The organism is bacterium (genome assembly GCA_035295165.1).
Classification (GTDB): Bacteria; Sysuimicrobiota; Sysuimicrobiia; order Sysuimicrobiales; family Segetimicrobiaceae; genus JAJPIA01.
In genome coordinates, this window is sequence record DATGJN010000069.1 from 1 (window position 1) to 41911 (window position 41911).

General features: G+C 66.6%; 38 protein-coding genes, 2 tRNA genes and 1 pseudogene. 21 read left to right on the forward strand and 20 right to left on the reverse strand.

Annotation, left to right across the window (positions count from 1 at the left end; genetic code table 11):
• Positions 1-858 precede the first annotated feature (858 nt).
• Complete coding sequence (locus tag VKZ50_10990; GenBank protein HLJ60246.1) at positions 859-1095, forward strand: hypothetical protein; 237 nt, start codon at positions 859-861, stop codon at positions 1093-1095.
• A 376-nt stretch (positions 1096-1471) separates the two neighbouring features.
• Here the strand turns inward: VKZ50_10990 and VKZ50_10995 are convergent, their stop codons facing one another.
• Positions 1472-3226: a molybdopterin-guanine dinucleotide biosynthesis protein MobB gene (locus VKZ50_10995; GenBank protein HLJ60247.1), complete on the reverse strand. Its 1755-nt coding sequence runs from the start codon at positions 3224-3226 to the stop codon at positions 1472-1474.
• 453 nt (positions 3227-3679) lie between these two features.
• Between VKZ50_10995 and fdnG the strand changes: the two genes are divergently transcribed.
• The 4 genes from fdnG to nrfD are packed head-to-tail and all read left to right on the forward strand — an operon-like array spanning position 3680 to position 9341.
• A complete protein-coding gene (gene fdnG, locus VKZ50_11000; protein HLJ60248.1) occupies positions 3680-6751 on the forward strand; it encodes a formate dehydrogenase-N subunit alpha in 3072 nt (1023 codons plus the stop codon).
• Positions 6751-7641, forward strand: a complete 891-nt coding sequence (gene fdhE, locus VKZ50_11005; protein HLJ60249.1) for a formate dehydrogenase accessory protein FdhE — start codon at positions 6751-6753, stop codon at positions 7639-7641. The genes fdnG and fdhE overlap by 1 nt, the downstream gene beginning before the upstream one ends.
• Before the next feature lie 3 nt (positions 7642-7644).
• Positions 7645-8478, forward strand: a complete 834-nt coding sequence (locus VKZ50_11010; GenBank protein HLJ60250.1) for a 4Fe-4S dicluster domain-containing protein — start codon at positions 7645-7647, stop codon at positions 8476-8478.
• Positions 8478-9341 (forward strand): NrfD/PsrC family molybdoenzyme membrane anchor subunit, encoded by an 864-nt coding sequence (gene nrfD, locus VKZ50_11015; GenBank protein HLJ60251.1) that lies wholly within the window; start codon positions 8478-8480, stop codon positions 9339-9341. Before VKZ50_11010 ends, nrfD begins: the two co-directional genes overlap by 1 nt.
• Here nrfD and VKZ50_11020 read toward each other — a convergent pair.
• Positions 9338-9751: an OsmC family protein gene (locus VKZ50_11020; protein ID HLJ60252.1), complete on the reverse strand. Its 414-nt coding sequence runs from the start codon at positions 9749-9751 to the stop codon at positions 9338-9340. The genes nrfD and VKZ50_11020 overlap by 4 nt on opposite strands.
• A 153-nt stretch (positions 9752-9904) precedes the next feature.
• Between VKZ50_11020 and VKZ50_11025 the strand changes: the two genes are divergently transcribed.
• The 8 genes from VKZ50_11025 to VKZ50_11060 all read left to right on the forward strand — a co-directional run bounded on the left by VKZ50_11025 (position 9905) and on the right by VKZ50_11060 (position 17029).
• Positions 9905-10387, forward strand: coding sequence for an adenosine-specific kinase (locus tag VKZ50_11025; protein ID HLJ60253.1), 483 nt, complete (start codon positions 9905-9907; stop codon positions 10385-10387).
• A gap of 28 nt (positions 10388-10415) precedes the next feature.
• On the forward strand, positions 10416-11126 hold the full coding sequence (rpiA, locus tag VKZ50_11030; GenBank protein HLJ60254.1) for a ribose-5-phosphate isomerase RpiA: 711 nt from the start codon (positions 10416-10418) through the stop codon (positions 11124-11126).
• Positions 11123-11410, forward strand: a complete 288-nt coding sequence (locus tag VKZ50_11035) for a DUF5652 family protein (protein HLJ60255.1) — start codon at positions 11123-11125, stop codon at positions 11408-11410. Before rpiA ends, VKZ50_11035 begins: the two co-directional genes overlap by 4 nt.
• Before the next feature lie 132 nt (positions 11411-11542).
• A complete protein-coding gene (locus VKZ50_11040) occupies positions 11543-11971 on the forward strand; it encodes a Fur family transcriptional regulator (protein HLJ60256.1) in 429 nt (142 codons plus the stop codon).
• A gap of 218 nt (positions 11972-12189) precedes the next feature.
• Positions 12190-12468 (forward strand): metal-sensitive transcriptional regulator, encoded by a 279-nt coding sequence (locus VKZ50_11045; protein HLJ60257.1) that lies wholly within the window; start codon positions 12190-12192, stop codon positions 12466-12468.
• A 7-nt stretch (positions 12469-12475) separates the two neighbouring features.
• Positions 12476-14881: a heavy metal translocating P-type ATPase gene (locus VKZ50_11050; GenBank protein ID HLJ60258.1), complete on the forward strand. Its 2406-nt coding sequence runs from the start codon at positions 12476-12478 to the stop codon at positions 14879-14881.
• An 83-nt stretch (positions 14882-14964) separates the two neighbouring features.
• Positions 14965-15186 (forward strand): heavy-metal-associated domain-containing protein, encoded by a 222-nt coding sequence (locus tag VKZ50_11055; GenBank protein ID HLJ60259.1) that lies wholly within the window; start codon positions 14965-14967, stop codon positions 15184-15186.
• A 46-nt stretch (positions 15187-15232) separates the two neighbouring features.
• The gene (locus tag VKZ50_11060) at positions 15233-17029 is read left to right on the forward strand and encodes a glycoside hydrolase family 15 protein (protein HLJ60260.1); all 1797 of its coding nucleotides are present in this window, start codon (positions 15233-15235) and stop codon (positions 17027-17029) included.
• Between the two features lie 23 nt (positions 17030-17052).
• Here VKZ50_11060 and VKZ50_11065 read toward each other — a convergent pair whose 3' ends face one another.
• The 4 genes from VKZ50_11065 to VKZ50_11080 form a co-directional block, all read right to left on the reverse strand.
• Positions 17053-17883 carry an ABC transporter permease gene (locus tag VKZ50_11065; GenBank protein ID HLJ60261.1) on the reverse strand — a complete coding sequence of 277 codons (831 nt, stop codon included), beginning with the start codon at positions 17881-17883 and terminating at the stop codon, positions 17053-17055.
• Positions 17880-18824: an ABC transporter permease gene (locus VKZ50_11070; protein HLJ60262.1), complete on the reverse strand. Its 945-nt coding sequence runs from the start codon at positions 18822-18824 to the stop codon at positions 17880-17882. Before VKZ50_11070 ends, VKZ50_11065 begins: the two co-directional genes overlap by 4 nt.
• A 48-nt stretch (positions 18825-18872) precedes the next feature.
• On the reverse strand, positions 18873-20429 hold the full coding sequence (locus tag VKZ50_11075; protein ID HLJ60263.1) for an ABC transporter substrate-binding protein: 1557 nt from the start codon (positions 20427-20429) through the stop codon (positions 18873-18875).
• Positions 20430-20804: 375 nt separating this feature from the next.
• Complete coding sequence (locus VKZ50_11080; GenBank protein ID HLJ60264.1) at positions 20805-21863, reverse strand: transposase; 1059 nt, start codon at positions 21861-21863, stop codon at positions 20805-20807.
• Positions 21864-22087: 224 nt separating this feature from the next.
• On the opposite strand from VKZ50_11080, the gene VKZ50_11085 reads away from it, so the two are divergent.
• From VKZ50_11085 to VKZ50_11095, 3 genes and pseudogenes are all read left to right on the forward strand, one after another.
• Positions 22088-22166: transfer RNA gene (locus VKZ50_11085), tRNA-Asp, on the forward strand.
• 46 nt (positions 22167-22212) lie between these two features.
• Positions 22213-22668: a hypothetical protein gene (locus VKZ50_11090; GenBank protein ID HLJ60265.1), complete on the forward strand. Its 456-nt coding sequence runs from the start codon at positions 22213-22215 to the stop codon at positions 22666-22668.
• A 25-nt stretch (positions 22669-22693) separates the two neighbouring features.
• Positions 22694-23260 (forward strand): annotated as a pseudogene (locus tag VKZ50_11095) (DoxX family protein).
• A gap of 94 nt (positions 23261-23354) precedes the next feature.
• Here the strand turns inward: VKZ50_11095 and VKZ50_11100 are convergent.
• The 3 genes from VKZ50_11100 to VKZ50_11110 form a co-directional block, all read right to left on the reverse strand.
• Positions 23355-23828 (reverse strand): Hsp20/alpha crystallin family protein, encoded by a 474-nt coding sequence (locus VKZ50_11100; GenBank protein ID HLJ60266.1) that lies wholly within the window; start codon positions 23826-23828, stop codon positions 23355-23357.
• Between the two features lie 226 nt (positions 23829-24054).
• Positions 24055-24570 carry a DinB family protein gene (locus VKZ50_11105; protein ID HLJ60267.1) on the reverse strand — a complete coding sequence of 172 codons (516 nt, stop codon included), beginning with the start codon at positions 24568-24570 and terminating at the stop codon, positions 24055-24057.
• A 338-nt stretch (positions 24571-24908) separates the two neighbouring features.
• The gene (locus VKZ50_11110) at positions 24909-25316 is read right to left on the reverse strand and encodes a prepilin-type N-terminal cleavage/methylation domain-containing protein (GenBank protein HLJ60268.1); all 408 of its coding nucleotides are present in this window, start codon (positions 25314-25316) and stop codon (positions 24909-24911) included.
• Positions 25317-25569: 253 nt separating this feature from the next.
• Between VKZ50_11110 and VKZ50_11115 the strand changes: the two genes are divergently transcribed.
• Positions 25570-25764, forward strand: a complete 195-nt coding sequence (locus tag VKZ50_11115) for a hypothetical protein (protein ID HLJ60269.1) — start codon at positions 25570-25572, stop codon at positions 25762-25764.
• A gap of 428 nt (positions 25765-26192) precedes the next feature.
• Here the strand turns inward: VKZ50_11115 and VKZ50_11120 are convergent, their stop codons facing one another.
• The 6 genes from VKZ50_11120 to VKZ50_11145 form a co-directional block, all read right to left on the reverse strand.
• Positions 26193-26471: a hypothetical protein gene (locus VKZ50_11120; protein ID HLJ60270.1), complete on the reverse strand. Its 279-nt coding sequence runs from the start codon at positions 26469-26471 to the stop codon at positions 26193-26195.
• Positions 26472-26493: 22 nt separating this feature from the next.
• Entirely contained in the window at positions 26494-26718 is a 225-nt protein-coding gene (locus VKZ50_11125) for a hypothetical protein (protein ID HLJ60271.1), read from the reverse strand.
• A 683-nt stretch (positions 26719-27401) separates the two neighbouring features.
• Positions 27402-28253 (reverse strand): 2Fe-2S iron-sulfur cluster-binding protein, encoded by an 852-nt coding sequence (locus VKZ50_11130; GenBank protein ID HLJ60272.1) that lies wholly within the window; start codon positions 28251-28253, stop codon positions 27402-27404.
• The gene (locus VKZ50_11135) at positions 28250-29476 is read right to left on the reverse strand and encodes an NADH-ubiquinone oxidoreductase-F iron-sulfur binding region domain-containing protein (GenBank protein HLJ60273.1); all 1227 of its coding nucleotides are present in this window, start codon (positions 29474-29476) and stop codon (positions 28250-28252) included. Before VKZ50_11135 ends, VKZ50_11130 begins: the two co-directional genes overlap by 4 nt.
• Positions 29469-30017 carry an NAD(P)H-dependent oxidoreductase subunit E gene (locus VKZ50_11140; GenBank protein ID HLJ60274.1) on the reverse strand — a complete coding sequence of 183 codons (549 nt, stop codon included), beginning with the start codon at positions 30015-30017 and terminating at the stop codon, positions 29469-29471. The genes VKZ50_11135 and VKZ50_11140 overlap by 8 nt, the downstream gene beginning before the upstream one ends.
• The gene (locus VKZ50_11145; protein ID HLJ60275.1) at positions 30007-31971 is read right to left on the reverse strand and encodes a molybdopterin-dependent oxidoreductase; all 1965 of its coding nucleotides are present in this window, start codon (positions 31969-31971) and stop codon (positions 30007-30009) included. Before VKZ50_11145 ends, VKZ50_11140 begins: the two co-directional genes overlap by 11 nt.
• A 374-nt stretch (positions 31972-32345) precedes the next feature.
• Here VKZ50_11145 and VKZ50_11150 point away from each other — a divergent pair, with 374 nt between their 5' ends.
• Complete coding sequence (locus VKZ50_11150; GenBank protein ID HLJ60276.1) at positions 32346-33569, forward strand: copper amine oxidase N-terminal domain-containing protein; 1224 nt, start codon at positions 32346-32348, stop codon at positions 33567-33569.
• A gap of 122 nt (positions 33570-33691) precedes the next feature.
• Here VKZ50_11150 and VKZ50_11155 read toward each other — a convergent pair whose 3' ends face one another.
• A complete protein-coding gene (locus VKZ50_11155; GenBank protein HLJ60277.1) occupies positions 33692-33958 on the reverse strand; it encodes a hypothetical protein in 267 nt (88 codons plus the stop codon).
• A 129-nt stretch (positions 33959-34087) separates the two neighbouring features.
• Here VKZ50_11155 and VKZ50_11160 point away from each other — a divergent pair.
• Positions 34088-34163: transfer RNA gene (locus VKZ50_11160), tRNA-Phe, on the forward strand.
• Positions 34164-34767: 604 nt separating this feature from the next.
• On the opposite strand, the gene VKZ50_11165 is transcribed toward VKZ50_11160, so the two are convergent.
• Entirely contained in the window at positions 34768-35142 is a 375-nt protein-coding gene (locus VKZ50_11165) for a DUF1801 domain-containing protein (protein HLJ60278.1), read from the reverse strand.
• A gap of 594 nt (positions 35143-35736) precedes the next feature.
• Here VKZ50_11165 and VKZ50_11170 point away from each other — a divergent pair.
• The gene (locus VKZ50_11170) at positions 35737-36471 is read left to right on the forward strand and encodes a DUF4386 domain-containing protein (GenBank protein ID HLJ60279.1); all 735 of its coding nucleotides are present in this window, start codon (positions 35737-35739) and stop codon (positions 36469-36471) included.
• A gap of 324 nt (positions 36472-36795) precedes the next feature.
• Positions 36796-37215, forward strand: coding sequence for a DoxX family protein (locus VKZ50_11175; GenBank protein HLJ60280.1), 420 nt, complete (start codon positions 36796-36798; stop codon positions 37213-37215).
• Between the two features lie 919 nt (positions 37216-38134).
• Here VKZ50_11175 and VKZ50_11180 read toward each other — a convergent pair.
• The 3 genes from VKZ50_11180 to VKZ50_11190 are packed head-to-tail and all read right to left on the reverse strand — an operon-like array spanning position 38135 to position 41523.
• The gene (locus VKZ50_11180) at positions 38135-39046 is read right to left on the reverse strand and encodes an ABC transporter permease (protein HLJ60281.1); all 912 of its coding nucleotides are present in this window, start codon (positions 39044-39046) and stop codon (positions 38135-38137) included.
• Entirely contained in the window at positions 39003-39929 is a 927-nt protein-coding gene (locus VKZ50_11185) for an ABC transporter permease (GenBank protein HLJ60282.1), read from the reverse strand. The genes VKZ50_11180 and VKZ50_11185 overlap by 44 nt, the downstream gene beginning before the upstream one ends.
• Positions 39930-39972: 43 nt before the next feature.
• Positions 39973-41523, reverse strand: coding sequence for an ABC transporter substrate-binding protein (locus VKZ50_11190; GenBank protein ID HLJ60283.1), 1551 nt, complete (start codon positions 41521-41523; stop codon positions 39973-39975).
• Positions 41524-41911: the final 388 nt, after the last annotated feature.

The following is a 41911-nucleotide window of genomic DNA, read 5'->3' on the forward strand; positions in this document are numbered from 1 at the left end:
CCCAGCCCAGGACCAGCCGGCCCGGCCCAGCCCTGAGACCCCCGGCCCGGCCCAGCCCTGTCGCCGCCTCCGCAGACCAGGACCGAGCCGAGCAGGAGTGTACCCTGGAGTGCCACGTCCAGCCCGGTTGTCAAGTACCCCGTCAACGCACCGCTGGGGTCCCTCCGTGGGCTCGCGGCAATGCGTCCTTCTATTCGCGCCGGGCCGTCTGCGGCCTGGTGGCGCGGCGCCCGCCGGGTCGGGTCCCTCCGCGCACTACTGGGGCCGCCTGTACCGGGGCGGCCGTGGCTGTCAGTGGTCTGGGGGTCGGCCGGGAGCCTCTGCGGGTGACGTTCGGGATAGGGTGGCCCAACCGACCACTCGGCCACCGTGGAGGATCCGTCGCGACCCGGGCGCCAGACGCGCCAACGCCGTCCGGGCCGGGAGGCAACGGTAAGTTTGTGTCAACTTTGGGGCAATCGGATCGGGCCCATGCCGGATACCCGTGCGAAACCGTAATGAGTAGGATCAGAGCAACACCAAGGGGGTGTACGATGACCCAACGGAAGAGTCGGATCCTCGAAGCGCCCGCAGCGTCGAGCCATCGGATCGTCGCGCTGGTGGAGAGGCGAGATCTGAGCCCCCAAGGCGCCGCGCGCCGCCAACGATTTGACGACTCTCTGGGGCTGGTTCGCGCACTGCAGCTGACTTCTGCCGAGGTAGAGTACGTCAGACGACTGGCGCGCAAGACTCACCGGTTGCCGCATGAATGCGTCCGTGACTTGGCAAACGAGTCGGCCAGCGACGCCAGGCTGTTTACCCTGATCGCAGCCGGAACAGGGCGCCCAGCATAGCGACGCATCCGGGAGGGAGCAGACGATGTGCACGCGCGAGTACCATCTTGGACCCTATCAAGTCATCGAACACATCGAACGCGACGTTGCCCCGTATCGATGGCGCGTGATCGCCTACGACGCGGCGAGAGTATTGGTTGACACGCAGTGGGTCGCTCCGACGATTGAGGAAGCGCAGAAACAACTCGCTTGTGCTGTCAACTACACGAAGTACGTTCTCACTGGCGACACAATGGCACTCGCCGACGGATTGGGATCATGACCGTCGTGATGTGGTCACAGCCAGCCGCCCATCTGAATGTGCTGGAGGTTCAGGGACGGCGCCCCGAAGCAGCGGAGCAACACAAACGGAGGGTAGGGCTTGCCGCGCCGATTGACACGACGCATCGCGGCAGGTTCTCATGCGCGATCTTCCTCGGTCAAGCTGATCGAACCTACACGCGCGTCTGGTCCGGTCTAGAGGGCTCTCGCCCCACACGATAGCGGAAGGGATCCCCACACGGGAGACCCGCCCCGGCACCCCGCGCCACCAACCCCAGGATGGCCCGGCGCGAGCAGAGGGGTCCGCATTCCTGCGAGCTTATTCAAGGAGAGGCCCCGTTGGTGCACCTCCAGAGCCGGCGGCGCAGGCGCCCTGGCTACGTGACAGCGAGGCGGTCGCACACGATGTCCGCCACCCGCGCGATCTCCGCCTCCAGCCGTCCGGCGTCCAGTTCGGCGACCGCGGGCACCGATGCCCAAACCTCGGCGAATGCGGCGCCCGGCTTCGGTGGGCCCACCTGGATGACCGGGCGGTCGGGATGATGGAATCCCTCCATCAAGATGCAGTCGGGCGCCGTTCCCCAGGCCGCTTGCGCGGCCGCGGCCGCGAGTCGAGCGAGTCGGTCGGGTTCGGCCATCCCGGCCGCGATCCTGAGCGCTGTTTCGTCGGGCCCCGCGATGACGGTGATGAGGGCCCCGGCGTCACGGAACCGCGCGCTGTCGCTGTCCTGGCGGTCGATCGCGAAGCCATGGGCGGCGTGCTTGACGGCAACGGCCTTGACTCCCCGAGCGGTGAGGCGACGGAGGACGCCGCTGAGCACGGTCGTCTTACCGCTTCCCGACGCGCCGATGACGCCGATGAGGGCCGGCGGCGGCGCCACGCGGGGGACGACTAAGCGGTTGCGATTCTCTGCGCGGTCGAGTAGCAGCACTGGAACGCGCGACGCTGCGGGCAGGGGAGGTGTGTCGGGCGCGATCAGGGCGAGCGCGTTCGCGTCAAGGAGCGACGCGTAGGTGCCCGGTTCCTCGCCGTGCAGCAGCTCGACCTCGGGGTCCTCGCCATCGGGCTCGCGCAGCCGTGCCCACAGCGCGCGCTGACGATCCGTCGCGCGCAGGAACGGCTTGACGAGCGCGGCCATGCGGAGTGGCCGCACGGTGTGGCGCCGTCCTTGAAGCTGTAGGAGCATCGGTCGGGCGAGCAGATGGAAGGCGGCCAAGCAGGCGACCGGCGTGCCCGAGAGGCCGATTGCCCATTGGTCGTCCAGGCGTGCCGCGAAAAATGGCCCGCCCGGTTTGAGTTCGACCCGACCCACGATTCGGCGCGCGCCCAAATCGAGCCAGGTCCGGTGGACCGCGTCGTGCTGACCGACAGAGACCCCGCCGGTCGAGATCACGACGTCATACTCGTTGATCAGCGCAGCAAACGACGCCCGCAGCGCCGCGGGCTCGTCCGGCACGATGCCCCGGTATTCGACCACGCACCCCAGGGTTTCGAGCGCGCCGCAGAGGGCGACCGAGTTGCTGTTGAACACCCGGCCAGGCGGAAGCGGCCCCGTGTCGCCTCTGAGTTCCACAAGCTCGGTGCCGGTCGCGACGATCCCGGCGCGCAGCCGCCGCCGCACGCCGACCTCGCGTACGCCCGCCGCCGCGAGGGCCGCGGCGGCCTCCGCGGTGATGACATTGCCGGCGGTCACCAACTGGGTGCCGGCGCGGATATCCTCGCCGGGCTCCGCGATGTTTCGCCGGACCGCCACCGGGCGATCGATCTGAACGAAATCGCGGTCCGGTCGGACTACTTCAAGGGGTACGACCCGGTCGCCGCGCGCCGGCATGGGCCCGCCGGTCGTGATCGTCCAGGCTTCGCCTCGCGCGGGCCCGGCTCCGGGAAGACCACCCATCGCGGCCGCGCCGGTGATGCGAAGCCGGACAGGGTGTTCCAGTGAGGCCGCTCGCAGATCCGCCTCATGGCACACATAGCCGTCCATGGCCGCGCGTCGGAAGTGCGGTACCGGGGAGGGGGCCACGACGTCTTCGGACGCCACGCGGCCACACGCGTTCCACACCGCGACACGTTCGACGGACAGCGGAGACACGTGCGCCAGCAGCAGATCAAGGGCTTCGGTCAGTTGCATACATGAGACTCCTCGAACGAAAACCTCTCGGACCCGCGCCCGTGCGAGAAGTACGTTCCACAACCGCCCCCCCAAGGGCCTCCATGAGATCCCGTGCGTTGGTGGCCGCTGCGCTTCGCGTGAAACGACGGTGCGGCACTCACGCGTCACGGCGAAGCAGGACTTTTCGGTCACCCCGCGAACACCCGCGATATTGTTGGGGTCGCCGGCTCTCGCGAACGCGCCACCCGCGAACCGACGTGCCCAGGAACCGGCTCCGGGGGTGGTGCAGATGCATCACGGGACCCTGAGCGCCAGACCGACACCGGGGCACGAGGCTCCGTTGCCGGCCTGCCAGCCCTCTGCCCCAAACCCGCTTCACACCGTGCTAGGCTGCGCCCGGATTCGTCAACGGTTCGACCGCCACCCCAGTTGCCGTGTCACGTCAAACCATGTTGTGGAGGTGCCGACGCCATGGGCACGCTGACGCGCCGCGACTTCATCAAACTTACGGCCGCAGGGACCGGGAGCGTTGCGCTTTCGGCGCTCGGGTTCGACCTCGCGCACGCGCAGGCGGTGAAGCAGGAGCTCCGCATCGCCGGCGCGGCGGAGATGCACTCGGTGTGTCCCTACTGCGCCGTCGGTTGCGCACTGATTGCGTACACGCGCACGGCTCCGGACGGGACCGCGCAGTTGCTCCAGATCGAGGGAAATCCGGACAGCCCCATCACGGAGGGCCGGCTCTGTCCCAAAGGCGCGACCGCGATGCAGCTCGCGACGTCAGTCCGCCGGGTGGATCAGCCGCTCTACCGGGCCTCAGGCGCCACCGCGTGGCAGAAGGTCACCTGGGACTTCGTGCTGGACCGGGTCGCCGGGCACATCAAGGAGTCTCGCGACCGAACGTTCGTGACCGAGGACGCGAAGGGGAACGTCGTCAACCGGTGCGATGGCATCGCCTTTGCCGGGGGCGCGACGTTCAGCAACGAAGAGGGGTACCTCGCGACCAAGCTCATGCGGGGGCTGGGGGTCGTCTTTATAGAACAGCAGGCCCGTGTTTGACACGGGCCCACGGTGGTCAGTTTGGCCGCCACGTTCGGAAGAGGGGCAATGACAAATCACTGGAGGGACATCAAGAACGCAGATCTGATCCTCATCAACGGCGCCAATCCCGCGGAAGCCCACCCCGTCGGCTTCCAGTGGTTCATGCGCGCGAAGCTCGATCCAACGAAGGGGCCGGGGGCAGGCGGCGGGGCGAAGCTCATCCACACCGATCCGCGGTTTACGCGCACGTCGGCGGTTTCCGACATGCACCTCCGGATCCGAACCGGGACCGACGTCGCCTACTTCGGCGGTCTCATTAACTACATCGTTCAAAATAGCCGCTATCACGCCGACTACGTCGTACACTACACGAACGCGTCGTTCATCGTGAAAGACGGCTACAGCTTCCAGGATGGGCTCTTCTCCGGCTACCAGCCCGGCACGCGGTCGTACGATCGCGCCACCTGGAGCTATGACACCGACGCGAAGGGGTTCGCCAAACGGGACCTGACCCTGCAGGACCCCCGGTGCGTATTCCAGCTGCTCAAGCAGCACTACGCCCGTTACACGCCCGAAGTGGTGTCGTCGATTACGGGAATCCCCCAGGCCGACTTCCTTCGGGTCGCCGAGATGGTGGCGGAGATGGGCCGGCCCGACAAGGTCATGACGATCGTGTACGCGGTCGGCCTGACGCACCACACGACCGGGACGCAGCTCATCCGGTCGGGCGCGCTGTTGCAGCTGCTCCTCGGCAACATCGGCCGACCGGGCGGGGGGATGAATGCCGAGCGGGGTCACGCGAACATCCAGGGCAACACCGACAACGCGATCTCCTGGGACATCCTGCCGGGGTACCTTGCGGTGCCGATGCCGGGCGAGAAGACCGTGGACGATTACGTGAAGGTGGCCGCGGCGAAGAAGCTCGATCCAAACTCGTGGAACTTCTTCGGGACCAACTACCGGAAGTTCATGGTGAGTTTGCTCAAGATGTGGTACCGCGACGCCGCGACGAAGGACAACGACTTCGCGTTCAGCTATCTTCCGAAGCCGGGCGGGAACGCGTCGTGGATGTCGATCTACGATCAGGCGCTCCGCGGCAAGATGGAGGGCGTGATTCTGTCCGGGATGACGGCGACCAGCATCGGGCCCGACACCGCGCAGGTTCTCGAGGCGCTGTCCAAGCTCAAGTGGCTGGTCGTGATGGATCCGTTTCCGACGACCAGCTCCGAGTTCTGGCACGGGCCCGGCATGGATCCGAGCAAGATTCAGACCGAGGTCTTCATGCTGCCCTGCACCCACTGGATCGAGAAGGACGGGTCGTTCACCAACAGCGGCCGGTGGGTCCAGTGGAAGGACCAAGTCCTTCCGCCGCAGGGGCAGGCGCGGCACGATCATTGGGTGCTGGCCGACCTCTTCCAGCGGGTCAAGAAGCTCTACCAGCAACACGGAGGGGCGTTCCCCGACCCGATTCAGCACCTGACGACGACCTACAAGGATCCCGTACGGCCCGAACTGGACGAGTTGGCGCAGGAGATGAACGGGAGAGACTTGGTCACCGGCAAGCGCCTTGCGACGTTTGCGGCGCTCAAGGACGACGGCACCACCGTGTCCGGCAACTGGATCTACGCTGGGATGTACCCCGAGTCGGGCAATCTCACGAAGCGCCGCGACGGGGTGCGCAATCCCGCGAAGAACGACCCGACGGGAATGGGGTACTACCCGAACTGGGCCTGGAGCTGGCCGCTCAACCGCCGCGTGCTCTACAATCGGGCGTCCGCCGATCGTGCGGGCAAGCCCTGGGACCCGAACCGGCCGGGCATTCAGTGGAACGGGACCAAGTGGGTGGGAGACGTGCCGGACTATCCGCCGGCGATGAACCCCGCGGACCCGAAAGCGTGGCTGCCGTTCATCATGAACGGCGAGGGCGTGGGGCGGCTCTTTAGCAACGCCTTACTGGACGGCCCGTTCCCGGAGCACTACGAGCCCGTCGAATCTCCGGTGGACAACCCGCTCCATGCGGCGACGTCGGCGTCGCCTGTTGCGTTTCTGTATGACAAGGCAGCCGGCCGCCCGGACCGGTTCGGGACCGCCGCGGAGTACCCTTACGTGGCCACGACGTACCGGCTGACCGAGCACGAGCACTATGTGACGCAGCAGGTGCCTCATCTCGTGCAGTTGCAGCCCGAGGCGTTTGTCGAGATCCCGGAGGGGCTGGCGACCGAAAAGGCGATCAAGAACGGCGACATGGTCCGCATCTCGTCCAAACGCGGGAAGGTGGAAGCGAGGGCGGTCGTCACCAAGCGCCTCGGGGCGCTCCAAGTCGCGGGCAAACAGATCTGGCAGATCGGGATTCCCATCCATTGGGGCTTCGTTGGCATTTCGGCAGAGCTGTATCCGGACAAGTCACAGCACTGGCTCGCGAATGCCCTGACGCCGTTCGTCGGCGACGCCAATGCGAGGACGCCGGAGTTCAAGGCGTTCCTCGTCAACCTGGAGAGGATGTGATGGGCGGTGCCGTGGAGGTCGAGGCACCGTGGGCGGTCCGCAGGAGCCGGACCGATGCACTGCGGGCGCGCTACCCGTTCGCGGGCGAGATCCTGACCCTCTACGCCGCGCTTCTGGACGTGCAGGAGCCCGCCTACGCGCGGGCGCTGGCCGCCCGTCCGTCGAGTCCGGCGTCCTACGCGGTCGAACACGTTCTTCCGGCCGTCGTCGGGGTCACCATGGCGCACGGCCCGGCGCACCTCGCCCGGGCGCTCCGGGATCGGTCCCCTTGGCCCGGCGCGGTGCGGGCGGTGGAGGCGTGGCTCGCGGGCGCCGACCAATCTCCGATTGACCGGTATCTTGCCCGGGCCGCCGCGGGCCCCGTCCTCGAGGCGCTGACCCAATCCGGGCGCGCGTACCGGGGCGCGGGAGCGCCCGGCGACGGCCCCAGGGACGAGCGTCACTGTCCGAGCTGCGGCGGGCTGCCGCAGGTCAGCTACCTCGCGCCTCCCGGGGACGATCTCGTGGGCGCGAGGCGGTACCTGGTGTGCGGACGGTGCGCGACGGCGTGGCCGTACCCGCGTGCGACCTGCGCGGCCTGCGGCGAGCGGGACGGCGCCCGGCTCCCGGTGTACGCGGAGGAGGGTACCGCGGAGGTAGAGACATCCGGCGGCGTCGTGCGCGGTCTCGCACGTCGTCCCGAGCCCGTCCCGGCGGGCGGCAGCGCACCGAGGTTTCCGCACGTCCGGGTGGAGGCATGCGAGACCTGCGCCCGGTATCTGCTCGCGATCGACCTCGCGCGCGATCCCCGGGCCGTCCCCGTCGTGGACGAGATGGCGGCGGTGCCGCTCGATTTGTACGCGCAAGAACGCGGCCTCTCCAAGATCGTGCCAAACCTGATGGGGGTATGAGCGATGGCTGAGCCCGTCGGATTCTTCACGGACACCAGCATCTGCATCGGGTGCAAGGCCTGCGAGTCGGCGTGCAAGGAGTGGAACCGGCTGCCCGGCAACCCGCCGAAGTTCTTGGACAGCTTCGACAACACCGGATCGCTCGACGCCCAGAACTGGCGCCACGTGCAGTTCTACGATCGCGTCCCCGACGAGACGGTCGTGGCCGGCAACGGTCACGCGTGGCTGATGATGTCGGACGTCTGCAAGCACTGCAAGCAGGCGAGCTGCCTGGAGGTCTGCCCGACGGGCGCGATCATCCGCACTGAGTTCGATACGGTATTCATCCAGCAGGACATCTGCAACGGGTGCCGGTACTGCATCGCGGCGTGCCCGTTCGGTGTCATCGGGTTCAACGAGAACACCGGGACCGTGCACAAGTGCACGTTCTGCTACGATCGGCTGCAGGCCGGGATGACGCCGGCCTGCGCTCAGGCTTGTCCGACGCAGTCGATTCAGTTCGGCCCGTTGTCCGAGATGCAGAAGCGCGCCGACGCCCGGCTGGCGACGCTCCATGCTCAGGGTGAGACGAACGCGCAGCTCTACGGACGTGACGACGCCGTGTACGGAGGGCTCAACGCGTTCTTCCTCTTGATGGACAAGCCCGAGACCTACGGGCTCCCAAACGCGAACAATGCGACGTTACCCCGTCGGAACAACCGCGGCGGGTACCTGGGCTCGCTCGCTGCGGCCGCGCTCGGCGTGGTCGCGGCCGTCGTCGCGTTCCGGGACCGTCGCATGAACGAGCTCGGCGGGCGCCGGAACGGCGGCGCGGACACGCAAGGGAGGAACGCGTGATGGCGGAGCACTTCGTCCAGCCGCCGCAGTGGGAGTGGTACATTCTCGGGTACTTCTTCCTCGCCGGGTTGACGGGGAGCCTGTACGCGCTGGCGACGATGCTGCGCTTGTGGGGCGGCCCGGAGGACGAGGCAACGGCACGCGCCGGATTCCTGATCGCGTTCCCGGTCGCTATCGTGTGCCCGGTGCTGCTCACGCTCGATCTCGGCACGCCGCTGCGCTTCTGGCACATGCTCATCGCCACCACGCCGGGGCAGGGCGGCCTCATGTTCAAGTATTGGTCGCCGATGTCGGTCGGGTCGTGGGCGCTTCTGGTGTACGGCGTGTTCACCTTCGTGTCGTTCGTGGCGGAACTCGGCGCCGCCGGTTGGGGGCGATCCCCGGCGGGGCGCGTGTTCAGCGGGGTCGGCGCCGCACTGGGGCTGTTCGTGGCATCCTATACCGGCGTGTTGCTCAGCGTCTCCAACCAGCCCGTGTGGAGCGACACCTGGGCGCTCGGCGGGTTGTTCCTCGCGTCGGGGTTGACGGCGGCCGCGGCGCTCCTCGCCGTGTGCGCGCCACGGCCGCGTGGGAATGCGGCCACCGACGGCCGGTTGGGGCGCGTCGATGTCTACTTCGCCTTGCTGGAACTCATGTGGATCGTCCTGTTTTTCCTCGGACTCAACGGAGCCGGTACGCTGTCCCGCTTGATGGGGACGCCCTGGCTCGTGCTCTGGCTGCTGGTGGCGCTGGGGATTGCCGTGCCGCTGGTCGGTGGGACGGGGGCGCGCCGCGCGGCATTCGTGAGCATGCTGGCCGCCGCGGTCGTGCTGGCGGGGACGCTAGCCCTCCGCGCGGTCGTGATCTTCGGCGCCCAGGTCTAGGCCGCGCCGGCGATTCGCCACGTGTAGGTGAGCACCGCCGCCTTGCGGAGCATCGCGGATACGGAACAATACCGGTTCTGACTGAGCTCGACGGCGCGTTGGACCTGTTCGGCCCTCAGCCCTGCGCCCGTGAATACGTACTCGAGGGCGATCCGGGTAAACACGCGCGGGTGTTCCTCCGCCCGTTCGCCGGATACGCGGATCTCCAGTCCCTCGAGCGGGGCGCGCATCTTCTCGAGGACCGACACGACGTCCATGCCGGTGCAGCCGCCGAGCGCCACGAGGACGGCTTCCATCGGCGACGGACCGCCGCCGCCGTGTTCGTGCGTCGCATCCAACGCGATCGTGCCGCCCGACCCGGCTGTGGCGGCGAAGGCCAGCGCGCTCGTCCAGCGAACGGTTGCGTCCATGCCATGCCTCCCGGCGGGATGCGCGTGCCGCGATCCACATCCTTTCGCGGAATTCGACGAGCGCGCGCGGCCGCCCTTCGGGGGACCCAGGAATGGGCTCCCGCGCGGGTGAAGCAAAGAGATCGAGGCGGACACGCGGGGAGGGAGGCGCGCATGCAGATCCACGTCGTACCGGTCGAGAACCCCGACGGCCTCAACGTTATTCTTGGTCAGTCACATTTCATCAAGACGGTCGAGGATCTGCACGAAGCGTTGGTCGGAACGGTGCCGGGGATTCGGTTTGGTGCCGCGTTTTGCGAAGCGAGCGGTCCGCGGCTCATCCGGACCACCGGGACCGATCCCGCGCTCGTCGACCTCGCCACACGCAACATCCAGGCGATCGGGTGCGGCCACGCCTTCCTGGTTGTGCTCGGGAACGCGTACCCGGTCAACGTGCTCGACGCCGTGCGCCGGGTTCCGGAGGTCTGCCGGATCTACTGCGCGACCGCCAACCCGCTGGAGGTGATCGTCGCGGAAACCGAACAGGGACGCGGCGTGCTCGGCGTCGTCGACGGCGCGCCTCCGCTTGGCGTCGAGGGACCGGACGACGTGGCCGCGCGCCACGGATTGCTCCGGAAGATCGGCTACAAACTGTGAGTTGGTGAACGGCGGGGGAGCGACGGGAGTGACGACGGCGGCGACCGATCCCCGCGATCGCTTCAAGGAAGCGGCGGCGCTCCGGGCGGTCTCGGACGAGGTGCGCGACGGTATGGTCGTCGGGCTCGGCACCGGATCCACGGTCGCGTTCGTCCTCCGTGAACTCGGGCGGCTGGTCCAGGAGCGGGGATGGCGGCTGCGGGGCGTGCCGACGTCGGAGCGCACTGCGACCGAGGCCCGGCGTCTGGGGATCGCGCTCACGACGCTCGACGACACTCCCGACATCGTGCTGGACGGCGCGGATCAGGTCGACCCCGCGCTCCACCTCGTGAAGGGCGGGGGCGGCGCCCACGTCCGTGAGAAGGTGGTGGCGCTCTCCGCGCGCCGCGTCGCGATCGTGGCCGATTTCACGAAGTCGGTCGAGCGCCTGCGCGGACCGATCCCACTGGAGGTCCTGCCGTTCGCCCTGCCGTGGGTACTGCGCGCGCTCCCAAACCGGATCCCGGGCTGCGTTCCAGCGGTCCGCCTGCGGGATGGGCAGCCGGCGCGGTCCGACAACGGGAACCTGCTGGTGGATCTTGCCTGCGGCCCACTCGACGATCCCGGCGCGGTCGCCGCCGCACTCGACGGCGTATCCGGCGTCGTTGACCACGGACTGTTCATCGGTGTGGCCGACGTCGTCTACCTGGCTGGCCCCGAGGGACTGAGACGCATGGAGGCCGTGCGCCGGACCCCATGACGCCGCTCGGCGGGCCGTGGCCCGCGCTGCTCCATCCACTCAACCAGCGTCTCCTGGCGCTTCCGCCTGGTCTGCTCGTACTGTTTGTCGTGTGGACCCTGATCTGGAAAGGCATCGCGCTGTGGCGTTCCGCGCGCGCAGGACAGCCGGCGTGGTTCGTGGTGCTGCTGATCGTCAACACAGTCGGTGTTCTGGAGATCGTCTACCTCGTCTTGTTTGCACCCCGGCGGCCGCCCGACCCGCAGCACGGGGCCCGGGAGGGCGGGGGCGCGCCCGTCGCGTGATTCTGCGCCGCCCGCGGAGGTTCGACGTCGGATCTTCGTCGGGAATCGTTAAGAAATCGTCGAAAGATCGTCACCATTCCGCAATATTCGGGTTGCCTACACACCTGTTCGATGCTACCATGGGTTGCACCGATGGGACGGTTCTTGGCAGATCAAGCCGCCGCGGAGTTCCGGGCCCGGGGGCTCAAGGTTACGGCGCAACGAATGGCGGTGTTCGGCGCGCTCGAACGGGCGGTCGGGCATCCGACGGCCGAGGAACTGCACGGGGACGTGCGCGAAGCCGTACCCGGCTTCGCGCTCAAGACGGTCTACGCGATTCTGCGCGAACTCTCCACGCTCGGGTTTGTCGAAACCCTTCCGCTTCCCTCCGGCGCGATGCGCTGGGAAACCAACACCACGCCGCACGCCCATTTTGTGTGCAACGGCTGCGGCCGCATCATTGACCTGCCGATCGATCCGATGACGTTGCTCTCCCTCGCGCAGCGCACGAGCCGGCGCCTCCGGATGTTGCGGCCCCACCTGCTCGTGCGCGGGCGCTGCGACCGGTGCTCCCGGTCCTGACCGCCGCGTCCCGCCCGCTGCTCAGCTCGCGTCCGTCATCGCAACAGGAGATTCCCACGGCACGCCGCCCTGGGGCATGCCCAGGGGCCTACCGGTGCGCCCGGTTCCTCGGGCGGATGTCGCCGAGGCAGTTGACCCGTTGACTCCCGATGTGTACGCTGGAGCTATCCCCCCCCACGGGGGGAGGGAGGTGGATCGTGCCGAGGACAACGCTGGCCGTGGGCACGCGCGAGAAGGACGCCATCCTCGCGCGGCTGCGCACCGTCGAAGGGCATCTGCGCGGCATCGCCAGGATGGTGGAAAACGATGCGTACTGCGTCGATGTGATCAAGCAGACTAAGGCCGTGCAACGTGCGCTCGACAAGGCGAACGCGCTGCTGCTCGAACGACACCTGAACCACTGTGTTAGCGCGGCGATCCGCTCCAACGATCCGCGTGAGCGGGAACGCGTGATTGCTGAGCTGCTCGTCGTGTTCGAGAACGGCCGTCAAGGGTAGCCTGGTCATGGGGCAGGAGACGTTGGAGCTGCCGATCGAGGGGATGACTTGCGCCTCGTGCGTGCGGCGCGTCGAGCGGTCGCTCGCGAGGGTGGCGGGTGTCGAACGGGCCACGGTCAACCTCCTGACCGACTCTGCCCGCGTGGTGTTCGACCCGGCGCTCGCGACCGACGCCCAACTGCGCGGTGCGGTCGAGCGCGCGGGGTACCATGTCGGCGTGGGAGGCCGCCCGCCCGGGACGGCCGCGTCGTCGCCGGTCGAGGCCACGGTCCCCGATGACGCGCGCGACGCGGCGCAGCGACGCCAACTCGACGACCTCCGGGCCAAGTGGGTGACGAGCTTGGGGGTCGGCGCAGCCATGATGCTGGTGACGTACCTGCCGCTCCCGGTGTCGCCGGACGTGCTGGCGCCGTTCCTGCTGATCGGTGCGACGGTCGTGCAGGTGTGGGCGGGCGGCACATTCTACGCCGCGGCGTGGACCGCCGCAAAGCACGGGGCCGCCACCATGGACACGCTCGTCGCGATCGGCACGAGCGTGGCGTACGGCTACAGCGCGTTCCTCACGCTCTGGCCCGGGCCCGCGCGCGCCTGGGGCCTCCCGCCGGACCTGTACTACGAATCCGCGGTCCTGATCATCGCGCTCGTCTTGCTCGGACGCTGGCTGGAGACGCGCGCCCGGCGACGGGCCGGCGCGGCGATCGCGGCGCTGGCCCGCCTGCGCCCGCGGACTGCACGCGTGGTGCGGGGCGCGGACGACGTGGACGTCCCGGTGGAGGCCGTTCGGGTGGGCGACCTGGTGCGCGTGCGTCCGGGGGAGACCGTGCCCGTGGACGGCGTCGTGACCGAAGGCGCGTCAGCGGTCGACGAGAGTATGTTGACCGGGGAGAGCCTGCCGGTCGCCAAGGGGCCGGGCGATGTCGTCATCGGCGCGACGCTCAATAGGGTCGGCGCGTTCGTGTTCCGTGCGACGCACGTGGGCCGCGATACGACGCTCGCGCAGATCGTCCGCCTGGTGGAGGCGGCCCAGGAATCGAAGGCCCCGGTACAGCGGCTCGCGGACACGGTCGCGGGTTACTTCGTACCGGCGGTGCTCGCGATCGCGGCGCTGACGTGCCTCGCGTGGCTCGCGTTCGGGCCCGAGCCCCGGTTGACCCACGCGCTGACCACGGCGGTAGCGGTGCTGATCGTCGCCTGCCCGTGCGCCCTGGGACTGGCGACGCCGACGGCGATCATGGTGGGCACGGGCAGGGCCGCGGAGTACGGCATCCTGATCCGAGGCGGCGAAGCGCTCGAGCAGGCCCGGTGGATCACTCGCGTTGTCCTTGACAAGACCGGCACGCTCACGCGCGGCGTGCTGCGGGTCACGCGTGTGATCCCCCGCGCCGGCACGACGGAGGCGGACCTGCTCCGCCTGGCGGCGGGAGCGGAGATCGGATCCGAGCATCCGATCGGGGAAGCCATCGTCGGGGCGGCGCATGCACGCGGACTCTCGCTGCCGCACGCTGAGGAGTTCCGCGCCATGCCCGGCCGCGGGGTGGAAGCCCGTGTGGACGGGCGCGCGGTGCTGGTCGGGAACCGCGCGTGGATGGGCGAACGCGGGGTCGCGTTCGATGCGCCCGGGACTGCGGCCGGTGAGGCGATGTCGCCCGCGGCCGGCACCACCGCGGTGGACGTCGCCGTGGACGGCCGCGCCAGCGGTACGATCGAGGCTGCGGATACGCTGAAGCCCGAGGCGGCCGAGGCCGTCGCTCAGCTGCGCGCGCTCGGGCTGGATGTGTGGATGCTGACCGGTGACGCCCCAGCTGTCGCACTCGCGATCGCTCGGGAGGCCGACATCGCTCCCGACCGCGTGCTTGCCGGGGTGCGCCCCGATCAGAAGGCCGAAGCGGTCCAGCGCCTGCGGTCGACCGGCGTCGTGGCCATGGTGGGCGATGGCATCAACGATGCGCCGGCCCTTGCGCAGGCCGATCTCGGGATCGCGATCGGCACAGGGACCGACGTCGCGATGGCGGCGTCGGACATCACGCTGGTCGGGGGGGATCTGCGGGGGATCGTGACCGCGATCGCGTTGTCCCGCAAAACCGACGCCGCGGTGGTTCAGGGACTCGTGTGGGCGTTCGCGTACAACATGCTGCTGATTCCGGTCGCGGCCGGGGTGCTGTACCCGGTCGCCCATGTGCTACTGAGCCCGGTGCTTGCCGCCGCGGCGATGGCGATGAGCAGCGTGAGCGTGGTGACGAACGCGCTCCGTCTCCGCCGGTTCCGGCCCGCCGCTGACGTGTCGACGCTCTTGCACCCGCCGCTTCGTGAGCGCTTCGGCGAGTACGCGTACTTGGCGGGGATCGCGGCGGCGGCGCTCGCCGTGGGCGCCGCCGCGTTTGCGCTCGGGGGGCGCGGCGGCCTGGGCAGATAGCGGTGTTCCCGGCCCTCCGACGCGGAGGCGCCACGGGGCCGCGACAGACCACTGACGGATATCGTCGCGAAGGAGGAACGAGAATGGCCGTTGTCGTGCTGACGGTGCCGGATGTGTCCTGCGAACATTGCGAACAGACGGTGAAGTCCGTGCTGGGGCCGCTTCCCGGCGTGCACGATGTCACGGTGGACCTCGCCGCCAAGCAGGTGCGTGTCGTCTACGACGAGGGTACGGCCACCGTGGACCGGATGAAGGAAGTTCTCGGCGCCGAGGAGTATCCCGTCGCGTCGAGCGTCCGGATCTAACGCGAGGACCCCGGCGTCGGGAGCGACGGCGATCGGCTACCAGCCCATCGAACACTACGGTATCGTCGGCGATCTGCACACCGTCGCCCTGATCGGGATCGACGGTTCTGTCGATTTCCTGTGCTTCCCCCGGAGCGACTCGCCGACGATCTTCTGCGCGCTGCTCGACGATCGTCGCGGCGGTCGGTTCCAGATCCGTCCGGCGCTCGGCGAGGCCCGGCCACGGCAACTCTACTTGCCGGACACGAACGTATTGCTCACCCGGTTTCTCTCCGACGAGGGTGTGGCCGAGATCTCGGACTTCATGCCCGTCCGGGATCCCGCGGGCGTTCGCGCGCTCGTCCGGCGGGCCAAGACCGTCCGGGGACACGTGCGTTTTCGCCTAATTTGCGCTCCGCGATTCGACTACGCCCGGGTCCACCACCGTGTGGAGGTGTCCGGGCAGGACGCGCTGTTCGTCCCTGAGAACGGCCAGCCGGCGCTGCGTCTGCGGAGCGCCGTGCCGATCCGCGCGGCCGGCGGCGATGTGGTGGCGGAGTTCTCGCTCCGCGCCGGCGAGGCTGCGGCGTTTGTGCTCGAGGAGGTCGCGCGCGGCGGGGTGAGCCCCACCCGCAATCCCGAGTACGTCTCCGAGGCGTTCAAGGACACGCTGAACTTCTGGCGCCGCTGGCTGGGGCGCGCTCCGTACCGTGGCCGCTGGCGAGAGATGGTGAACCGGTCGGCGCTTGCGCTGAAGTTGCTGGTCTCCGATCCATACGGCGCGCCTGTGGCGGCCGCGACGTTTGGTCTGCCGGAACTGGTCGGGGGCGAGCGCAACTGGGACTATCGCTACGCGTGGATTCGCGATGCGTCGTTGACCGTGTCCACGCTGGTCCGCCTCGGCTACGACGTGGAGGACGCGAACGCGTTTCTCCGGTGGGTCGAGGCCCGGTGCCGCGATGTCGGGCCGGACGGCGCACTGCAGACCGTGTACCGGGTTGACGGCGGACGCGATCTCGAGGAGCGCATCCTCTCCCACCTTGAGGGCTATCGGCGCTCGGTGCCCGTTCGGATCGGGAACGCGGCGTACACGCAGCTGCAGCTGGACATCTACGGCGAGCTGCTGGACGCGGTGGCGATCCTCCAGCACCGCGGCGGGGAGCTCTCGGCGGGCCTGTGGGCCGCCCTGTCGCGGCAGGTCGATTGGGTCTGTGCCCACTGGCACGAACGGGATGAGGGAATCTGGGAGGTCCGCGGCGGGCCGCGGGAATTCCTATACTCGCGGTTGATGTGTTGGGTGGCCGTCGATCGGGCGCTCCGGCTGGCGGCCGACCGCAGCGACACGGCGCCCGCCAATCGCTGGCGGCGCGCGCGCGATGAGATCGCGCGCGACATCCGCGAGCAGTTTTGGGATCCGGCACGCCAGGCGTTCGTGCAGTCCAAAGGCTCGACCTCGATGGGTGCGGCCACGCTGCGCATGCCGCTCGTCGGGTTCATCGCGGCGACCGACCCGCGCTGGCGGTCGACGCTGGCCGCGATCGAGGCCGAGTTGATCGATGACTCGCTCGTCCGTCGGTACCGCGTCGAGGAGTCCCCCGACGGTCTCTCGGGCCACGAAGGCACGTTCAGCATGTGCACATTTTGGTACGTGGAGTGCCTGGCGCGCTCGGGAGATCTCGAGCAGGCTCGCTTCGTCCTCGAAAAGATGTTGGGCTACGCGAACCACCTCGGGCTCTACGCGGAGCAACTGGGCCTCCGAGGCGAGCACCTCGGCAACTTCCCCCAGGCGTTCACGCACCTCGCGCTCATCAGCGCGGCCCACGACCTGGACCGGCGGCTCGATGCGGCCGGTCGTTCGGGCTGACCGCCGGTGTGGCCCTCGGCGGCTTAGGGGCGAAGGCGGGGGTCCAGCACGTCCCGCATGCCGTCGCCGAGCAGGTTGAACCCGAGGACGGCGAGCGAGATCGCGACACCCGGAAACACCGCCGTCAGCGGCGCGGACACCATGAACTGGCGCGCCTCGTTCAACATGCTGCCCCAACTCGGCGCCGGCGGGGGCGTCCCGGCGCCGAGGAACGACAACCCGGCCTCGATCACGATCGCGTTCGCGAAGCCGACCGTCACCTGCACGAGAATCGGCGCGACGCAGTTCGGCAGGACGTGCCGCCACAGAATGCCCCAGCTGGTTTGCCCGAGCGCACGCGCCGCGTCCACGTACTCTTCCCGGCGGCGCACGAGCACCGCGCCGCGGACGACCCGCGCGATCACCGGGACGTACACCACGCCGATCGCCACGATGCCGCTCGTGGCGCTCGGGCCGAGCGAGGCCACGAGGCCGATCGCCAACAAGATCGCCGGAAACGCGAGGATCGCATCCATGACTCGCATCGCCACCGCGTCGAGTGGCCCGCCGGTGAACCCCGCAGCCGCGCCGATCGGCAGGCCTACCGAGACCGCCAGCACCATCGACAGCAAGCCCACCGTGCACGAGAGCCGAGCGCCGTACAGGACGCGGGACCACTCGTCCCGGCCAAACTGATCCGTCCCGAACCAATGCGCGATCGAGGGCGGCGCCAGGGTCTGCGCCATGTGCATCGCGAGCGGGTTGTCGCGTGCGAACAGGGGCGCGCCGAGCGCGGCCGCCAGCGTTCCCGCCACAAGGACGGCGCCCAGGACGCCCAAGCGATGACGGAGGAACGCCCTCCAGCGCCGCGTCACGTGTAGCGGATCCTCGGGTCCATCAGCGCGTACGCGAGGTCGACCAGCAGTTGTACCATGGTCGCGAGCGCCGCCACGACGAGGATGGTGCCCTGCAGGACGGGGTAGTCGCGGCTCTGCACGGCCTGGACGGCGAGTTGCCCGACGCCGGGCCACGCGAAAATCTGCTCGGTGATCACGGCGCCGCCCAGCAGCACGCTGATCTGGACGCCGAGCACCGTCAGGGTCGGCAGGATCGCGTTGCGCAACACGTGCCGGGCGATGACGCGGGCAAGCCGCAGCCCTTTTGCACGGGCGGTCCGCACATAGTCCTCGCCGAGTTCCTCGAGGACGCCGGAGCGCACCATACGTGTCAGCGCGCCCGCGAGTCCGAGTCCGAGCGTGACAGCCGGTAACACGAGGTGCCGCAACGCGTCTGTCGGGCTGCGCGTGAAGGGAACGTACCCGATCGACGGGAGCAAACGCCAGTGCAGCGCGAACAGCAAGATGAGCATCACGCCAAGCCAGAAGGACGGGATCGCGACACCGGCGAGGGCAATCCCCATCGCCCCAAGATCCCATGCTGAGTTACGGCGGACCGCGGCCAGCACGCCCGCCGGGAGCGCGATGCACAGGCCGACGACGCCCGCCGCGACGGTCAGTTCGAGGGTGACGGGAAGCTTTTCGCCGAGCATCACGGAGACGGGCTCGTTCGTCCTCACGGAGCGCCCGAGATTCCCGCGGAGGGCGCGGCCGATCCACCACCCGTACTGTTGAAGAACCGGCCGGTCGAGTCCCATCTCGCGGCGGACGGCCTGTTTCGTCGACGGATCCACCTCGACGCCGAGCATGGCGTCCACAGGGTCCCCCGGGATCAAATGGACGAACGAGAAGACGATGACCGACATGATGGCCAGAACGAGGACGAGCGCGAGGACGCGGGTCTGGAGGTAGGAAAGCACGGCGCGCGGGGGTGGGAGGAGGCCGGTCCACGGCCTCCTCCCGGCAAGCTACTTAGAAAGCCAGACGTCCTGCACGCCGCCTCCCGCGTATGAGAGCGCCCCGATGAGTTGCGGGACGAACCCGTGGACGGTCGTGCGCCAGCCCGCCGCAGAGTCGCCGCTGCCGAAGATCAGCATGGAGGCGTCGTCCTGCATCGTTTGGACGACGCGGACGTAGAGCGCCCGCTGCTTTCCGGGGTCCGACTCCGCCCGCGCCTGATCCAGCGCCTGATCTAGCGCAGGATCGCTGATGAAGCCGCCGATCGACCAGGCCCCGCCGTTCGTGTGGAGATACCGGTAGTACGCATCGTCGGGGTCGACCTTGGCGAAGAAGCCGGTGTTGACGAAGTCGTAGTCCCCTGCGACGAACCGCTGCGACCACGTGGGGATGTCGTACAGCTGCAAATCGACGGTCACGCCGATGCGCTGCACTTGCGCCTGAAACACCTGGGCGACCGTGGGCAGCCCGTAGCCGTTGCCGACGATCATCGTGGCCTTCAACCCACCGGGCAACCCTGCCTCCGCGAGCAACTGTTTTGCCCGGGCGAGATCCTGCGCGCGGTCCTTGACCGGGAGATACCAGGGCGACGACGGGGTGAAGTTCTGGTTGACCGGATGCCCCCACCCGCGGTACGCGGCCTCGACCAGCTCCTGCTTGTTGATCGCATACGCGATCGCCTGCCGGACCTTGACGTTGTCGAAGGGCTTGCGGCGCGTGTTCAGCGCGATCACGCCCTGGCCCGCCCCGCCTCGGTTGAGGCGGATCACGTAGTCCGAAGACGGGTGTTTGAACAGATCTTCAAGCCGCGCCTGCGGCACGTCCGTGGAGATCATGATGTCGCCGGTCTGCAGCGCCGTCAGACGGACCGTCTCGTCCGTGATCGGTTTGACCATGACGCCGTCGAGGTATGGCTTCCCGGGTTCCCAGTATCGGTCCCACCGCTTCAACGACAGGTGGTCGTTCGTCTTCCATTCGTCGAAGCGGAACGGGCCCGTCCCGATCGGTTTCGTCACCTGGTTGGTGGCAGGATCCACCGCTTCAGGAGGCACGATGCCCTGGAACGTCGTCGCCAGCTTGTTCGGGAACACGCCGAACGGCGACTTGAGTTTGAACAGGACCGTGTACTTGTCCGGCGTGGCGATCGACTCGATCGGACTCAGGTCGCCGCGGCCGCGAGCCCCCGTTTTCGGATCGAGGATGCGGTTGATGGCGAATTTGACATCTGCCGACGTCATCTCGCGTCCGTTGTGGAACAGGACGCCATGGCGGAGGTTGAAGGTCCACGTCAGTCCGTCCGGCGAGACGTTCCAGGACGTGGCGAGCTCCGGGCGGAGGGCGAGGTTCGCCGCCAGTTCCACCAGCGGTTGGTAGAGGGGGCTCAGCGACGTGTAGATGATCGTGAGTGCCGATCGGTGCGGATCGAGGTTCGGGAGGTCGGCCGGAACGCCGACGATGAGCGTCCCGCCGCGTGTGGGTGTCTGCGCAAGGAGCACGGGTGGACACGCGAGGGCCACGACGACGAGCGCACAGGTCACGTGTAGCCAGATCCGTACCGATGTGAGCATCAAGCGCCTCCGGCGGGGTTTTCTCAACACCGACGCTGCCCTGGGCGGTCTACGTTCGCTGGCAACAAGCGATCTCCTGGCGTGGCGGGCGCCCTGCGCGCCGTGGCGTGGGTGAGGACCGTACACCGAGGAGCCGTGTGCCTCTCTCAGCGGGTACCACGATTTTGAGGCACCAGGTCGGCGTCGGTAACATTCCTTATGAGGCATCACGGCGTACGTGATGCCTCATAAGTCCTGGTCACCGAAGGAGGGGGTGATGCCTCAAAATGGGTGTCACCCACAATCTGTCTTGGTTGTCCCTGTCTGTGGTGCGGCGGCCGCGCGCGCGCACGTCGTCGTCGGGCCCTGACGTTACTCATGGGTCGCTCCTCTCTCCTACCGGTCGGCGAGTTTCCAGAGCGCCTGGAGGCGTGCCTCGAGGTCGGTACGCAGCTGAAGCGGGGTGAGCCGGTGATACTCAGCGGTGAGCGCGTCGCGTTGTGCTGGAGTGAGGACCTTGCTGGCGAGCAGCCGGCGGTAGGGCGTCTGCGCGCGGTCGTACCGCTTGCGCACCCGGGCGCCGTGGCGCTCTTTGGAGACGAGTTTGCGGATGGGCTGAAAGAAGTTCACGTAGGGCCGCAGGAGCGCATGCACCACCTTGAGCGCCAGGAAGGCCGCGCGGGTGCAGTAGCGATCGTACCCGATGAAGCGGCGGAGGACGGAGCCGTTGCGCTGCTCGACGTAGGCCTGATCGTTCTTCCGGTAGGGCCGACCGCGGGTGAAGCCGACGTGCTCGCGGCGACACCACGGGATGAGGATGTGGTTGAGGAATTCCCCGCCATTATCGGTATGGATGCTCTCCAGGGGGATGGGCAGCGCTTGGCGGATCGCGTGGACGGCGCTGCCGACGCGTGTCTGGCCCTTGCCCCACACGGCCTGCAGTTCGGTCCACCCGGTGGCGACGTCAATGGCGAGGAGCGAGGTGAGGTAGAAACCGTACATGCTTTCCCCGCAGTGCGCCAGCAGATCCGCCTGCATGTGGCCCGGGCGGACGTTGCCCCACTCCGTAAACGGGCGCAGCGGTACCTGGGCGCGCAAGGCGGCGAGGCTGGGGCTGGTCGTGGCGAGGCCGTGGCGTCGGTGCTGCCGGCGCACGGAGTGCAAGAGCCGATCGATGGTGGCGGGACTGATCTGCTGGAGGGCGGAACGCTGCTCCGCCGAGAGCATCACCTCGTCGTGGCGCTCCAGGGCCGCGATCAGTTCCGGCAGAAAGGGCGCCAAGCGCGTGGAGCAGAGGTAGTCGCTGGCTTCCCACACCTGCTCCAACGCCGGCCGCAAGGTGCTCAGATACTGTCGGGGGCGGCCGGCCCGACGCCGCGCTCGTTTCGGCGGGTGCCGCAAGAGCCGGATCGCCACCTTGCGATCGCGATTGGTGAGCCGACAGAACTCATCCAAGCGACGACTCTTATCGCGGCGGGAGGCCAGACGATACCGAGGACGAAGGGATGCGGCGTATTCGCGTACACTGTGAGGACCCACGTTGCCTCCTGGGCGCCGATGACCGGCATTTTGAGGCAACAGTTCTCCCTTCGGTGTCGAGAATTTTGAGGCACTTCGGCGTATTGACAGGGTGGGGATCGGGCCGTAGACTGCTTGATGGCGGGAGTGCCGCCCATCGTGGGGGCGTGGTGTAGCCTGGTTTAACACACCTGCCTGTCACGCAGGAGATCGCGGGTTCAAATCCCGTCGCTCCCGCCAACCTTTATCCCGCAAGACCTTCCGCTGATTTCGGGGGTCAAAACCCATGCAAAGGGCAGGAGACATTGCCGACGGCCTCTCCGGCCCGTTGCACGAAGGGACGTACCTCACGGAAGTGATTGACGCGTTCTTGCTCAGCCGGCGGGTCGCAAACTGCACCCGCAAGACCCTCGAAATGTATGAGGCGAACCTCCCGCGCTTCGTGCGGTTCTTCACCGAGCAGACGATTCTGCTCATATGTGTTGAGCCCGAGTACGTCGACAAGTACTTCGATAATCTGCGCCGGGTGGGGAGCACGAAGCGGCTGCGCGACGGGGAGATCATCTTCACCGGCCCGCCGAAGAAGTCCCCACTGCGCTTTCGCATGAAGCCGCCCCGGACGTTGCCGCGTACGCCGGACGATGAACGGCAAGGGCGGACGCGGGACCGGCGTCGATCAGGGCGCGGCTTCTTCGTTCTCACCGAATCCGAGCATGGTAGAATGAACTGCAAAAGGCCGTGAGGAATTCATCGCCGGGGGGTGTGGCATGGGGCAAGCAGCATCGTTGCATCGTGTCTCGATCGGCGAGCCTCCGATCGCACAACTACTGTTTGCGGATACCCGTCTCGCGTGGATCTGGCTTGTGGTTCGCGTATACGCAGGCTACGAATGGCTGATGGCCGGAACGGAGAAGTTGGGGAATCCGGTGTGAACCGGCGCAAAGGCCGGAACCGCACTCACGGGGTTTGTTGGCGGGGCCCTTACAAAGACCACGGGTGCACATCCCGACGTCGGTGGCTGGTACGCGGGATTCCTGCACGCCTTTGTGTTGCCACATGCCGCCGCGTGGAGTTGGGCGATCGCGCTGGGAGAGATCGCCGTTGGCATCGGATTGATCCTTGGCCTGTTCACCGGGGTCGCCGCATTCTTCGGCGGCCTCATGAACGCCAACTACCTGCTAGCGGGTACGGTCAGCACGAATCCTATACTGTTTATCCTCGCGACGTGGCTTGTGCTTGGGTGGCGTGTGGCGGGATACTATGGCCTGGATCGGTGGGTGCTGCCTGCGGTCGGGGTGCCGGGTCACCCTGGACCGCTCTTGCGACGCGGCTGACGAATCGCGCATACGAGCAAACCAGCGGTCCCGCGACGGTAAATCCGCCGGGGACCGCTCTCCTCTTGGCGCTATCGAGATACGTGGGTCCGGGCTATCTGACCGCCCCCGCAAAGACCTTCTCGCTGTGAGGTACAACCTCTTCCACCGGTACCTTCTTCGGCAGAACGGCTTCCGTCACGGGAATCGTGATCTCCAGCACACCGTTGAGGTATTTCGCCTGGATCTTCTCGGTCTTCAAGCCCTCCGGCAACGCCAGTGTGCGCTCAAACTTGGCGTAGGTAATCTCCGAGAAGAGGAACCCCTCCGGCGGAATCATGAACTCCGGCTTCCGCTCACCCTTGATCGTGAGCAGGTTGCCGGAGACTGAGAGATCTACTTCCTTTGGCGCTATGCCGGGGATGAATGCTCGCAATACCAACGCGTGCTTGTAGTAGAAAGCCTCCATTGGCGGAAACATGTTCATTGGAGTTGTGACAACTGGCTCCCCGAACGTTCGAACGAGATTGCCCAGTTCCCGCTGCAATTTGACAATATCCTCAAATGGATCCCCACGGCGAATCAACATGTTTCACCCCCTCACATTCCACCTCACCTCTGTTGCGTACGACATCCCACACCTAATGAAATAATACGCCGTCGCATAGCACGAGGAGAATCGGGCGGAGGCCTGATTCCTACGGATTCGTGGGGAATGCAGCCGAAGGCAGCGAGACGGGCCGCGTCGATTCAGGGCGCGGCCCTTTGTATCTCGCGGAAGAGTCGAGCGTGGTATCCATCCTGGTGAAACCCTGTCAATGTTTCTCCCAAACACTACGTAGCGCGTAGTCCAGGGTCTCCGCTGTCACGCCAGCGTGGCGAAGCATCATCATCACCTGGGCACGATGGTGTATTTCGTGGAATATTAGCTGACCAGCGAGGACGGCTCCGTTGATCCGAATCGTCATCGGGGGCTTGTATAGCATCGGAACCCACTCGATATAACGGTCGCGGTCGAGGTCGGCTAGCACTTGGCGTGTCTGTGGATTCACGCCCGTCCAGATCGTCGCCAGTTCCTCAAAGGGCGGTTGCTTATCCATCTGAAGAGGGTTATCCGCCGCCGTGACGCTTCGCCCGGACAGCCATTGCGTGTACCCCCACTGGGAGCGAGCGATATGAACAAGCGTGGTGCTGATCGTGCCGTGCCCAACCGGGAACGACCGCGTGTACATCTCGACGGGGCCGTTCCGTATCCAGCCAAAGAGTTTCTCCCGCGCGAGGCAGAGGTAGTCGAAATAATCGACGAGGTCCCGGTTCGAGGCAGGCATCATTCCGCACCCCCCGACACGCCGATTGAGACACTGGTGATTGGATGGAGGACTGCGGGGTTCGGGTGCAACATTCCTGCTCAATCGCGTAATGGTCATCTTTCACAAAGAGCACGTCACGACGTGGTGTTGGTACAATCCGAATCCCCCGAGTGAACTCGGCGCCCGACAAGCGAACGTGTGGAACGAAGCGCGATAGTCCGCGACGATCTCTCCGTTCAAGCTAGGTTGGATGCGAACCAACGAGGGAGTCGCTGCTCTCTCCGGACGAACTCCTGCCCTGGAAAAAGGTTGAGGGGAGGCACGGACCACCCTCCCCCCGACCACGGACCGAGCGAGTGCTAGAACGAGGCGCTCGTCTGCGTGCTCCCATCGCTACTCAACGTCAAGGTCATCGACTGACCCGCGACCGGCGTACCGGTGGTCCCGATCGCGGTTGCGACAACGCTCGCCGCCGTGCCCGTGCCCACGGAGTACGTCCAGTTGGCGTTGCCCGGTTGGGTAAAACCGATCGACGGAAGCGTCCCGTTCACGAACGTGTTGTACTGCTGGTAGTAGGCCCACTCCATCGTTTTGATCTCCTGCAGTGCGTTGCTGGCCTCGGCCTTGTAGGCCTTCTGGCGAGCACCCAGGTACAGCGGCACCGCCGCCGCGATCAGAATGCCGATGATCGCGAGGACGACAACCAACTCGATTAGGGTGAAGCCCCGATCTTCCTGCCGGATCTTCTCGTGCAGCCACTCGAACATTGCCGGTATCTCTCCCCCCCTTCTGCCCCGTACATAGTCGAACCGGCCTGGTTTTGAGGCGGTTCACCATATCTGTACCCAGCATCCCCCGGAGTCGGGACATCTCGAACGGACAAACCTCCACGACGTTCCACCCACTATCAAGCAGGGCTGCAGCACGCCCGCCGTCTGTTCCCCGTGACGGTTGCAATGTTGCAGGAGACGCCCCTCCGATCGCCAACGTCTGCGGCTTATGCCACATGGAGTGGGAGAGGTGCCGTATGCGAAGTCGCTCGAACAGCACGAGATCGGGTTTCGCAAACCCGTGCAAATCAAAACGTTGCGCACGATAGATTCGGTCCTGCCTGTCACGCAGGAGATCGCAGGTTCAAATCCCGTCGCTCCCGCCAAATTTACCAAGGACTTCCACACGATCGCTGCTTCGTCTGTTTCGGCATCTGCAGCCTAACGACCCATGACCCGTACCCATCTACCCTCGGCCTCGGGGTGCGCGAAAGTTACGCCCCGCTGACCGTTTGTTATTAGGGTTTGCGGACTGCCGTGGAGTCTGATTGTATCATCGTCGCTCCCGCCAATCTTTCTTGTACGTTGCGCGTTCGCAAGTCCCGTAGGCGCGCGTCGTCGATCGCGCCGTTTCGATTCCGGTCGGCAGTGCGGCGACCGTTGCGACGCGAGGAGGACCGCGCAGCCTGAGCACTGCGCGGTCCCGCGTCCGTTCCTGTCTCAGAACGCTGCGATCGACCAACGATGACGTGCCCCGGCGTGATCGGCTCCGGCGAGCCCTGGGAGTGAGTGCCGGCGTCCGGAGCGTTGAAGTTCGTCTTCCTCATCCAGGCGTGCTCGATGCCTCCTTCGCGTGGCGGTGCCGCGGCAAGATCACAGTGGGATCTCAGCCCACATCGTGCCGGTGGCGTTCGAGTACAACGAGTCGAGTTTGACGGCACGGAAGTCGGGATCTTGGCTCAGGGTGTCAAAATGGGCGAACGCGTCGATCTCATAGATCAACAGGCGGTTCGGCGTGCCGGACGTCGTCGCCGCATAGTACCTGAGATTGCGTCCGCCGTGACGCTCGATGACGGTCCGCAGCTTTCGCAACTCGGCTTTGACCTGTTCCCTGTCGTTCGGATGGATCTGAAAGGTGTAGTGTACGATCATCGTCCGTCACCTCGGGTAGCGGCTAGAGCTCAATGGTCTCAAGGTGCTTGCCAAGTTCCTGCCGCAGTTGCGGCGTATCCTCGTGTCCGTGCACTTTGATGGCGTGCGCACTGGCAGCTTCGACGAGATCGTTGCGCTGGCTTGCGGGCGCCATGATCACGAGCTGGCAGTTCGACTCGCTCGGGAACTTGCCGCAGTTGACCGCGAGCCACTTCCCGGTCTTGAGATTGAGCTGCTTGAACTCCATGCCGATCACCCCTCTTCCTCGAGATTCTTCTTCGTGCGATCGTTGAGGGAGCCGTTTGCCCCTGTTCGGGCAGCGGAGACGGAGCCGGACACATCCTACCGGGCCGTCCGGTGAGGTTCGCACTCCCTAGGTGATGGTGGGAGAGAGCCTGACGTGACTGGGCGGAGCGTGAGCCTGGAACGGGGCGGCGGGCTGCTTAGCACGCCCCTGTTCCCGCGACGGGCGGGCCTGGTGGCCAAGGACCGGCCATGGGAACCGGTGGACAGGAGCCGTCCAGCACACACGTGCCCGGCCTGCAGATTTCCGACGAGATACGTGGTGTCGCAGCGCGGCGATGGGCGTGAGATCGTTCGCGGAAATCCGCACCGGTTGGAAACCGGGTACGGCGCGCACGTCGAGGGTGGCGCCCCGCGAGCGGCCGACGGCCGGACTGCGGTGATCACGGACGGTGCTCGCGACGCACCACCCCGCGGGTGCCGCCGGCATCGGCGTCGCGATGAGCGGGCTGAGCACGATCCAAAGCATCGCCGCTGGCACCTCCGGGTGCCTCGATGCGGTTGTGCCGTCTCGAAGGAAAGTGCTCGACCAGGAGCCGCCGTCTCGCGGTGGCCTATTCGTCCGTGCCGTTCTAGTTCCTGCGCACGGTGCCTGGAGCCGTCCGCGCCTGTCGTTCGCTCGGCGGGCTAGGCGTTGCCCTTCCCATCGGGGGCGTCCGGCCGGACGTAAGTGAACCCGAACCGTCCCTTCACGCAGAGGTGTCCTCGCGTCACGTCATGGTCTGCGGGGGACGTGACCTTGACGATCCGGTTGTCCTGGACGTGCAGCTCGACGGCGCAGCCGACGCCGCAGTACGGGCAGATCGTGCCCGCCACGTGCTGCCGGCTCTCGTCCCATTCGTGGGCCCGCCGCATACGGTGTTCGATCAGCGGCATCAGCGCGCCGGTTGGACACACGGCCACGCAGTTGCCGCAGAAGACGCACCGCGAGTCGAGCAGCGGCGCATCCGCGCCGGTGTCGATGCGCGCGCTGAACCCCCGGCCGGCGACCGAGAGTGCGAAGGTAAACTGGGCGTCCTCGCCACACGCCTCCACGCACTTGTAGCACAGAATGCACTTGTCGTATTCGCGCACATAGAGGTCGTTGTCGTCGCGCAGCGGCTCTTCCACCCGGCGTACGTCGGTCCCGAAGCGCGCGGGGTTCCCATGGTACTCCGCGAGATAGGCTTCGAGCGCCGGTGCGGTCGACGTGTCCACCGACGAGGCCAGCAGTTCCAGCACGACCTTTCGCGCCCGCCGCACCCGCTCCGTGGCTGTGCGTACCTTCATACCCGCCTCGACTCGGCGGGAGCAGGACGGCACGAGCGCGCGGCTGCCGTCGAGCTCCACCACGCACGCCCGACAGACGTTGACCGGCGTCAGGTTGGGATGGTAGCAGAGTGTGGGCGCGTCCATGCCCGCGCGTCGCAGCGCTTGGAGGATCGTCATCCCATCCTCCGCGTCAATCGGATGCCCGTCGACCTCGATGGCCACGCTCACGCCGATCCCCCCCGCATGAGCGTCAGGGCGCTGAGCACCGCTCCGGACGCCGTTTGTCCCAGCCCGCAGATGGACGCGTCGGTCATTGCCGCGCCGATTTCCTCCAAAAGCTCCGCGTCCCCCGGTTTCGCCCTCCCGGAGGCGAGACGCTCGACGATCTCCCACTGACGCTGCGTGCCCACGCGGCAGGGAACGCACTGGCCGCACGATTCCTCCTGGAAGAAGCGGGCCACGCGCAGCACGACGTCCCAGAGCGGTGCCGTGTCGTCCAGCACGATCACCGCGCCCGAACCGATCGTTCCCCCGAGGGTCCGCAGGTCCTCGAACGTCAGCGGCACGTCCAGGCGCTCCGGGCCCAGGAACGTGCCGGCCGCGCCGCCGCACAGGACGGCTTGGAGGCGGCGCCCCTGCCAAACACCCCCGGCCAGGGAGAGTAGCGCGCGCAGCGTGGTACCGAACGGCACTTCGTACAACCCGGGCCGCTCGACGTGGCCGCTGACGCAGAAGAGCTTCGTGCCCGTGGATCGGTCGGTGCCGTAGCGCCGAAAGCCGGCCGCGCCGTCCCGCAGCACCAGGGGGACGTTGCAGAGCGTCTCGACATTGTTCACCAGCGTCGGGTCGCCGAACAGGCCTGCCTGTGTGGGGAACGGAGGCTTGTTGCGCGGTTCGCCGCGCCGGCCCTCGGCCGAGTTGAAGAGCGCAGTTTCCTCCCCGCAGATGTACGCGCCGGCACCGCGAAAAATCCGGATGCGAAACTCCCGCCCCGAACCCGCCGTGTTGGCGCCCACAATTCCCGCATCCTGCGCCTGCTTGATCGCACGTTGGAGGCGGTCGGCGGCGAGGCGGTACTCGCCCCGGACGTAGACGAGCCCGTCTTCGGCCCCAACGGTCAACCCGGCGATCGTCATCGCCTCAACGATCGCGAACGGGTCTTCTTCCATCAGCACCCGGTCCTTGAAGGTGCCGGGCTCGCTCTCGTCGGCGTTGCAAACGACGCGCCGACGTCCGCGCGCGCCTGCGACCGCGCGCCACTTGCGGCCTGCGGGAAACGCCGCGCCGCCCCGCCCGAGCAGGCCCGACGCCTCCAGCTCAGAGAGGACCCACTCCGGGCCAGCCTGGACGGCTTTCGTCAGCGCCTCCCAGCCGTGCGCGCGCCGGTAGTCCTCCAGGCTCTCGGGATCGGCGACGCCGACCCGCGCGAGCAGCCGCCGCACTTCAGGCATCGCCGGTCCCCGTGGCTGCGGCGGCCGCGATCTCCTCGAGCGTGGCGCGCCGATGCACGCAGCCGTTGACAACGGCCACCGGCGCGTCCTCGCACCGGCCGAGGCAGGGAACCGTCTCCCAGTCGAGCGGCGGGACGTGACCGCTCGCCGACATTCCGTGGGGCGCGGCGTCATGAGCCTCGCCGGTGAACCGTCGGGGCGGGCCGTATGCGGCCTCGAACCGCCGGAGCAGCGAATCCGCGCCGCGGAGGCGGCACGGCACATCGTCGCAGACGTGGACGACCACCCCGCGGGGCGGGTCGAGACGGAACAGCGCGTAGAAGGTGACGACCCCCCAGACGTCGGGGAAGGGCAGGTTCATCCGGTCTGCCAAGTGATGCAGGGCGCCCTGGGGAAGCCACCCGAGATCGTCTTGGAGTGCGTGGAGCAGGGGGAGCAGGTCCGACCGCTGCGGCTCGGCGCCCAAGCGGGCGAGCGCGCGGTCGACCGCCGCGCGCTCCCGCTCGGGAGCACGCGCCGAATGGCTGCGTTCAATCGGCATGAGCCTCCGTCTCCTCTCCCAACCGGTCCTCGCCCCACGTTCCGCGCGGCGCGACCCGTTCGACCGCGATCGCCGTGGCTTTGAACTCGGCCGTGCCAGACTTAGGGTCCCAGGCGTCGATCGTCAACACGTTCGTGGGTATGATGTCCGGGTGGTGCAGCGTCATGAAGCAGAGGCCGGGCGCGAGGGTCTCGTCCGGTTTGGCTGGCAGGAGCAGCGATGCGCGCCGGGATCGAACGCGCACCAGGTCGCCCTCCTCGATACCGAGCCGCCGCGCATCCTCGGGCCAGATGCACAGGAATTCCATCTGGGGCCGGGGCGCCGCGTAGCCGCGCGACTGCGTGCCGGTATTGTAGAACTCCAGCTTGCGGCCCGTAGTGAGGAGGAAGGGATATGCTTCGTCAGGCTGCTCCACCGGCGGCTCCCAGTCCACCGGCATCAGCGGGGCGCGGCGGCCCTGCACCGGCCGGAGCCAGAGGCGTTCGTGGAGGAACTTGCTGCCGGGGTCGTCCTCGTCGACACACGGCCACTGCAATCCGTCGGACCCCGCCAGCCGCGTGTACGACATCCCCCGGTGCCTCGCGGAGAGACGCCGGACTTCGTTCCAGACGTCCTCGGCGCACGTATAGCCCCAGTCGTGGCCCATCCGCCCGGCCACGTCCTGGAGGATGAAGATGTCGTCGCGTGCCTCTCCCGGGGGATCGACGGCCTTGCGCATCAGCTGCACCCGCCGCTCGGAGTTGGTCACGGTGCCCTCGCATTCGCACCACGACAGCGCCGAGGGCAGGACGACGTCGGCGATCTCTGCGGTCTGGTTGAGGGCGATGTCCTGGAAGACGACGAAGTCGAGGCTTCCCAGCAACTCGCGGCTCCGCTTCTGGTTGGCTTCCGACATCAACGGGTTTTCGCCGATGACGTATGCGGCGCGGATCTTGCCGTTCTCCATGTCCTCGAACATCTGGCTCTGGTGACGCCCGCGTTTTGGCGGCAGCGTGACACCCCAGGCCGCCTCGAACGGCGCGCGCTGCGCAGGGTCCTCCAGGTCCGCACCGCCGGGCAGGCGGTTCGGCACCGCGCCCATGTCGCCTCCGCCCTGCACGTTGTTCTGGCCGCGCAACGGGTCGAGACCCGAGCCGTAGCGACCGACGTGCCCGGTGAGGTTCGCCAGGTTGCAGAGGGCGTAGACGCCGTCGGTCGCGTTGTGGTGCTCGGTGATACCCAGCGTCCAGCAGATGATCGCGCGCGGCGCCGCAGCGTACATCCGGGCGATCCGTCGGATCGTCTCTGCCGGCACGCCACTCACCCGCTCGGCGAACTCGGTGGTGTACGTCGCGATGTTCTCACGATAGCCGTCCAGGCCGTGCGTGGCGTGCTCGATGAACTCACGGTGCTGCAGTCCTTCATCGAGGATCACCCGCCCGATCGCGTTGGCGAGCGCGATGTCGGCGCCGACACGGATCTGCAGATGAACGTGCGCCAGTTGCGCCGTCGGCGTCCGCCGCGGGTCGACGACGATGAGGCGCGCTCCGTTGCGCATCCCCCGGAGCATGTGATGGAACATGATCGGGTGCGTTTCGCGCGGATTGGAGCCCCAGAGGAAGAGCAGATCGGTCCGCTCCATCTCTTCATACGAGGTCGTGCCGCCCCCTGCGCCGTAGACCGTCTCCAGACCGGAGACGCTGGGCGCGTGTCAGGTGCGGTTGCAGCTGTCGATGTTGTTGGTGCCGATCACCGTCCGCATGAACTTCTGGGCGACGAAGTTCATCTCGTTGGAGGCCTTGGAACAACTGAAGCAACAGAACGCGTCCGGTCCGTGAGCCCGCCGGATTTCCTCGAAACGCCGCGCCACGTGATCGAGCGCGTCGTTCCAGGTCGCCCGCTCGAGAGCGCCGGCCCTCCGGATCAGAGGGTGCGTCAACCGCGCCGACGGTCGCTGATAGCCTCGTGCTGGCATCCCTCATCCACCTCCGGGCCGTGGAAATCGCTGTGCTCCACCGTGAAATTATAGCACCCGGTACCCAGAGCGTCTGACATTACGATCGGCCCCGCCGCGCGATGGGTAACGTCCCATCGGGGAACAATCCCGGTGCATGGACAACCGCGCCCTGCTCCCGGTCGGTGTCGCCATTTTGTCAGCCAACTCTGGCTCTGGGGCCCGACGATGTGGCGATCGGTTCGGCGGTGGCGCGATTCAGGTCAGGCGCCGGCCGGAACCGCGTTCGCGTTAGGACGGGCCGCGAGCGGGGTATCGTGAACACGCAGCGCCTGCTTTGCGACGGCTTGCAGTGCACGCTTGGCCGTCCGCAGAGAGGGAGGAGGCAGACGCACATGAGACGATTGCTCACCGTGGTGGGCGTGATGCTCGCGTTGGTCACACCCAGCGCGGTGTTCGCGCAGGCAATCCGGGTATACGTCGACCAGCAACCCGTCAACTTCGACGTGCCGCCGGTCCTCATTCAGGGCCGGGTGCTGGTGCCGTTACGCGGTATTTTCGAGCGTCTCGGCGCCACCGTCGACTACGATGCCCCGACGCAACACATCGTGGCGATCCGCGGCCAGCAGAATGTCGAGTTGACTGTGGGCTCTCGACAGGCCCACGTGAACGGCATTCCGAAGCTACTCGACGTCCCTGCGTTCACGATCAACAATCGGACCATGGTCCCGCTCCGCTTCATCAGTGAATCGCTTGGCGCCGACGTCCGTTGGGACGACGCGACGCAGACGATCTTCATCGGCGGCGGGGTGGCGGGCGGGCCGGCGGCCCCTCCCCCGGGACCGGCGCAGGCGGCGGGGGCCCTTTCCGGGCGTATCGTGGCCGTCACCACCGGGCAGAACCCGTCGATCATCGTCCGGCGAGGCGGGCAGGACACGACCGTTTCCGTGACCGCGGACACCGCAATCTATCGCTACAACGCCGATACGAACGCCGGCGGGTCAGCGGCCCTCGGGGCGCTTCGTAAGGGAGACACCGTCGCGGTGCAACTGGACGGCAGCGGCCAGGCAGCAAAAATCACCGCCACGTACCGTGTCGTCTCCGGAGGGCGGATCGCGTCGGTCGGCCCAGGTAATCGCACCGTGACGCTCGCCAACGGACAATCTTACGTCGTGCTGACGGACGCTCAAATCAGTCTGAACGGACAGAGCGCCGGCTTCGACGCGATCCAACCGGGACGCAATGGCCGGTTCTTCGTGGTACAGGGGACGAACCAGGCGTACGAGGTGAACGTGACCACCCCGGCCGCACAACCCGCCCCGACAGTCTTGAACGCTCCGGCGATTACGTCCCCAACGGATGGGGCGAAGGTGGGGAACGCCATGATCGTCACCGGCATGGCGCAACCCGGCGCCACGGTGGTCGTGCGGGCGGAGCCGCGTCTGCTCGGACAGGCGGTGCAAGCGACGACGACGGCGGACGGGGCCGGCAGGTGGCGGGCGGCGTTAAACGTACAATCGCTGCCCATGGTATCGTTCCCGTACGTCATCTCAGCGATCCAGATCCTCAACGGCACGCAATCCGATGCAACGAGCATTCAGGTCAGCATCAACCAGTAAGGAGCGATCGGTCGGAGCCCCCGAGCGATTGGGGGCAGGCAGGGGGTTTCCCATCGCATGAGCGGCGGCGGGGCCGGCCCGTCACGGGCGACCCCGCCGAAATCTGTGCGAACGAGACGCGGTTAGACCTTGTGGAGCGCCTCTTGAGCGACTTCCTTGCTGAGACCGCGAATCGCTTTGACGAGCGCCTGATTCGCTTGTCCCCTGTCTCGCAACGCATCGACCGGAATTTCCTCGACGGTCGAGTGCGCACCCCGGGAGAACGTGACCGCAAGGACGCCGTCTCGAGTCTCGGTGACGTCACCGACTCCGACGTCGTCTCGGCCGAGGCCCACGGTCGCTTCCTCAATGATCTGTCGGTACCGCTTGAGGTCTTTGGGCGTGGACATGGGACTCACCTCCTCCGCTGAGTTTTACCCTGGGCGGTAGGAAACTATGCGTGGCTTCCGGGCTCCCGTACCGAGGTCTTGCCGCCCAACGAGGCCGTCCGCTATACTCTGAGGCGTTCTTCCACGGTTGCCGGGGTAGCTCAGGTGGTAGAGCAGGGGACTGAAAATCCCCGTGTCGGCGGTTCGACTCCGTCCCCCGGCACCATATTTTTCTAGGGTTTCCGCTCATCGCCATTCAGCATTTTGCCCGCCGTGCAAACGGGACGCAAACGTGAGCGCCGATTCGCGGCCTACCCCCCCGGAAATATGGGGTCTCTGCTGACCCCCGCTGACCGGACGGGGGAGTCCACTGGTTGTTCTCTCCGTCTCCTTGGAATCTAAGGCTACGATTAGGCGGAGACTTCTCTACCCGAGATCTCGTGCTGAGACAGGATCTGCTCGGTAGACTATTGGAGGATCGGCAATGCCCATCGGATGGGGCCAAGTGTCCTACCGAGCGCCAATGGACGATGTGGTGGGAGGACGAAGTATACGAGGATTGTGATGATCCGTCGTTTGGCGGTTTGCTGAACATGCCATCGCTACCTCATCCATGCGCGGATCAATAAGCCCGTGGTCCTAGGTTTGAAACCTACGCCGAGTGTCAGTCGATGGTCCGCCTGCTCTTGCAGCGTATGCCCGGGATGTTGAAAGAAGATGTGGACCGCGTTCCAACACGTATGCATTCCACGCGGCGCCCTGACTAGCAAAGGATAAAGTCAACCTGCGCTTCAAAATTGGACTGCAAACCTGAACCGAAACGTACCTCCTCAGCTCATCGCTTTCTTCACCAGCGCGACGATCCTTGCTTCGTCGGCGGCGGTCAGCTCCTTCAGCGCGAAGGCGGTTGGCCACATGTCGCCTTCGTCGAGGTTCGCTTTGTCGCTGAAGCCGAACGTCGCGTATCTCGCCTTGAACTTGTGCGCGCTTTGGAAGAAACAGACGACATTGCCGTCCTTGGCATACGCGGGCATCCCGTACCAGGTCTTCGGCGAGAGGATGGGCGCGCTGGCTTTGATGATCGCATGGAGCCGCTCGGCCATGACGCGATCCGGTGCCGGCATCTCGGCAATCTTCGCGAGCACGTCACCTTCCCCATCCGCCTTGCTCGCGCCCGCCTTCAGCTCTCGGATGCGTTCTCTCATAGCGGCCCGTTCCTCGTCCGTGAATCCCGTGACCGCCTTGCCGGTCACGGGAGCACTCTTGGCGGACGTCTGTGGCTCCTTCTTCGGTCTCATAGAGCCTCCTCATCTGAATTGATTGACGGTTCAAAATGAGATGCGCTTCAGAAACGCGACTCGCTTTTCCTTCCGGACAGTAGGCTGACTCTTCCCGCGAGATCCACGTCAACCAAAACAAGAAGGGGGCGGGTTCCCCCGCCCCAGACTGGTACTGGCGTTACAATTCTGCGCCTTACCGGACAATCATATGTCCGGTTAGAATCAGTAGACCAGCCCCCAGCAGCAACAATGCTAGTAGCATACTGCACCCCCACTCTTTGGTTGTCGTGCGGACCTGTTTTCCCCAGTGCATAAGTAGGCGTATCGAATCGAACGAATGAATCTCCCCCGGTGCGCGGACAGGCGTGGGAACGCGCGTTCGGTTCGGGACTCCTGCTGAACACTCGCAAGGGGTTTAGGCTGACTCCAGCCAAGCTTCCGCGCTGAAAAGGGGCATAGTCAGATGGAGAACATCTCTTCGTTATAGGTGGACCGCCACCCCGTGAACAAGGAGCACCGATGACCTCACCGAGAAAGCTCGCAATCGCTGCGGGCATATGCTACCTCACCACCCACGTCACCTCGGTCGCCGCGCTCATCCTGTACGGCCCGATCCTGAACAACGTCAACTACATCATCGGCTCCGGGCCCGACACCCGTGTCCTATTGGGGGCGTTCTGCGAGGTGATCCTGGCCTTCGCCATCATCGGTAGCGCGGTCGCGCTGTTCCCCGTCGTCAAGAGGCAGAACGAAGCCGTTGCCCTTGGCTACGTCGGCCTCCGCACTCTTGAAGCCGGCATCATCGCTATCGATGTCGCCAGCCTCCTTGCGGTCGTGACCTTGCGGCAGCAACTGGCGGGGGCCGCAAGCTCGGACACGGCCTCGCTGGTCGCGCTCGGCAGGGGCCTCGTTGCGCTCCACAACTGGACCTTCTTGATCGGGCCCAGCTTCACCAGCGGAACCAACACGGTGTTGATAGCGTATCTCATGTACACGTCGCGTCTCGTGCCCCGGTTCATACCCGTGCTGGGGCTGATCGGAGGCCCATTGGTCTTCGCGTCGGTGACCGGCGTGTTGTTCGGTGTCTACGGGCAGTACTCGACCGTCCCGGCCGTCGCCGCCGTTCCGGAGTTCGCCTGGGAGTTGACCCTCGCCATCTACCTCATCGCAAAGGGATTTAACCCCTCCGCTAGCGTGATGGAAGCAGTCATTGCTGATGCTCGACGAGGGGGGTCGCTAGCCCTCATCGTGTGATACAGACTCTCGGGTGCGCTCACTCAATCCGGTCACGGTGCGCGCCCTCGAGCGGTGGCTCGAAGTACACCCGGCGGCGTATCCGCAGAACCGCCTGTCTGTCTACGAAGACGGACGCCAAATGCAGGAGTTTGGACTCAATCAAATCCTCTACCGGTTCTCGGCGAACGCGAAGGTCCCGCGTCGATTCAGGGCGCGGCCTCTTTGTGTCTACCTTAGGCGCGCCCGCCGTCTTGTTAACAATCCGTTACCAGGCGTCGGAAGGAGCCCTGGGCTCGCACGGGAATCCCAAGGCGGGCTGAGTAGTGTGCGGGGAGGGCTCCCGTGACGGACGAACTGCGGTCTCGTGCCCAAGACCTCGCCATGCTGTGTCTCCGCATCGGATTGGCCGTGTTCTTCTTTCGCCCGGGCTGGGCAAAGATTGCGTCCCTGCGCGGCATCATCGGACTGTGGCAACGGTTACACCTCCCGCTGTCGAGTGTGTTTGGGCCGATTCACGCGATCGTCGAGTTCGGCGGAAGCATCTTGATGCTGGTGGGCCTGTTCACGCGGCTTGTGGGTTCGCTGCTGGCGATGGACATGTTTGGGGCATTGGTGATCGTGAAGATCCATACTCGGACGTTCATCAGCCAAGAGTGGCTGGCGTTCTGGATGAGCGTTGCGCTTCTGGTGGTTGGCGCCGGGGCGTATTCCCTCGATGCCATGTTCGGGCGTCGTCGGGCCGCCCGAGCGACGTCGCAGTAGGCTGAGGCGACACGGAACGCGGGCCGCGTCGATTCAGGGCGCGGCTCGCTTGCTTCCGCTGACGAGGTACGGGTGGATCAGGGGAAGAACTCTGCGGTCATGTCAACGCCTCGGGTGCGTGTGCGGCGCAGTACCGCCGCCGACGACACGCGATTCGTGGCGCGCTCCTCGAGGAGCAAGACTTTGAGCGCGCGTTACATGATACGCGAAGACCCGGTGCAGACATTGCCGAGGCGTATTTCGCGTGGCTGCAAGCGTGTGTTGACCGTCAGCGCGGGGCGGTGTTCGTCGCTGAAGTCGAAGACGTATTCGCCGGGTACGTTGCGTGTTGGATCACTAACAACGATGGCATTGCGGAGACGTACGATTCCAACGCGTGCGGATACGTCTGGGGCATCTGTGTCCGCGCTGCTTTCGGAGGGCGAGGGATCGTCGCCAACTTACTCGACGTAGCGGAGAAGCCTGTGGTAGCGTTTGGGGGCCGGAGGCTCCGCGTGACCAGTCTTGCCCCAACATGTCCGCGCAACGAGCGTATCTCAAGCATGGGGTCAATCCGTACGCGATCGTCTTCGAAAGGCGGATTTGACACGGAATCGGATCCGCCGTGGACGCAAGAGAAGCTGATCCTACGGAATTGCTTTGCCGCCGTCGTGTTCCAAGCGTTCCCACGCAAGGATCTTCATCGGTCGGTGTGTCGGATGTATCAACCTCGTTTTGGTGATTTCTAAGCGCTCAAGTGGACCAGGGGAGGCATGAGCTTCGGGGGACCGCGCGGCTGCGGCCTCCGCGAGGCCGTGAAGACGTCATAGGACGGTATCCCGGGCGTCGATGTTCTCGAAGAACGCTTGATCTCCCGAAGCGGTGCGCATCAACGGGCGCTCACCACGCTGCGTCCGCGAGAGATGTCCTGCGGCGATCGTCACACTGGTCCGAGACCCCGAAGACGCGGATCGAGCACATCCCGCATGCGGTCGCCCAACAGATTGAATGCCAGCACCACGAGCGTGATGGTGATCCCGGGGATCGTCGGCATCCACCAGGCCTGCCACACCAGGTCCAGCGAGTACCCGAGCATCTGGCCGAGACTCGGCGTCGGCGGCTGGATGCCGAGGCCGAGGAAGCTCAGCGCGGCTTCGAAGACGATTACCACCGGCAGCTGGAGTGTCGCCAGCACGAGCACGGTGGGGAGGACGTTCGGCAGCACATGTTGCGCGAGAATGCGGACGTCTGACGCGCCCACCGCCCGCGCCGCCGCCGCAAACTCGCGCTCGCGCAGCGCCAGGACTTCGGCGCGCACCACGCGCGCGTAGGCCGGCCACCCGGCGATCGCCAACACGCCCACAATCTGCAGGAGCCCGGACCCGAGCACCGCGACCACGGCCACCGTGAGCAGGAGCGTGGGGATGGACAACTGCGCGTCCACGACCCGCATCAACGCGACGTCGAGCCAGCCGCCGCGGTACCCCGTCACCATGCCGACGGTCAGGCCCAACAGCGTCGAGAGGGGGACGACCGCCAGTGCGACGAGCAGTGAGATCCGAAGACCGACCAGCAACCTGCTGAAGACATCACGCCCGAGCTGATCCGTGCCGAGCAGGTGGACGCCGCCGTGCACCGGCGTCAACGACGGCGGACTCACGGTGAGGCTCAGATTCTGCGCGGCCGGGTCGTAAGGCGTCACGAACGAGCCCCCGAACCCGGCCACGAGCAGTATTGTCAGGAGCACCGTCCCCACGACCCCCGAAGGGCTCCGCAGGAAGCGGCGAATCGCGGAAGCTCGCCCGACGCTACGTGCGCGCGGCGCTTCGAAGACGAGGGTCGACCCAGCCATACGCCAAATCCACGGTGAGGTTGACGGCGAGAAATACGGCGGCACCCACAATCGTGGCGCCCTGGACGACCGGAAAATCACGCCCCAACACCGCTTGGACCGCCAGCCGCCCCATCCCCGGCCAAGCGAAGATGGATTCCACGATCAGGGCGCCGCCCAGCATCTGCCCGAAGCTGAGGCCCAGGATGGTTAGGACCGGGAGCGCCGCGTTGCGCAACGCGTGCTTGAACAGCAGGACGCGGCCCGTGAGGCCTTTGGCGAGTCCCGTGCGGATGTAATCCTGAGCCAGGACGTCGAGCAGGCTTGTGCGCGTGAGCCGGCTGACTTGCGCCGCGTAGGAGCCGCCGAGCACAAACGCGGGCATGACGAGGTGGTTGAGGCCGCCGTAGCCGGAGACCGGAAGCCATCCGAGTTTGACGCCGAAGACGATGATGAGGAGGATCCCCAGCCAGAAGCTGGGCATGCTCGTTCCGAGGAGGGCGATCGTCATCGCAGTCGCGTCGGCGCCCGTCCCGCGGCGGGCCGCGGCCACCATGCCGAGCGCCACGCCGAGCAGCATCGCCACCGCGAGGGCGGCGAGGGTCAGTTCGAACGTCGCGCCGAAATGTTCGGAGATCAGCTCGCTCACCGGCACGCCCTGGCGGTACGAATACCCGAGATCGCCGCGGGCGACCCGCGCGATGAAGCGGGCGTATTGCACGGAGAGCGGTTGGTCCAACCCGTAGGCCTGCCGGATCCGCTCCATGTCCTGCCGCGTCGCGTCCTGCGTCACCAGCAGCGTCGCGGGATCGCCGCTGATGTGCAGCAGGACGAACACGATCGTGACCACGCCGAGCATGGCCGTCAACGACAGTGCCAGCCGGCGGACCAGGTACCGGCTCACCGCAGCCTCGGCGTGAGCCGCCCTCGCGGTGCCGAGTACCGGATCAATGCCTCGCCCACGACGCGTCGAACATCGTCAGGAGCAGGTCGGGCCGGGGCGTCCATTGCAGATCGTGACTCATGCCGTAGGCGTTGGGCGCGGTAAACAGCGTGATGGCCGGCGCTTGCTCCTTATACATCAGCTGCAGGCGCTTGGAGATATCGCGCAGTTTTGCCTCGTCGGGGGCCGCCTGCGCCGCCTCGACCAACTGGTCGAACGGCGCGTACCCGGGCCGCCACTGGGACCACTCGCCGGGCGAGTAGAACGCCCGGAGCGGAATGATGGTGCTGATCCCGAAGAAATCCGTGAAGCGGGTGAACCAACCGTCCTCGGGCAGCTTGCGGTCCAGTACCGCCCGCAGCTGCACGCCGATCTCCGAGATATTCACGTGCGTCCGCACCCCGACGTGGTTCAGCTGGTCGGCGATCGCCTGGACGATGTCCCGGTCGCCTGGGTATGTCCCGGTCGTCCCACTGATGCTGAAGTCGAACCCGTTTGGATAGCCGGCCTCCCGCAACAGCGCGCGGGCCCGGTCCGGATTGTAGCCGAACGGCGGGACCGAGGTGTCGCACGCCTCCATCACCTCGCTGCAGAATGTCGCCACCGGCGTGCCCACGTTGTGCATGACACTGGTCAGGATCGCCTGGCGGTTGATCGCGTAGTTGAGGGCCTGCCGCACGCGAGGGTCGGCCAGCGGTTTGCCCTGCGGGATATTGACCAGGTTGTAGATGACGAAGAACACGCTCAGGCTCTTGCCGATCACGAGTTTTGTCTTCGATGAGATCTGGACCGGACTGAACAGTTCAGGCGGGATGAGGTTGATCAGCTGCACCGACCCGGCGAGCAGTTCCGCGACCCGCGGCGCGTCCGTGGGAATGGTACGGAAGATCACGTGGCTAATTTTCGGCCTGCCGCCCCAGTAGGTGGAGTTGGCCTCGAGCTCCACACGATCGTCCTTCACCCAACGGACAAAGCGGTACGGTCCTGTTCCTACCGGGTGACGGACGAGCGCATCGGGGCCGTTCTGGGCGAGGTAGCCGGGCGGTACGATCATGCCGTAGTAGCCGAGAAACCGCGGCATGTTGGGCCACGGCCCTTCCGTTGTGATCCGCACCGTCGAGTCGTCCACGACGGTCACCGACTTGATCAGGCGCAGCCCCCCGGCGCCGGGCCAGTGCGTCTTGGGATCCAGCATCCGGTCGAACGAGAACTTGACGGCCTGGGCGTTGAACGGCTCGTCGTCGTGAAACTTCACGCCCTTGCGCAGTTTGAATTCCCACGTGCTGGGGTCCACGGCCCGCCAGGAGAGCGCAAGCCCGGGCTTCAGGTTCAGGTCGGCATCCCGGTATACCAGCGTGTCGTAGACGTTGACCAGAATGTTCATCGACGCGGTGCCGGTAGTCTTGTGCGGGTCTCCGGTATCGAGGTCGGCGCTTTGCGCGACGACCACGGTGTCGCGCGTCTGCGCTTGCGTCGCCACGCCCGAGCCCGCGGCGCTGATCAACGCTGCTCCGACGCACATCGCGACGATCTTCCGCCACCTAACAACTCTCATTGCGACACCTCCCGCTCAATTTCGCTGCACGGCCGGACGCGCCTCCTGGCGGTGCACGCTGTAAGGGCCCACGGCTCGTTCCGCAGCGCGTCGCGATCGGCACACGGCGGTCCGCCTCGGCGCATCGCGCCCGCATTGCGGCCGCGCGCCGAACGGCTCTGGAACTCGACGCGATGATCTGGCCATCATGGGGGGCGAGCTGACATCCGGCCCGACCTGTGTCGGCGCGACCGTCAGGTCGGTGGGCACCGTCTCCTGCGCGACCGGATAGGGTACCAGTGAGTAGTGGTGGATCGCGGGTCTCGTTGAGCCGCCGACGCACCCGCACGGAGCCGGTGCGCGCCTTACCGGCAGCGACACCCCCAGCGCGCAGCCGCATCCCGTCTCG

Coding starts and splice junctions, on each gene's coding strand:
- VKZ50_11025 (HLJ60253.1), top strand. CDS start 9,905: ATGCAGATCCACGTCGTACCGGTCGAGAACCCCGACGGCCTCAACGTT.
- VKZ50_11135 (HLJ60273.1), bottom strand. CDS start 29,476: ATGCCTGAAGTGCGGCGGCTGCTCGCGCGGGTCGGCGTCGCCGATCCC.
- VKZ50_10990 (HLJ60246.1), top strand. CDS start 859: ATGTGCACGCGCGAGTACCATCTTGGACCCTATCAAGTCATCGAACAC.
- VKZ50_11125 (HLJ60271.1), bottom strand. CDS start 26,718: ATGGAGTTCAAGCAGCTCAATCTCAAGACCGGGAAGTGGCTCGCGGTC.
- fdhE (HLJ60249.1), top strand. CDS start 6,751: ATGGGCGGTGCCGTGGAGGTCGAGGCACCGTGGGCGGTCCGCAGGAGC.
- nrfD (HLJ60251.1), top strand. CDS start 8,478: ATGGCGGAGCACTTCGTCCAGCCGCCGCAGTGGGAGTGGTACATTCTC.
- VKZ50_11010 (HLJ60250.1), top strand. CDS start 7,645: ATGGCTGAGCCCGTCGGATTCTTCACGGACACCAGCATCTGCATCGGG.
- VKZ50_11055 (HLJ60259.1), top strand. CDS start 14,965: ATGGCCGTTGTCGTGCTGACGGTGCCGGATGTGTCCTGCGAACATTGC.
- VKZ50_11035 (HLJ60255.1), top strand. CDS start 11,123: ATGACGCCGCTCGGCGGGCCGTGGCCCGCGCTGCTCCATCCACTCAAC.
- VKZ50_11090 (HLJ60265.1), top strand. CDS start 22,213: ATGCAAAGGGCAGGAGACATTGCCGACGGCCTCTCCGGCCCGTTGCAC.
- VKZ50_11155 (HLJ60277.1), bottom strand. CDS start 33,958: ATGTCCACGCCCAAAGACCTCAAGCGGTACCGACAGATCATTGAGGAA.
- VKZ50_11105 (HLJ60267.1), bottom strand. CDS start 24,570: ATGATGCCTGCCTCGAACCGGGACCTCGTCGATTATTTCGACTACCTC.
- VKZ50_11140 (HLJ60274.1), bottom strand. CDS start 30,017: ATGCCGATTGAACGCAGCCATTCGGCGCGTGCTCCCGAGCGGGAGCGC.
- VKZ50_10995 (HLJ60247.1), bottom strand. CDS start 3,226: ATGCAACTGACCGAAGCCCTTGATCTGCTGCTGGCGCACGTGTCTCCG.
- VKZ50_11190 (HLJ60283.1), bottom strand. CDS start 41,523: ATGAGAGTTGTTAGGTGGCGGAAGATCGTCGCGATGTGCGTCGGAGCA.
- VKZ50_11100 (HLJ60266.1), bottom strand. CDS start 23,828: ATGTTGATTCGCCGTGGGGATCCATTTGAGGATATTGTCAAATTGCAG.
- VKZ50_11165 (HLJ60278.1), bottom strand. CDS start 35,142: ATGAGAGAACGCATCCGAGAGCTGAAGGCGGGCGCGAGCAAGGCGGAT.
- VKZ50_11150 (HLJ60276.1), top strand. CDS start 32,346: ATGAGACGATTGCTCACCGTGGTGGGCGTGATGCTCGCGTTGGTCACA.
- VKZ50_11020 (HLJ60252.1), bottom strand. CDS start 9,751: ATGGACGCAACCGTTCGCTGGACGAGCGCGCTGGCCTTCGCCGCCACA.
- VKZ50_11170 (HLJ60279.1), top strand. CDS start 35,737: ATGACCTCACCGAGAAAGCTCGCAATCGCTGCGGGCATATGCTACCTC.
- VKZ50_11040 (HLJ60256.1), top strand. CDS start 11,543: ATGGGACGGTTCTTGGCAGATCAAGCCGCCGCGGAGTTCCGGGCCCGG.
- VKZ50_11110 (HLJ60268.1), bottom strand. CDS start 25,316: ATGTTCGAGTGGCTGCACGAGAAGATCCGGCAGGAAGATCGGGGCTTC.
- VKZ50_11120 (HLJ60270.1), bottom strand. CDS start 26,471: ATGATCGTACACTACACCTTTCAGATCCATCCGAACGACAGGGAACAG.
- VKZ50_11075 (HLJ60263.1), bottom strand. CDS start 20,429: ATGCTCACATCGGTACGGATCTGGCTACACGTGACCTGTGCGCTCGTC.
- VKZ50_11050 (HLJ60258.1), top strand. CDS start 12,476: ATGGGGCAGGAGACGTTGGAGCTGCCGATCGAGGGGATGACTTGCGCC.
- VKZ50_11180 (HLJ60281.1), bottom strand. CDS start 39,046: ATGGCTGGGTCGACCCTCGTCTTCGAAGCGCCGCGCGCACGTAGCGTC.